Below are 55,988 nucleotides of genomic sequence, written 5' to 3'. Positions count from 1 at the left end.
GCCGAGCACTGCCTTGTCGTCCGAGCCGAGCACGGCTTCGGTTATCGAATAGGGCAGCGGTTCCGGCTTCTCGATCTGGCTGACGATCGGAATGATCACCAGGAAGTGAAGGAAGTAGTAAGCCGTGGCGATCTGGCTCAACATCACGAAGGGTTCTTCGGCCGGCGCGCCGCCGCAGTAGAACAGCACCGCCATGCAGACCAGCAGGGCATAGAAGAACTTGCGGAACAGCGGACGGTAGTGGCCGCTGCGAACCGGCGACTTGTCGAGCCAGGGCAGGATGAACCAGATCAGGATCGAACCGAACATCGCGATCACGCCCATCAGCTTGGCCGGAATGAACAGGAAGTCGACCGTGAAGGCGCGAAGGATCGCGTAGAACGGCCAGAAGTACCATTCGGGCACGATGTGCGCCGGCGTCGAAAGCGGGTTCGCTTCGATGTAGTTATCCGGGTGGCCCAGCGTGTTCGGCAGGAAGAATACCAGCGCGAAGTAGAGGATCAGCGCCACACCCAGACCGAAGCCGTCCTTCGCCGTATAATACGGGTGGAAGGGCAGCGTGTCGCTTTCCTGCTTCACTTCCACGCCCGTCGGGTTCGACGATCCCGGAATGTGGAGCGCCCAGATGTGCAGGATAACAACCCCTGCGATTACGAAGGGGAGCAGGAAGTGGAGGCTGAAGAAACGATTGAGAGCCGCATTGTCCGGAGCGAAGCCGCCCAGCAACCAGACCTGAATCGGCTCGCCCACCAGCGGGATTGCGCCAAACAGGCCGGTGATGACCTTGGCGCCCCAGAAGCTCATCTGACCCCAGGGAAGCACGTAGCCCATGAAGGCGGTGGCCATCATCAGCAGGAAGATGACGACGCCCAGCAGCCAGATCATTTCACGCGGGGCCTTGTACGAGGAGTAGAAGAAGCCGCGGAAGATGTGCAGGTAGACAACGATGAAGAAGAAGCTGGCGCCGTTGGCGTGCGCATAGCGCATCATCCAGCCCCAGTTTACGTCGCGCATGATATGTTCGGTCGTGGCAAACGCCACCTGGGCGTTGGCAGCATAATGCATCGCCAGCACCACGCCGGTCACGATCTGAAGTACCAGGAAGAAACCGGCCAGAACGCCGAAGTTCCAGAAATAGCTCAGATTGCGGGGAACAGGATAGCCTGCACCGACAGCGTTATAGACGAGGCGCGGCAGCGGCAGCTTCTCGTCGAAGAACCTCATGACCGGATTGGTCGGGGTATATTCCTTGGCCCAGGGAAAGCTCATCGTATCGTCTCTTCTCTCTACGCTCAGCCGACCTGAATGACGGTGTCCGAGGTGAACTCGTATTCCGGCACTTCGAGATTTGCCGGCGCGGGACCCTTACGGATACGGCCAGCCGTATCGTAATGCGACCCGTGACAGGGGCAGAAATAGCCGCCGTATTCGCCTTTGACTTCGCCTTCGGCGGCACCGAGGGGAACACAGCCGAGGTGGGTACAGACGCCCATGGTCACGAGCATGTCTTCGTGACCTTCCTTCGTCCGTTCCTCGAGAGTCTGCGGATCCCGCAAGCTGCTGGCATCGACGGCGTTGGCCGCCTGAATTTCAGCACCCGTCAGGCGACGCACGAACAGCGGCTGCTTGCGAAACACTGCCTTGATGGCCTGTCCCGGCTCGATCGCCGAGACATCGACTTCCGTCGAACTGGCGGCAAGGACGTCTTTCGACGGCGCCATCTGGCTGATCAACGGATATACGACGGCAAGACCGCCGATACCCGCAGCGCTGACTGCAGCGATGTCGAGAAAGTCACGGCGGCGGATACCGTTATCGGTAACGACTGCCGTTTCGGAAGTTGCGGTTGCAGCGGTGTCTGCCATCAGCGCTTTGCCTTGCCTGCCTTGGTATTGCGCCGTGGCCCGGACGGGTTAGGCGCAGAGTGCGAATCCATGGCCGGACCTATCCGAAAGCCGGTACGCCCGAATATACGGTACGTGCGCGGAAGCCCCCAGTGTGCCCGGTTTGGACGCGCCTCTAGCCGCTATGCGGCAGGTTGCCAACCGCCATTTTGGCAAGCTTTGTACGTCAAGGTGCAATCGCGGCAGGGATCACACGGGTAGTGCGATGACACTGAGCTGTCTGCCCCCGGTTTCCTCGCCCCGATGCGTTGCGCGCCTGAACGAGAAGAAGCGATGGGGCTGCGCATAAGTGTCTTCGCGCAGATCCTCGATATCGCGGACACCTGCATCGCTCAGGCACTGGTACACATAGGCTGGCAGATCGAACTGGTAATGGCCGGGGCGCCCGGCTGCGAAGAATGGTGCATCGCGATTGTCGAACTGTTCGCGAAATCCCTGATCGACTTCGTAGCTGCCCTGCGCGATCGTGGGGCCGATTGCCGCCTTTATATCGGATGCATGTGCACCCAGCGACACCATCGCCGCCACCGTGTGTTCCAGCACGCCGCCCACTGCTCCGCGCCAGCCAGCATGCGCTGCACCGACAACGCCGGCTTTGGCATCGCTCAGCAAGACCGGAGCACAATCGGCGGTGACAATGGCCAATGCGATACCCCGCCTGGCGGTGACGAGCGCATCGGCTTGCGGCGGTTCGGGCCATGGCTCATCGACGATCACAACCGTCGCCGAATGTATCTGGCGCGGACACATCAATTTCGCGCCGCGGGCTATGTCGTCGGCTTCCAGACCAATCGACGTCGAGAAGCCATGGGGAATGCCATCGAGCAGGTCGGCCTTCAGGAAACTGCTCACCACGCGATCATCCCAGCGAACGCGTGACCTGCTCGAACGTGTCGCGCGAGAGTTTTGGCGCAGCAGCAACTCTTTGGAGCGCGTCGCGCATCAACTTGGCGCGCCCTTCTTCGATGCGGCGCCAGCGCCCCAGGGAAGGGATGAAGCGGGCCGCCGTCTGCGCATTGATCGGATCGAGTTCCAGAACGAGGTCGGCGATCATGTCATAGCCCTCGCCATCCGCCGCGTGAAATGCGGAAGGATTTGCCGCGAAGGCCATATAGAGCGAGCGCACTCTGTTGGGGTTCTTCAGCGTGAAGTCCGGGTGACCGCGCAGAGCTTTCACATGGTCGATCGTGTCCGGATGCAGCGAACTGGCCTGCAATGCGAACCATTTGTCGATGACCAGCGCATTGCCTGCGTAGCGATTGTAAAAATCTTGCAGCTTGTCGGTGCGTTCCGGGCTGTCCAAGCCGGCAAGGACCATCAAGGCCCCCTGACGATCGGTCATATTGTCCGAATGGTCGTACTGATAGGCAGCGAGTTCGGCTGCCTTTGCGGGATCGCTGGCAGCGGCATAGCTCAGCACCAGCGTCTTGACCTTGCGCGCGCCCTTGGCGTCTGCATCCAGCGAGAACGGCAGGCCCTCGACCCGATCGTAAAGAGCGTGGAACTGTGACGCCAGCCGATCGCCGAGATCGGCCTTCAGCGCCTCCCGCTCGGCATGAATTCGGCCAGGATCGGCAACCAGCATCTGCTCTGCGATATAGGCCTGGCTTGGCATCGACATCAGTTCGCCGCGCATGAGGTCTTCGAGGCGATCGTCTTCAATCACCGATTTCATTGCCTGCGCTATGTCGCCGCGCGCCGCCTTGCAGCCAGCATCGTCAAGATCGCCCGTCACTGCGCCGACGAGATAGCCGGTCATGAGTTCCTGCATTGCTTCGTACCGGGCGAACGGATCATCGTCCTGCGCAGCAAGAAACACGAGATCATCCCGCGATACCTCGCGCTCGATCGAAACCGGGGCTGAAAATGTCCGATTGATCGACAGCACCGGCTTTTGCGCAAAGCCATCGAACGTGAAAATTGCGCTGTCCTGATCGAGAACGATGAGTTCTTCGCCCCTGTTCTCACCCGACTGACGGTCGAACAACGCGACCTTCAGGGGAATCGGCATCGGTTTCTTGTCGGGCTGACCGGGAGTGGCAGGAATGGTTTGCGAAAGCTTCAGCGTCGCGCTGTTGCCCGTATGCTCGAGCTGCACCCTTACCTTCGGCGTGCCCGCCTGCGAATACCAGCGGCGGAACTGGGTCAGGTCCATGCCGGTGCCATCTTCGATAGATTTGACGAAATCCTCGCATGTCGCGGCTTCGCCATCGTGACGATCGAAATAGAGGTCGGTCCCGCGGCGGAACCGCTCTTCGCCAGCCATGGTCCGCATCATGCGAATGACTTCGGCGCCCTTGTTGTAGATGGTCGCCGTGTAGAAGTTGCTTATCTCGCGATAGGAATCGGGCCGGATCGGATGCGCGAGAGGGCCGGAATCCTCGGGGAACTGTACGCCGCGCAATACACGGACATCCTCGATACGCTTGACCGGCGCGCTGCCCATATCCTGGCTGAACAACTGGTCGCGTAGCACGGTGAAGCCTTCCTTGAGGCTCAGCTGGAACCAGTCGCGGCAAGTGATTCGGTTTCCCGACCAGTTGTGGAAGTACTCGTGGCCGATCACACCCTCGATCCCGTCGTAATCGCCGTCGGTGGCGGTGTCGGGATCGGCGAGGACATACTTCGTGTTGAAGATATTGAGCCCTTTGTTCTCCATCGCCCCCATGTTGAAGTCCGAAACCGCGACGATATTGAACAGATCGAGATCGTATTCGCGCCCGAACGTCTCCTCGTCCCATTTCATGGATCGCTTCAGGCTCTCCATCGCATGCTCGGTCCGATCGAGATCTCCGTCCCGGACCCAGACGTTCAGTTCCACCTTGCGGCCGCTGGCAGTGGTGAAACTGTCTGTCCGAGCGACGAGGTCGCCGGCCACCAGAGCGAAGAGATAGGAAGGCTTGGGCCAGGGATCGTGCCATTCCGCCCAGTGCGTGCCACCTTCTTCGCCAGCATCGGTGCGGTTGCCGTTGCACAGCAGTACAGGGAACTGCGCTTTCGGCCCGCTCATTCGCACCGTGTAGGTGCTGAGCACATCCGGGCGATCCGGGAAGAATGTGATTCGGCGAAAGCCTTCCGCCTCGCATTGCGTGCAAAGCATGCCATTGGAAGCGTACAGCCCCATCAATTGCGAATTGTCGGACGGGTCCAGTTCGGTGACGATTTCGAGTGTATGCCGCTCGCCTTCCAGCGTGACGACGAGATCATCGCCGTCCATCATGTGCCCTGCACAATCGCCTCCGTCGCAAGTGATCGACACGAGTTCGAGACTATCGCCGTTCAGGCGAATTGTCGGGGAAGCGTCGGCTTCCGGATTGCGTTCGACATCGAGCCTGGTGATCACACGAGTTTTATCGAGGCCCAGATCGAACTCCATCCTGATCGTCGGGATCAACCACGCAAAAGGGGTGTAATCTGAGCGCTGTATTTCGGGCGGCGCCTTGGGTTCAAACGCTGCATCGGCCATTTCGGGGTTGCCGTCGGGCGAAGCGGGAGTGCGCGCAATATCCATGAATGTCCTGTCGTTTTTCCGGGCGAAAATGCTCTGTCACCCAACGCAACGCCCGTCGAGGCCTTGCGTTCAATCGACTGGGCGCAGGTTCTGTAAGATTGACAGCGACGACCTGCTCCCGCACCGAACGGGTCCCATGCTGAACTCGATTGCCACCTCCCTTCGCGGTTTCGAAGACCCTGCACGCGGCCAACCCGGCAGCGAATGAGCAGGCTGCTTATCTTCGGTCTTGGTTATACGGCATCCCGCATCGCCAGCTTGGTGCAAGCGCGTAGCTGGCACGTCGACGCGACGGGGAGCGCGGGCAATGTAAGCTTCGATGATTCGCACGCAGTGACTGCGACCCTCGCTCGGGCAACCCACATCCTGAGTTCCGTTCCGCCGTCCGGTGATAGCGATCCGGTGCTGGATGCCTATGGCTATGCCTTGCATGGAAAGTCGCTCTTTTACCTCTCCTCTACCGGCGTTTACGGCGATGCCGGCGGCGCTTGGGTCGACGAAGCTTCTCCAACCGGAACTGGGCGGCGAACTGCCCGGGCACATTGCGATACGCGGTGGCTCGATATGGAGGCGCGGGTGTTCCGCCTGCCGGGCATCTATGGTCCCGGGCGCAGCGCGCTCGACCGGGTGGCAGAGGGCAAAGGACACCGGATCGACCTGCCGGGCCAAGTCTTCAGCCGGGTCCACGTGGACGATATCGTTTCAGGGGTGGCGGCCGCTTTCGAAAGCGAGGCCCCGCCGGGGGCCTATAATCTCGCGGACGATCTGCCGACCAGCCAGAACGCAGTGATCGAAGAGGCTGCGCGGCTTCTGGACGTGCCGCCTCCGCCGTTACAGACGATGGAGGAGGCCGACCTTTCGCCGATGGCGCGCGGTTTCTACGCCGAAAATCGCCGTGTGGCCAACGGCAAGGCGAAGCGGTTGCTCGGCTGGACCCCGCGCTATCCGACGTATCGCGAAGGTCTGGCAGCGATCAGGGCTCAGGCGTAGCACGGCGCGGCGGCGGACTTGCCCGTCCACGCATGGCGATTACCATTCCCGATAGCGTAATGACGGCCCCGGCTGCCGGCAGCGGTCCCCACACGAACCCTTCGAACAAGGTCGAAAGGACCATGGCCACTACCGGTACGATTACCGAACTGTAGGCCGCCTGACCGGCCCCGATCTTGCGAACCAGGCCATAATACAGTGGGAAAGTCACCACCGAACCGGCAAGCCCGAGATACAGGATACCGAGCGAGTATGAGGTGCGTGTATCGAATTGCGGCGGCCCCGACGTTGCCCAGGCAAACACGCTGTTGATCACCACGCCAATGGCCATCGACCACGCCAAGAGGGCGAGAAAGGGCTGCTTCTTCGCGCCCTCCATTGCCTGCGTGATATTGGCAGCGCTGGCCGAAAGAATCCCGCAAACCGTCAGCCCGGCACCGAGCAGCACTTCGCTCAAGGTCGCAGGCGACGACTGCCATTCATGGGCGAAAAGCAGCGCGACACCAATTGCCGCAATCGCCGAGCCGACGACGAACGGCCCGGTGATCTGCTGGCCCAGAAAAATGCGCCCGAAGATCGCATTGGGAACGACCAGCAGGGCAAACATGACTGCCACGAGGCCCGAGGTAATATAGCTTTCGGCATTGTAAACGAAGGCGAAATTGAGCGTGAACTGGAACAGGCCCAGCAGGCAGGCCCAGCGCATGCCACCCGGCGCGAGAGACAGTCTTTCCCGCCGGATTGCAGCCAGGGCGAACATGCCGAGGGCCGCCACGATGAAGCGATAGGAGATCGACCAGCTCGCCGGGACGCTGGCGATCTGGTCGCGTATCACCAGCCAGGTCCCACCCCAGATCACGCTGACAAGCAGAAATGCGGCGAAATTACGGGGCGTAAACAGGCTTTCGCCCTCTACAGGCGTACTCATAGCGCGGCCAGCGCCTTTGCGAGAGCGGACGCGTCTTCTTCAGGCGTATTCCATGCCGTAACGAAGCGGGCAGCATCGTCGCCCCAGTCGTAAAACCCGAAACCCTTTTCGCGCAGCGCCTGGCGTTCGTCTGCAGTGCAGCGCACGAACAATTCGTTCGCTTCCACTGCATGCATCAATCGCTCCTCGCAACCAGCGGCGATTTCCTGAGCCGCAGCATTGGCATGGCGCGCATTGGTCAGCCAGACATCGCCATCCAGCATGGCGTGAAGCTGCGCGGCAAGAAACCGGCCCTTGGATTGCAAGTGCCCGGCACGCTTGCGGCGGTAACGGGCCACATCGGCAAGAGCGGCGTCAAAGAACACGATTGCCTCGGCCCCGAGACCGCCGTTCTTGATGAATCCGAAGCTCAATGCGTCGACATCTCCTGCTGCTTCAGCCGGAGTGGATTCAAGAAAGGCAACGGCATTGGCAAAACGGGCGCCATCCATATGGATTGCGAGTTTGCGCTCTCGCGCCAGCGCCACGATGGCTGCAACCTCTTCGGGCCGATAGGTCCTGCCATATTCGCTGGCTTGAGTGATAGAGATGGCGTGCGGTTGAACCTGGTGCACATCTTCGCGGATCGGGTCGACGACGGCGCGGATCGCATCGGGCGACAACTTGGCGCCATCGCCCTTCGCCAGCAGCAGCTTTGCGCCGTGAAGATAGAAGCCAGGCGCGCCCCCTTCGTCCATTTCGATATGGGCTTCTTCATGGCAGACGATGCCCCCATGCGGCTGAACCATGGTTGCCAGGGCAAGACAGTTGGCTGCCGTCCCCGTAGCTACCCACAGAACCGCACATGGCTTGCCGAACAGGTCGGAAAATCTCTGGTCGAGAGCATTGCTCAGACCATCCCCGTCATAAGGCGAATCGGGTGCGTCCGCGGCCTTCAGGGCATCCCAGATGGCCGGGTGAACCGAGGCGGCATTATCGGATAGGAACTGCATCGGAACGCCCATAACCACCGGCGCATTGCTTGCACAGGAAGGAATAACGTAACGATGGAAACTTCACCGATTCCTATACGCAACGAGGATAACGAAACGAGCGGTCAGTATGTCGCAAGCGACGGCGATGGTACGCACGCAGGCAAACTGACATGGACACTGCGCAATGGCGCGCGCGATGCCGACCACACGATCGTCGCGCCGGACATGCGCGGGAAAGGTATCGCCGCAAAACTGGTGGACGCCCTTATAGACGACGCACGCGACAAAGGCTTCAAGATCATCCCGAGTTGTTCCTATGTCGCCGCGCAATTCGACCGCCATCCCGAATGGGAAGACTTGCGCGCCTAGGCAGATTGCGAACCGGCTTCCACAACCTCGGAAAAATCCTGCTCGCCCATGCTGGAAAGAACCGCGTCGCGGATGCGCATTGCGTCCGCCAGCGCGATACCCCGCATTCGCAGGTGTCCCCCGGCAAGCCCGAACCTGATGTCGGCATAGCCCCGCACGCGCGCCAAGGGATTACGGACGATTTCGACCGATTGCAGCTTTTCGCGCGATGCAATGGCCATGCTTGGCGCGAACCAGCCGTGCCGGGTATATAACTGGCGTTGCCCCAGCGCATGCCGATCCCAGCGCCAGCGCATATATTCGTGCAGGGCAAACCATCCGCCTCCGGCTATTATCGGCAGCAATGCGAGATACGCATTGCCAGCCACGAACAGCGCGGCGGCAATCGCGATCATCAGGAAAAATCCGATGAGAAAGCCGTCGATCCGATAGTGCCGGGATGAGCGATGCCACTCGATTTCCGCACTTGGCAGTTCGAACCCGGTTTCGGCCACTACCGGGGAAATTTCTTTCAGCCGGGCGAAAGGTACCGCTTCGTGATTGGCCGACCCGCTATCGCTGGCGAGACTGACGAGCTTCAGGGAATGCCAGCCGAACCACCGCCTGACCAATCCCGTGCTGAGCCGCAGCGCCTGCACCCGGTGCACCGGCATGACGAGATCGGTGCGCGTCAGCAGCCCGCGCCTGCGCCGCAAACCCTTGTCGGTTCGCTCCAGCCGGAAGCCCCATTCGCGAAGGACCGTTCGTACCACTCCCGTTGCGACACCGATGAAGATCAGCGAACCCACGGCGATCACACCCCCGACAAGCTGGGCAAGCACTCCGAGGCCAGCCAGCCATTGGCCGGGTCCGGCTATCTGTTCGCGCCACGAGCGCCAGTCCCAGACTTCGAACGGCAGCAGGAAATCGAGTTGCTGCGCGGCGCCCGCGACGACCGCCACGACGGCAAGAGAAAATTCGAACAGGCCAAAAGTGAGCACGCGCCCCGGCCCCATTTCATAGAGCAGTCGGGCATCCGGCTCGAGCACGATGTCGGTGTCGATATCCTGCTCGGGTAGCGAACTGCCATCGCGCCGGGACCGGACGAGTTCCCGCAGGCGCTCGCCCTCGACCTCCGGCAGATAGGCAAGTTTCAGGTCGTCGCCCCCGCCCGCCCCGGTCTCGAATTTTACCTCGACGAGCCCGAACAGCCGCGGCACGAACTTCTGTTCAATGCTGACGTCCTGAATTCGCTCATACGGTACCGACCGCGCCTCGCGCGACAGAACCCCGCTTTCAACCCGGATGTCGTCTGTTCCGACCGTATAGGTGAAGCGCGCCCAACGCAGATAGGCGAAGAATATGTTCGCTCCGACCGCCAGCACGACAAGGGGGAGGAAGTAGAGCAAGGCATCGCCGAAATCGCCTTTGTCCAGGATGGTGAATCCGCCGACGACGAGTGGCAGGACAAGCTGGGAAAGCATGGCCACAGCCCGCACAGCAAACGTGCGCGGGTCTGTCCTGCGGGGCGTGTCCTCCAACGGTTCGGTCACCGCGTGTCGCGCCTGATTGCCGCGCGGATATTTTCCCGCATGGCTGTCGCATCTGCATGGCGCAGGCCGGGAAGCGATACCGAAGCGTTGTGCGTGCCCGCCGTGTGGACGGTCAGGGTAGCCAGCCCGTAAGCGCGTTCCAGCGGCCCTTGCCCCACATCGATGTGCTGGACGCGGCCGAACGGGACGACCGTATCGGCCCGGAAGAAAACACCGCGCACCACCCGCAGTCTTTCTTGTGCCAGTGAATATCCGCGCGCATTGTAACGCCTCAACGGCACACGGACGAGCGCATAGGTGACAACGAGCAGAGCCGGGATCCAAACCGCCCCGGTCCAGCCCGGGATTGCGAATTCCGCAATGGTGGCGGCCACCAGCAATACAACGCCCACGATCGCGAACTGCACGCGCAGCATCGATTTGTAAGCAGGGTCGAGCGGGGTCAGATCGTCGGCTTCATCCATACCGTGCTAGCTAGGCAATACAGCGCGCCGATACAATCGGCTTTCGCATCGCGCCGGCATCCCTGCGGGCGGGGCGAACACTGGACATTCCATTTTCCGGGAAAATGGTGCTGCTGGGGAGGATTGAACTCCCGGCCTCACCCTTACCAAGGGTGCGCTCTACCACTGAGCTACAGCAGCACATGTCGCCGCGAGAAAGGCTCGCGGGGTGGAGGCGCGCGCTATTGGCAGACGCGGAGCATAAGTCAACCTTCGCTTGAGCCCGGAGGCAAAATTGGCGAAGGCTTTCTGCATGGCCAGTGAGAAAAACAAATCGAGCCGTGAGGAACGCCTTGCCGCGAAACTTCGCGAGAACCTGCGACGAAGGAAAGCGCAGGGGCGCGAAATCAGCGAATCGGACCAGACAAGCCTTCCCAATGAAGAAACAGAGCGCTAACGCGCACTGCTCCTAGGGGAAACCGGAGTAATCATGTCGAAACTGATCCTCGTTCGCCACGGACAGAGCGAGTGGAACCTCGCCAACCGTTTCACCGGCTGGTGGGATGTCGACCTGACCGAAAAAGGTGAAGCCGAAGCGCGTGAAGCCGGCGAATTGATGAAAGCCAAGGGCGTCCTGCCCACCACGGCTTTCACCAGCCTTCAGAAACGGGCGATCAAGACGCTCAACATCGCACTGGAAGCCTGCGACCGTCTGTGGATCCCGGTGACGCGCGACTGGCACCTGAACGAGCGCCACTATGGCGGTCTGACCGGGCTCGACAAACAGCAGACGCGCGAAAAGCACGGCGATGAACAGGTCCACGTCTGGCGCCGCAGTTTCGACGTCCCCCCGCCGGAAATGGAAGCCGGCAGCGAATTCGATCTTGCCGAGGATCCGCGCTATGCCGGGATCGACGTACCGCGCACCGAAAGCCTCAAGCTGACGATCGAACGCGTCCTGCCTTATTGGGAAGAAGCCATTCTGCCGCTGCTGGGCAAAGGCGAGACGGTCATCATCTCCGCGCACGGCAATTCCCTGCGCGCGCTGGTCAAGCACCTGTCCGCCATCTCGGATGACGAGATTACCGGGCTCGAAATCCCGACCGGTCAGCCGATCGTCTACGAGTTCGAGGGCACGAAGGTGTCGGGCGAACGCTACTACCTCAAGGATTCGTAAGGATGGGCGCGAAGGTTGCCATCGTCATGGGTAGCCAGTCCGACTGGGAAACCATGACCTGCGCTGCAGAAGTGCTCGACGAGCTCGGCGTGGAAAGCGACGTGCGCATCGTATCCGCGCATCGCACGCCCGACCGGATGTACGATTTTGCCAAGGGTGCGGCGGACGCGGGTTTCGAAGTGATCATCGCCGGCGCCGGCGGTGCGGCCCACCTTCCCGGCATGATCGCAGCGCTCACCCATATTCCCGTGCTCGGCGTGCCGGTGCAGTCCAAGGCGCTTTCGGGGCAGGACAGCCTGCTGTCGATCGTCCAGATGCCGGCCGGGGTTCCCGTGGGAACGCTGGCCATCGGCAAGGCAGGGGCGACCAATGCAGGGCTGCTCGCCGCGGCCATTCTTGCCAATCACGACGCCGCCGTGTCGCAGCGCCTGCAGGACTGGCGCGCGGCCCGCAGTGCGGCCGTGACCGAGCGTCCCGTCGGTTGATGCTGAAGCGGGGCAGCACGATCGGGATATTGGGTGGCGGCCAGCTTGGCCGGATGATGGCGGTCAGCGCGGCCCAGCTCGGCTATCGCTGCATCGCCTACGCGCCCGAGGGCGACAATGTCGTCAGCGACGTGTGCGACGACATCTTCACCAACAAATGGGACGATGCAGCCGCAGTCGCTGCCTTCGCGGCGCAATGCGATGCCGTCACCTGGGAATTCGAGAACGTGCCCGTCGCCACGGCGGCGTCTATCCCCGAAGACCGGATATTCCCGCATCCGCGCGCGCTCGAAACCGCGCAGGACCGGCTGAACGAGAAGCGCTTCGTCGAAGGGCTCGGCGGCAGACCGGCGGCGTATGCCCGCATCGATTCGCGCGCCGATCTGGAAGCCGCGATCGACACTCTGGGCGCACCGGGCATTCTCAAGACGCGGCGCGATGGATACGATGGCAAGGGCCAGTGGCGCATCGGTTCGGACCGCGATGCCCAAGGTCTGAACCTGCCGGACATGCCCTTGATTTACGAAGCTTTCGTCGAATTCGAGGCCGAGTTTTCGGTTATTCTGGTCCGCGGGCAGGACGGGGAAATCCGCTTCTGGGATTCCACGCGTAATTCGCATGATCACGGCATTCTTGCGACGTCCTCCCTACCCGCTGGCGAAGCGATCGCGGCGCAGGTCGGCGAGGCGCGGGAGCTGGCGCGGCAGGTGGCCGATGCGCTGCGCTATGTGGGCGTGCTGACGCTCGAATTCTTTGCCACGCGCGATGGGCCGGTGTTCAACGAGATGGCGCCGCGGGTCCACAATTCGGGGCACTGGACGATCGAGGGCGCGGCCACGAGCCAGTTCGAAAATCACATCCGCGCTGTAGCCGGACTGCCGCTTGGCAGCACAGCCACGGTCGCCCGGTCGGTGACCATGACGAACATCATCGGGCGCGATATTCTTGAAACCGAACAATGGCTTGGCCAGCCCGACACGCATCTGCACGACTATGGCAAGGCCGAGGTTCGCGAGGGGCGCAAGATGGGCCATGTAACGAAGCTGGAACGGTGAATCTGTTCCTGATCTATGCCCGCGCGGCCAATGGCTGCATCGGTCGGGACGGGGCGTTGCCGTGGCATCTGCCGGCCGATCTGAAGCGGTTCAAGGCGCTGACCATGGGCAAGCCGATGATCATGGGACGCAAGACTTTCGAGAGCCTTCCGGGCCTGTTGCCGGGTCGCAGGCACATCGTGCTGACCCGCCGGGAGCGCTGGGATTCGACCGGCGCCGAACTGGCGAGGGATGTCAATCAAGCGTTTGATCTGGCGTCGAACACTGCCGAACAGGCGGCAGTGATCGGCGGCGCGGCGATTTTCGATGTCTTCATGCCGCTGGCGGACCGGATCGAGCTGACCGACATCCATGCCGATTTCGAAGGCGACACCTTCATGCCCGCTCCCGGACCCGAATGGCGCGAGATCGCCCGCGAGGATCACGCTGCCGAAGGCGATGCCCCCGCCTACAGCTTCGTCACGCTGGAACGGGCGCGGGAGTATGCCGCGTGAGGTTCCTCGACCACCGCGAGCCATTGCCCGAAAGCCTGCGCGGCGCGATCGTGGCGCTGGGCAATTTCGACGGCTTTCACCTCGGCCACCAGGCCGTGGCGGGCGAGGCGATCCGCTGGGCGCGCGAGGAAGGCCGCCCGGCCATCATCGCCACTTTCGATCCGCATCCCGTGCGCCATTTCCAGCCCGATGCCCCGCCCTTCCGGCTGACGACGCTGGAGCAGCGGCAGGAGCTGTACCTCGCCGCCGGGGCGACCGCGATGCTGGTGTTCCATTTTGACGGCGAACTGGCCGGAACCACGGCAGAGGATTTCGTGCAGCGCCTGCTCGGCGACCATCTGGGCGTGGCAGGCGTGGTGACGGGCGAGGATTTCACCTTCGGCAAGGCGCGCGGCGGCAATTTCGACAGACTGGTCAGCCTGGGCAAGGACGTCGGGATCGAGGCGCGTGCGGTGCCGCCCGTGCTGGATGGCGGCGAGGCCGTATCGTCCAGCCGCGTGCGCAATGCCCTGCGCGACGGCGATCCGCAGGAAGCGGCCCGGCTGCTGACCCGCCCCTTCGCCATTCGCGGCGTGGTGCAGCATGGCGACAAGCGCGGGCGCGAGATCGGCTATCCCACGGCGAACCTGCCGGTGGAACATTACCTGCGCCCCAAATACGGAATTTACGCCGTGACCGGGCGCATCCTGTCGACCGGGCAGGAGTTGAAGGGCGCGGCCAATATCGGCGTGCGGCCTCAGTTCGATCCACCCAAGGAACTGCTGGAGCCCTATTTCTTCGATTTTTCGGGCGATCTCTACGGGCAGGAGATCGAAGTCGCTTTCCATCACTTCCTGCGCGGCGAGGCGAAGTTCGACAGTCTCGACGCGCTGGTGGCGCAGATGGACAGGGATTGCGACGAAGCGCGGCGGCTGTTGGCGCAGGTCTAGCGATTCGTCATTCACGCGCAGACCGCAATACAGCCTGTAAATGCCGTGGCCCTGCACCGGATCCCCGCCTGCGCGGAGATGACGGTGGGAGGCGGACGGGCAGGCGACTCCGCACTTTCCTACACGGCTGGTTTGCCCTAACGGCCAGCACCTATGTCCGAAAAGCGCGATTACCGAGATACCGTCTTCCTGCCGAAGACCGATTTCCCCATGAAGGCCGGCCTCCCCCAGAAGGAGCCGGGCATTGCCGCACGCTGGGAATCGGACGGGCTGTATCAGCTGCTGCGCGAGGCGCGTGCGGACCGCGAGAAGTTCATCTTCCACGATGGTCCGCCCTACGCCAATGGCGACATGCATATCGGCCATGCGCTGAACCACACGCTGAAGGACATGGTCTGCCGCACGCAGAACCTGCTGGGCAAAAACGCGCCTTATGTTCCGGGCTGGGACTGCCACGGCCTGCCGATCGAGTGGAAGGTCGAGGAACAGTACCGCAAGAAGAAGCTGGACAAGAAAGCGGTTCCGGCAAACGAATTCCGCGCCGAATGCCGCGCCTATGCGCAGCACTGGGTGGATGTGCAGCGCGAACAGCTGAAGCGGCTGGGCATCATGGCGGACTGGGACAATCCCTATCTGACCATGCAGTTCGACAGCGAGGCGACCATCGTGGCCGAGCTGATGAAGTTTGCCGAAGCGGGCAATCTCTATCGCGGTTCGAAGCCGGTTATGTGGAGCCCGGTGGAAGAAACCGCGCTGGCCGAAGCCGAGGTCGAATACGAGGACATCACCAGCACACAGATCGATGTCGCGTTCGAGATCACCGAAAGCCCGATCGAAGAACTGGTCGGTGCGCATGCGGTAATCTGGACCACAACGCCGTGGACGATCCCGGTCAACCAGGCTTTGGCCTACGGGCCTGAGATTGAGTATGTCCTCTACGAAGTCCGCGTTAGCGACGGCCCGGTTGATGCTGGCGAAACTCCCCTTGAACCGGCTGAAACGTCGGACTGGAATGTTGCCGGGCGATATTTGATCGCGCGTGAGCTTATCGCGGACGTTGCCCCGAGGACTACGGCTGAGTTGGGTGGAACGACTGATTGGATGAGGGAAATCTGGTCGGGCAAAGGCTCCGAGCTCGCCGGAACGGTCGCGCGCCATCCGATGCACGCGCTCGGCGGGTTCTACGCCAAGCCCCGCCCCTTCCTGCCGGGCGATTTCGTCACCACCGACAGCGGCACGGGTCTGGTCCACATGTCGCCCGATCACGGCGAGGACGATTTCCTGCTGTGTCGCAAGCACGGCATCGAGCCGGTGTTCGCCGTCATGGCCGACGGGCGGTATCGCGACGACTGGGAATGGCTGGGCGCAGGCGATGTGGATGCGGACGGCAAGGAACGCCGCCGCAGCGTCATAAACAAGCCGTTCAATTCGCCCGAAGGCCCGATCTGTTCGGACCTGCGCGAAGCCGGTGGGCTGCTGTCCGCCAGCGACGACTACCAGCATTCCTATCCGCATAGCTGGCGCAGCAAGGCCAAGGTCATCTATCGCTGCACGCCGCAGTGGTTCGTGCCGATGGACAAGGACCTTGCCGGCGGCGGCACGCTGCGCAGCCGCGCCCTGCAGGCCATCGCCGACACGCGTTTCGTCCCCGAAAAGGGCCGCAACCGCATCGGTTCGATGGTCGAGGGCCGCCCCGACTGGGTGCTGTCCCGCCAGCGCGCCTGGGGCGTGCCGATCACGCTGTTCGTGAAGAACGGCACGGGCGAATATCTGCAGGATGCAGACGTGAACGCCCGCGTGATCGCCGCCGTGCGCGAAGAGGGCGTCGATGCCTGGGACGAGGCGCGCAAGGCCGAATTCCTCGGTTCCGCACACAATCCCGACGATTACGAGATGGTCACCGACATTCTCGACGTCTGGTTCGATTCGGGCTGCACCCATGCCTTCGTCCTCGAATCGGGACGCTGGCCGGACATGCAGTGGCCCGCCGACCTCTATCTGGAAGGCAGCGACCAGCATCGCGGCTGGTTCCAGTCGAGCCTGCTGGAAAGCTGCGCGACGCGCGGCCGGGCACCCTTCGACCAGATCCTGACCCACGGGTTCACCATGGCGAGCGACGGGCGCAAGATGTCCAAGAGCCTGGGCAATACCATCGACCCGCTGAAGGTGATGGAACAATACGGCGCCGACATCATCCGCCTGTGGGCGCTGAGTGTCGATTTCACCGAGGATCATCGCATCGGCGATGAAATCCTCAAGGGCGTGGGCGACCAGTATCGCAAGCTGCGCAATACCTTCCGCTATCTGCTGGGCGCGCTGGACGGTTTCGTGGGCGACATGGGCGATGCCGGGGAAATCCCCGAGCTGGAACGCTATGTCCTGGCCCTGCTGGCCGATCTGGACGGCAAGCTGCGCAAGGCCGTCGAAGATTACGACTTCAACGCCTATACCCGCCTGCTGGTCGATTTCTGCAACGAAGACCTGTCGGCCTTCTATTTCGATATCCGCAAGGACAGCCTCTATTGCGACGGACCGGATTCGGTGCGCCGCAACGCCTATCGCACCGTGCTGGACATATTGTTCCATGCGCTGGTCCGCTATGCCGCGCCGGTGCTGGTCTTTACGGCGGAAGAAGTGTGGAGCACGCGCTATCCGGATGGCGGCAGCGTCCACCTGCTGGAGTGGCCGGGCGTGCCGGGCGTCACCGCGGACGGGGCGAAGTGGGACAAGCTGCGCGCCTTGCGCGAAGACGTGATGGAAGCGATCGAACCGCTGCGGCGCGAAAAGGTCATCCGGTCCGGCCTGGAAGCCGATGTAATCGTTCCCGCCGACGCAGTGCCGGAAGGTTTCAGCGACGATGATCTGGCCGAACTGTTCATCACCGCGTCAGTGACGCGTAGCGATAGCGCGGATGTGACGGTCACACGGACATCCGAAAACAAGTGCGGGCGCTGCTGGCGCCTGCTTCCTTCCGTGACGGAAGACGGCGATCTATGCGACCGCTGCGAGCCCGTCGTCGCCCAACTGGATGCCGCCCGATGAACCCGATCATGAAGAACCGCATCATCGGCTGCGTGACGGCACTGGCCATCTTCGTGGTGGACCAGCTGACCAAGAATTACGTCACCAAGGGGCTGGGCATCGACCGTGTCGGCGATGCGATGGAAATCCTGCCCTTCTTCGACCTGCGCTTCACCCGCAATTTCGGCGTGTCGCTGGGCATGTTCGAAGCGACCAGCCCGGAAATGCGCTGGGGGCTGGTGCTGGTGACCGCGCTGATCGCCCTGGTGGTGACGGTATGGATGATGCGCGAGAAGCTGCTGGCGGATATCCTGGCACTGTCGCTGATCCTTGGCGGGGCGCTGGGCAATATCAAGGATCGTTACGATCTCGGCTATGTCGTCGATTTCGCCGATCTGCATTTCGGGGAATTCCGCCCCTTCCTCATTTTCAACGTAGCCGATGCGGCTATCACCATCGGTGTCGTCATCGTCCTTGCGCGTGCCTTCTTCATGGGCGACAAGGACAAGGCGGAGGTCGATGGCCTCATGAACAGCAAGGCGGCCGATGCCGCGGAGAGCAAGTGATGATCAAATTCGCCCGAATCGCCCTGATGGCCGGCCTCGGCGCCATGACCGCAGCCTGCGGCAGCGGGGGCCTTCTCGACCGCAACCGGCCCGATGAATTCGCCGTGCAGCGCCAGGCGCCGCTGGTGGTTCCGCCCGATTTCAACCTGCAGCCGCCCCAGCCCGGCGCCCCGCGCCCGAGCGAAGGCAGCGCCGCTGCCCAGACGCTGGACGTGCTGTTCGGCGGTCCGCAGGCCCGTAGCGGCGTGGAAACCAGCATGCTGGAACGCGCCGGTGCCGCCGAACCCGGCATTCGCAGCGCCGTGGGCGACCCGCAGACCGCGACCGTCGCCAAGGGCGCAGTAACCCGCGACATCATCGCCGCCCCCGAAGGCGACGGCGCAACTGCAAGCGCGGTGATACCGGGCTGAAGCCCGGGTTTTGTTTAGCCTCATGCGCCGGCGGCCGCGTGCGCGGCCTTAGGCTGTCCTCGCTCACACGCCCTTCGGGCGCGTCGCTGCGGGCGGCCAGTCGGCCTTGCCTCGCCTGCGGCTCGGACACTTTCGCCAGTCGGATGGTGTGCGCCAGATCCGGGCCGGTGAAGTTCCGGCAAGGGCAACCGCCCGCCCGCAGCGGGTGCAGCTCGCTGCACGTCTAGCGAGGACAAACCCGCGCGGGCCGGTTCGCAAACTTGAGAATCTCGAAATCCGCTGGCCTGGCGAAGGTCGTCAGCCCGCCTCGCGGCTCACCAGCAGCTTGTCGATCCGGCGACCGTCCATGTCGACCACTTCGAAACGCCAGCCCTGATCGGTGAAATAGTCGCCTTCGCCGGGCAGGCGCTTGAGCACATGCAGCGCGTAGCCCGCCGCCGTGCCGAATTCGCGATCGTCGCCATATTCGAGGCCCAGCCGGTCGGCGAGCACATCGGCCGAGAGCGAGCCGGAGACCAGCAGGCTGCCGTCTTCCCGCTCGACCACGCCGGGCCCTTCGGCACCGTCCTGATCGCTGAGGAAATTGCCGACCAGCGCGGTGAGCAGATCGACCGGGGTGACGATGCCGTCGAGATGGCCGTATTCGTCATGCACCATGGCCATCGCTATTTCGGCCTGCTGCAGCACCCGAAGCGCATCGACCGCATCGAGCTGATCGGGCACGACCTCGGTCTTGACCATCAGCGCGCGCAGATCGATCGGTTCCTTGGCGATCAGACGCGTCAGAATATCGCGCACCTTGACCACGCCCAGCACCCTGTCGGCCGAGCCTTCCGCGACGGGCATGAGCGAATGGGGGCTGGTGTCGATCGCCGCGCGAATGGCCGCCGCGTCCGCATCGGCATCGATCCAGTCGACTTCGGTGCGCGGGGTCATCAGCTCGCGTACGGGCCGCTGGGCGAGACGCACGACGCCCTGCAGCATCTGATGCTGTTCGCTTTCGATCACCCCGCTGCGGGTGGCTTCGGCAAAGAGCATGTGCAGTTCTTCCGCCGTGACCGAGCTTTGCCCCGAGGGACGCACGCCGAGCAGGCGAATCAGCACGCCCGAGGACGCATCGAGCAGCCACACGAGCGGCGCCGCCACGCGCGCCAGGATCGCCATGGGCCGCGCCATGACCAGCGAGATGGGCACCGCCGCCCGCAGCGCGATCTGCTTGGGCACGAGCTCGCCGATGACCAGCGTGGCATAAGTGGTGATGGCGATGACCGATGCGAAGCCGATTTCCGCCGCATATTGCTGGGGCACGCCCAGCATGGCGAGCCGTTCGCCCGTGGGCCCGCCGAGGCTGGCGCCCGAATAGGCACCCGAAATGATCCCGACCAGCGTGATGCCGATCTGAACGGTCGAAAGGAACTTGCCCGGATCGGATGCCAGGGAGATGGCCGTGGCGGCGCCCTTGCTCCCTTTGGAGGCGGCCTGCTGGAGGCGCGATGTCTTGGCCGACACGATGGCAAGCTCGCTCATGGCGAAGACGCCGTTGAGCACGATCAGCCCGATGATGATCAGCAGGTCTGTCCAGGGAAAGGGTGTCACGTCGCAACGGCTAGCACAAAAGTGCGCCGCTGCCAGCGCCCCGCGTGAAACTTATCTGACATGGCTGTGGAACGGCTGGTGCGTTGAAAGGTTTGAGGAACAGCGACGCGGGTGGGCGCGTCCGGTACCACTCGCCCGGAGCCGCCCCATGGGTCGGATGCCGCGCAGAAAAGGGGAAGAATAGATGAAGAACTCACGCATTCTCACAGCCAGCCTTGCAGCCGTTTCGCTGCTGACCGTCTCAGCCTGTGTCACCGATCCGAACACCGGCGAACGCAAAGTTTCGCGCACCGTACTCGGCGGCGCCGGCGGCGCTGTTGCAGGCGGCCTGCTCGGCGGTCTCATCGGCGGCAAGACCGGCCGCATCATCGGCGCCGCAGCAGGCGGCATCGGTGGCGGCGTCATCGGCTACAAGATGGACCAGCAGATCAAGGAACTGGAAGAACAGACCGCCGGCACCGGCGTCGACGTTTCCGAAACCGATGGCGGCGAAGCCATTCTCGTCAACCTGCCCGACGGCGTGACATTCTCGACCGGCAGCTACACCATTTCGCCGGGCTTCCGCGATCTGCTCGACCGCGTGGCCGGCAGCCTGCGCCAGTATCCCAACAGCCTGATCGACGTATACGGTCACACCGACACGACCGGCTCGGCCACCACGAACCAGCGCCTGTCGGAACAGCGCGCACAGGCCGTGGCCAACTACCTGATCTCGCAGGGCGTCAGCTCTTCGCGCGTGCGCTGGATGGGCTTCGGCGAAACCCGCCTCAAGGTCTCGACCGGCGACAATGTGAACGAACCGATGAACCGGCGCGTCGAAATCAAGATCGTTCCGTTCGATCAGCGGGACATCGAAGCCGCGCAATCGCAGGGAATGTAATACTCCACAGCCCTTCGAGCTGTCGCAACCAACTGGGGCCGGTTTACGCCGGCCCCTTTTTCATTGTGCAGCCGCGACGCGCGTTGCGATCCGCGTGACCGCGGCGGCGTGGATGCCGGGGGCGCTGGCGAGTATGCCGAAGGCGCGGGGATCGCGCTTGTTATAGTCGAGCTTCTTGCCGAAGGCATCGCTGACCGCCGCCCCTGCTTCGCGCGCGATCAGGCCCGCTGCGGCGATATCCCATTCGAAACCCCAGCGCACCGTCGCCACGAGGTCCGCTTCGTCTGCAGCGACCATCGCGATGCGCAAGGCAATCGAGTTGGGCTGATCGACCGTCACCAGATCGGCATCGGCTTTCGGCAAGACATGCGCGGGCACTCGCGAGCCGGCGAATTCCTGGCGCGTGCTGGCCACAAGCCTGTCGCCGTTGCGATAGGCGCCCTGCCCCGCCACCGCCTGCCAGGTTTCCTTGCGCGCGGGGGCGCACAAGGTGCCGATGAGCGGGCGCCCGCCACTGATCAAAGCAACGGAAACCGCCCAGCCGGTACGGCCGCGGATGAAATCGCGCGTCCCGTCGACCGGATCGACCAGCCAGATCAGATCATTATCCAGCCGCGCTGGATCGTCGGCGGTTTCTTCCGACAGCCAGCCTGCCGATGGCAGCAGCGCCCCCAGTTCCCGCTTGAGAAAAGCGTCCACTGCGAGGTCGGCTTCGCACACCGGATCGCCGGGCTTTTTCTCCCACGCATTCAGATCGTTCCCCGCCCCCGGCCAGAGGTCGTAGGCGATCCTTCCTGCTTCGGAGACGATGGATTCGAGGCGCTGACTATCGATCATGAAAGAATGCCTGCTGCCTGCACCCGAAAGCGGGCCTTTTCAAGCGCGTCCAGACATGCTTAGGGCCCTCGCAACTCACTTTCCCCAACGCATGACGCGAAGGACGACGCTCCACCATGAACATCCACGAATACCAGGCCAAGGAACTGCTCGCGAAATACGGCATCGGCATCCCTGCAGGGCATGCCGCGCTGACGGTCGAAGAGGCCGTGGAGGGTGCGAAGAAGCTGCCCGGACCGCTTTACGTCGTGAAGGCACAGATTCACGCCGGCGGCCGCGGCAAGGGCAAGTTCACCGAACTGGGTCCCGATGCGAAAGGCGGTGTACGCCTGTCGAAGAGCATCGAAGACGTGGAAGCCAATGCCAAGGAAATGCTCGGCAATACGCTGGTAACCGTACAGACGGGTGATGCCGGCAAGCAGGTCAACCGCCTCTACGTGACCGACGGTGTCGACATTGCCAGCGAATACTATCTGTCGATGCTGGTCGACCGCGCTACCGGCCGCGTTGCCATGATCGTATCGACCGAAGGCGGCATGGACATCGAAGAGGTAGCCCATTCGACGCCCGAAAAGATCACCACCATCACCATCGATCCGGCACAGGGCTTCATGCCGCATCACGGCCGGGCGATGGCCTTCGCGCTCAAGCTGACGGGCGATCTGAACAAGCAGGCGCAGAAGCTGGCGAAGCAGCTGTATACCGCCTTCATGGATCTCGACTGCGAAATGCTCGAGATCAACCCGCTCGTCGAAACCGAGGACGGCAACCTTCTGGTGCTCGACACCAAGATGAGCTTCGACGGCAACGCGCTGTTCCGCCACAAGGACGTGGAAGCGCTGCGCGATGTGACCGAGGAAGACCCCGCCGAAGTCGAAGCGAGCGAATACGACCTCGCCTACATCAAGCTGGACGGCAACATCGGCTGCATGGTGAACGGTGCCGGCCTTGCCATGGCGACCATGGACATCATCAAGCTGAACGGCGCTTTCCCGGCCAACTTCCTCGACGTCGGCGGCGGCGCCACCACCGAGAAGGTGACGGCGGCATTCAAGATCATCCTGAAGGATCCGGCGGTCGAGGGCATCCTCGTCAACATCTTCGGCGGCATCATGAAATGCGATGTGATTGCCAACGGCATCGTGCAGGCGGCCAAGGACGTGAACCTTTCCGTGCCCCTCGTCGTACGCCTGGAAGGCACCAATGTCGAAGAAGGCAAAGCCATCCTCGAGAATTCTGGCCTCGCCATCGTCAGCGCCGACGATCTGGGCGACGCGGCGAAGAAGATCGTTGCCGAGGTCAAGAAGGCGGCATGATCGCCCGGCACAGATGATCTGCAGCTTTTGAGAGGCGGGCCCCGGAAACGCGGCCCGCCTTTCTATTTCCGGCGCCAGGGAACACTCGTTCGCGGCCAGCCTTATCTAAGCGAAAGCCCGTCGAACGCTCACTTGACGTTTACGTAAACGCAAGATAGGCGGGCGCCACAGTTTCCAGTCGAGAGGAAGGCAGAACCCATGAAAATCCTCGTCCCCGTCAAGCGGGTGATCGATTACAACGTCAAACCGCGCGTCAAGGCCGACGGTTCGGGCGTCGATCTTGCGAACGTCAAGATGAGCATGAACCCGTTCGACGAAATCGCCGTCGAAGAGGCGATCCGCCTGAAAGAAGCGGGCAAGGCCGAAGAGATCATCGCCGTCAGCATCGGCCCGGCAAAGGCGCAGGAAACGCTGCGCACCGCGCTGGCCATGGGCGCCGACCGCGCCATTCTGGTGCAGACCGATGACGAAGTCGAACCGCTCGCCGTTGCCAAGATCCTCAAGGCCATCGCGGACGAGGAACAGCCGGGCATCGTGATGCTGGGCAAGCAGGCGATCGACGACGATTCGAACCAGACCGGCCAGATGCTCGCGGCCCTGATGGGCCGTCCGCAGGGCACCTTCGCCAACACCGTCGAAGTCGACGGCGACAGCGTTACCGTGAAGCGCGAAGTGGATGGCGGCCTGCAGACGGTCAAGCTGACCATGCCGGCAATCGTCACCACCGACCTTCGCCTGAACGAGCCGCGTTATGCGTCGCTCCCCAACATCATGAAGGCGAAGCAGAAGCCGCTCGATACCAAGGCTCCGGCCGACTACGGTGTCGACACCGCGCCGCGCCTCAAGACCACCAACGTCTCCGAACCGCCGGTTCGCCAGGCAGGCGAAAAGGTCGAGGATGTCGACGCGCTGGTCGCCAAGATCAAAGCCCTCGGCATTGCATAAGCCAGACAGACGAGAAGGAAGACAGATATGAAAACCCTCGTTTGGGTCGAACACGACAACAAGAGCCTCGCCGATGCGACGCTCGCCGCCGTAACCGCTGCCGGCAAGCTGGGTGAAGTCCACCTGCTGGTCGCAGGCTCGGGCTGCCGCGCGGTGGCCGACGAAGCTGCAAAGATCGAAGGCGTTGGCAAGGTCCATCTCGCAGACGATGCAGCCTACGAGCATGCGCTGCCGGAAAACGTCGCCCCGCTGGTGGCCGATCTGATGGGCCATCATGATGCGTTCGTGGCGCCTGCAACAACCACGGGCAAGAACATCGCCCCGCGTGTCGCCGCGCTGCTCGACGTGATGCAGATTTCGGACATCCTTTCGGTCGAAGGCGACAAGACCTTCACCCGCCCGATCTATGCCGGGAACGCGATCGCGACTGTCGAATCGTCCGACGAGAAGCTGGTGATCACCGTGCGCGGTACGGCCTTCGAAAAGGCCGCTGCCGAAGGCGGTTCGGCAAGTGTCGAGGAGGTTTCGGGACCCACCGATGCCGGTCTCTCAACCTTCGTCAGCGAGGAAATCGCCGAAAGCGATCGTCCCGAACTGACAAGTGCCAAGGTCATCGTTTCGGGTGGCCGTGCGCTGAAGGATTCCGAAACCTTCGAACAGATCATCACCCCGCTCGCCGACAAGCTCGGTGCGGGGATCGGTGCCAGCCGCGCAGCCGTCGATGCAGGCTACGTTCCGAACGATTACCAGGTTGGCCAGACCGGCAAGATCGTCGCGCCGGAAGTTTATATCGCCATCGGCATTTCAGGAGCGATCCAGCACCTTGCGGGCATGAAGGATTCCAAGACCATCATCGCCATCAACAAGGACGAGGACGCCCCGATCTTCCAGGTCGCGGACATCGGCCTGGTGGCCGACCTGTTCAAGGCGGTGCCGGAGCTTACTGAAAAGCTCTGATTGAATTGACATAATGTTTATGTACCCTCCCGCAGCGCATTGTTGCGGGAGGGTTTTTTGTTTCATCATGTTTCGAGGTTATCCATCTTTCTGGCCGTGGTCGCCACATCCCAACCTGTTCTTGCAAGCGCTCCGGATAGTATGGTCCTCGAACCATCGTCGCAGTGGCAACTCGATTACGGGGATACCCGCTGCCGGATCGGCCGTATTTTCGGTGAAGGCGAAACTGAGACGGCACTTTATCTGGAGCAGGTGGAGCCTTCTGAAAGCCTCCATTGGATCGTCGGGGGCGGGATAGTCACCCGCCTCGGATCGAAGTTCACAACCCAGTTCGGACCTGGTTTCGATCCTTACATCACCCGATCGGACATTGGTTTAACAATATCAGGTTTCGGGGATGCCGTTCGCGGGACCGGATTTGAAGATTCCGAATCGAACGCCGAATCCGACGAGGAAGAGCCAATCGGTCTACCACATCTGGATCCTAACGAAGGGGCTTCGGTTGAATGGGTGAGACTGTCTCGGGGCAATCGGAGCTATCAGCTTAAATTAGGCAATCTCAAGCCCGTATACGAAGCAATGAATACCTGCATGGTCAACTTGGTCACCTATTGGGGCGGCGATCCAGAATTGCTTCGCAAGCGAAAAACTGCACCCATCCTGACAAACTTGAACCTTGTTGCGATGCAAATCCAGCGCCACTATCCCTCGCAGGCACTTTCGAGAGGCGCACAGGCAGATTTGCTAATTCGCGCGATGGTCGAAGCCGACGGCACGGTAAGCAAATGCCATATTACAAGCCTGACGCAGGCAGACTTGTTCGATACCGAGGCGTGCCGTGTCATGCTTAAGGATGCGAAGTTCGAACCTGCGACAGACATGGATGGGCGCCCGATGGCATCTTACGCAATTCAACGAGTGCTCTACCGAATGAGTTCTAACCGTTAGAATATCGCCTCGAGTGTATGGATCGTCACGCCGACTAATCCGCCCACCATCGTACCGTTTATGCGGATGAACTGGAGGTCGCGGCCCACGGCGCCCTCTACCCGGTCGGTGATCGTCTGGGCATCCCAGCGGCGGACGGTTTCCGATACCAGCCGCACGATCTGGTCGCCATAGCGGGTGGCGACACCGACCGCGGTACGGCGGGCGAAGCGGTTTACCTGGCGTTGCAGCCGCGCGTCGTCGCGTAGGGCGGCGCCAAGTTCGCCCAGCGTCTCACCGAGATAACCCCCGCCCGGTCCATTGGAATTGCGGATCGACGAGATCAGATTGGCCCGCAGCCTTTCCCACACACCCTGCCACCATTCGCCGATGGCAGGATTGTCGAGCAGTTCGTTCTTCATCCGCTCGACACGGTCCCGCATCTCCGGATCTTCGCGCAGGCCCCTGGCGAGCTCGTGCAGGCCTTCTTCCACCTTGCTGCGCAGCGGATGCTCGGGATCGACCAGAACCTCCGCCAACAGCTTGTAGAGCCCGTCGAGCACCGAATTGGCGAGCCGCTCGTCGAGGCCGGTAAATCGCAGCACGGCGTTCGCGCGCTTGTGCACCATGTCGCGCACCATCGTTTCGTTGTCTTCGAGCACCAGCCCGGCCCAGCGGATGATCTTGTCGATCAGCGGCTTGTGGCGCCCGTCGGCGATCATCGCGTCGAGCATGCCGCCCAGTAACGGCGCCACTTCGAGCTTGCCGAGCTGGGCCTTTATCCCGCTGCGGACCTGTGTGCCGAGCCGTTCCGGATCGAGCGATTCGAGTACTTCGACGGCGAGTTCCCCCGCCCCCGAACGGATACGCGAATCCTTCATCGCGCCGGGATCTGCCAGGTAACTGCCGACGGCGTGGGCCAGGTTCATCGAGCCCATCCGCCGGCCGACGACGGCTGGCGTCAGGAAGTTTTCGCGCAGGAAGCCAGCCATCGTGTCGGCGATGCGGTCCTTGTTCTCCGGAATGATCGCCGTGTGCGGTATCGGCAGGCCGAGAGGGCGGCGAAACAGCGCGGTCACGGCGAACCAGTCGGCAAGCCCGCCGACCATGGCCGCTTCGGCAAAGGCGTGGAGATAGCCCCAGGCCGGATGCGCCTCCAGAAAGCGACCGGACCACAGGAACAGCGCGGCCATCAGCACGATGAGCCCGGTTGCCGTGCGCCGCATGGTGCGCGCACGGTCTGCCGCTATCGGAGGGTCTCCGGAAGGCAGACCCGCTGGCGAGCGGCCCTTCACTCCGCGGGTTCGACCCCCGGCTCTTGCGAGCCGTTCCGCACGATCCCGCGCGTATCATCGCCTTCCTTGTAGGTCAGCATGCGGGTGCGCAGCCACGGGCCAACCCGCTTTTCGAAGCCGTCGGCAAGGCTGAACCCTGCCGGCACGATAAGCAGCGTAAGCATCGTCGACAGGATCAGTCCGCCAATCACCACGGTACCCATTGGCGCGCGCCATGCCCCGTCGCCGCCGCCGAACACGCCCGACAGGGCCGTCGGCACCATACCGGCCGTCATCGCGACCGTCGTCATCACGATCGGCTGTGCACGCTTGTGGCCGGCATCGATGATGGCGTGCAGCTTGCGCGTGCCCTTGTCCATTTCCTCGATGGCGAAGTCGATCAGCAGGATCGAGTTCTTCGATACGATGCCCAGCAACAGCAGGATACCGATGTAGACCGGCATCGATTGCGGCTGACCGAACAGCCACACCAGCAGAATGCCGCCGAGCGGAGCCAGAGCGAGACTGGTCATGTTGACCAGCGGGCTCATCAGGCGCTTGTAGAGCAGCACCAAGACGGCAAACACGAGCAGGACACCCGAGGCGATGGCGATTGTCAGGCTGGTCATGAGCTCGGCCTGCCATTCATCCTGACCCACGACGTCGCGATTCACCCCCTGCGGGAGATCCTGCAGGATCGGCAAGGCATCGATCTTCGCCTGCGCTTCGCCCGTCACCACGCCCTGCGCCAGATCGGCGCCGACAAGAACGCGGCGGTTCTGGTTGTAACGCTGGATCGTGGTCGGACCCGAGCCGAAGGTAATGTCGGCAACGCGGGACAGCGGCACCGACCCGCCGCTGGCGGTCTGGACCGGCAGATTACGGATGGTGGTCAGATCTTCGCGCGATTGCTCCGGCAGCTTGACCCGGATGGGGATCTGGCGATCGGAGAGCGAGAACTTGGCGGCATTCTGTTCGATTTCGCCCATGGTCGCGATGCGGATCGTCTGGCTCAGCGCGACGGTCGTCACACCGAGTTCCGCGGCAATGTTCTCGCGCGGGGTGATGATCAGTTCGGGGCGGTTGATGTCCGCGCTGATGCGCGGCGCGACCAGCATGTCGATGCCCTTCATCTGTTCGACCAGCTTGGCAGCGGTTTCGTTGAGAAGTTCCGGATCCGACCCGGCAAGCATGACGGTCATATCGCGGCCAGACCCGAACCCACCCGATTGCGACGCGAACCGGACGCGCGCATCGGCGATCTGCGCAAAGGTCGGAGCCAGGGCGCGCTCGAATTGAATGGAGGTACGTTCACGGTCGGGGCGCAGCGTGATGTAAATCGTCGCCTGTCCTTCGCGCACGCGTTCAAGCGCCCGGTCGACTTCCTGCTGCTGATAGAGGATCGCTGCGACCTGATCGGCTACCCGTTCGGTCGTCTCGAGAGTGGTCCCCGGGACCATCTCGATTTCGATACGGCTATTGTCATCGTCGATATTCGGCTGGAACTGTGAAGGCACGATGCCGAACAGCAGGATGGTCAGCAGCAGCGCGAAATAGCCGACGCCCAGCATCCACACCCGGTGATCGAGGAAGCGGGCACGGAGATATTGCCACACCTGCGCCATGTGATCGCCGAAACGCCGGACAATGAAACCGAGGATTGCGAAGGCGGCCAGTGTGGCCAGCAGACCGGCAGCGAGGGCCAGCGCCAGCTGGATCACGCCGACAAGTTTTGAAAGGATTTCAGCAGGCAGGCTGGCATTGGGGCCAGCGATCATTGCCGAAATGCCAAACCCCTGCAAAAATCCCGAGACCGTCATCGTGACACCAGCGGAAACGGCCAGGGCGAGCAGCACGACCAGCAACAGGGACAGAACGTAGAGCCAGCGATGGCGCGGCCCTTCCAGCCCTTCGCGCGCAGCATACATCTTGCCCCGATCGAGCGACCACCGCAGCACGTTCATATAGCGGTCCATCAAGGGACCTTCACCGTGCGCGGCTTCGCCATGCGCCTTGAGGAAATAGGCCGCGAGCATCGGCGTGATCATACGTGCGACCGCCAGCGACATGAGCACGGCGACGACGACGGTGAAGCCGAAATTCTTGAAGAACTGGCCCGAAATACCGGGCATGGCGCCCACCGGGAAGAAGACCGCAACGATGCAGAAGCTGGTGGCGACCACCGGCAGGCCGATTTCATCGGCAGCATCGATGGATGCCTGATAGGCCGTCTTGCCCATGCGCATGTGTCTGACGATGTTTTCGATCTCGACGATCGCATCGTCCACCAGCACCCCTGCCACCAGGGCCAGGGCGAGAAGGGACAATTGGTTCAGATTGAACCCGAGCAGGTCCATGAACCAGAATGTCGGGATAGCCGACAACGGAATGGCGACGGCGGAAATCGCCGTTGCACGCCAGTCACGCAGGAAGAAGAACACCACTACCACGGCGAGGATGGCGCCCTCGATCATGGCGGCCATGGCGCTTTCGTACTGTTCCTTGGTGTATTTTACCGTGTTGAACAGCGGGATGAACTTCACACCCGGATTTTCGGCTTCGATCTCCTTGATCTTTTCGAGAGCGTCTTCATAGACGGTGACGTCCGAAGCGCCCTTGGCGCGGCTCATGGCGAAATTGACGACTTCCTTGTCCCCGACCTTGCTGATCGACGTCCGTTCGGAATATCCGTCGCGCACCTTGGCGACATCGGCGAGCTTGACGGTGCGGCCGCCACCCAGCTGAATCTGGCGCTGGCTCAGCGCATAGGCGTCTTCGCTATTGCCGAGCACGCGAACCGACTGCTTGGTGCCGCCGACTTCGGTCGCGCCACCAGCGGCGTCGATATTGCTTTGCCGCAGCACTCCGTTGATCTGGCTCGCGGTAACACCCAACGCCTGCATCTTAGGCAGGTCGAGGATGACTTCTATCTCGCGATCCACTCCACCGAACCGGCTGACTTCCGCCATGCCTTCGATGCTCAGGAGTTGCTTGGCGACATTATCGTCGATGAACCAGCTCAAGCCTTCGATCGTCATGTCGTCCGCTTCGACGGCATAGATCGCCAGGAAGCCGCCGGAGACTTCCTGTTTGGTTACGCGCGGTTCAATAATCCCGTCAGGCAGGGACCCGCGGATCTGGTCGACCGCGTTCTTAACCTCGGCAACGGCGTCGTTCGGGTCCGTACCGATCTCGAACTCGATAAAAGTATTGGAATTACCCTCGCTCGCCGTCGAATTGATCGAATTGACCCCGTTGATCGAGCGAACGGCGGATTCGACCAGTTGCGTAATCTGGTTTTCGATTTCGGTCGGTGCCGCGCCGGGTTGGGAAATCGATACGCTGACCGCCGGAAATTCGATGTCCGGATTGTTGACCACATCCATGCGGGCAAAGCTGATCAGTCCCGCAAGCAGGAGGGCCGTGAACGCGACCAGCGGAATGACAGGATTGCGGATCGACCAGGCAGAAATGTTCCGGAAGCTCATCTACTTGTCTCCGCTCACTCGGCCTCGGCCGCGCGCGTCTTCACGGTTTCGCCTTCGGTCAGGAACCCACCGGCACGCAGCACGACTTTTTCACTGCCCGTAAGACCGTCGGTAATCACGATGCCCTTCGAAGTAACCGTACCGGTCGTGACCGGACGACGCTCCGCTTTGTTTTCGGCATTGACGATCAGGACGTATGGCCCCTCGCGATCGGACAAGACGGCGCTTTCCGGCAGGATCGGGGCAACGACGGTGCCGCTGGAGATGGTCGCGGTAGCAAATCCACCCGGCCGAAGCCCGGGAGCGTAAGACAGCGCTATGCGCACAGTGCCTTGCCTGTCTTCAGGGCTAATCGTGGGCGAAAGCTGCCAGACCTGCCCGGTATAAAGCTGGTTGGTGCCGACAGGGCGGATCTGCGCCCTCGTTCCGACGGAGATGGAACTGAGAGCATCTTCGTTCAGACGAGCCAGCATTTCCATTTCGCCGCCGCGCGCGATGCGGAACAGGGGGGCAGCCCCTGCGCTGACCGTCTGGCCGGTTTCGACACTGCGCTCCAGGACATAGCCGGAATCGGGTGCGACGATATTGAGGCGGGCGTTGCGGGCGCGCAATTCGCCGAGCTGTGCCTGCGCCACGCGGACGCGGGCGACCGCAGCGTCGCGTGTGGCCGTCAGACGATCGACATCTGCCTTCGAAACGAAGCCGCGATCGACCAGCTGGAGCGCACGGTCGAGATTGGCCTGCGCCAGATTTGCATCGGCCTGGGCCACCTGGATATTGGCCGCGGCGCTCTGGACCTGCTGAGATTGTACGGACTGGTCGATGCTCGCGAGCACCTGTCCCTTGCGGACCCAGTCGCCGGCTTCCACCGGAACGGACACGACGCGGCCGCCTTCACCGACAACGCCCACAGGCATTTCGCGGCGCGCAGACAAAGTGCCCGTGGCTGTGATTTCGCCATCGACCGTCGTCCGGCCGGGGGTGATCACGGTCACGGTCGGCGCCTGTGCATTTTCGTCACCCGCCGGCGTCGTCGTGCCCGCGCCGCGCAGGACGAAGAACGCCACGATCGCCACGGCAAGAACGAGCAGAGCAGCAATGATGATGATCCGGCGCTTCTTGCGCGCGGACCCTTCGAATTCGGCGGACTCACGGTCGAGTTCGACCGCAATCGGCTCGCCCTTTTCAGCCATCACTCCAGATTCGTAGTTCATCTTTTCCCTGCCCCAGTAGCGCCACGGATATGCGGTGTATTACATGCCTATATCACTTAGCGCAAGATTTTCGCAATCCGGGCGATATACCCGGGTCATGATTAGGGCAATCTAGGGTTCGACCGATGGCATGCATGGCTTGACGAATGTCACCGTCAAACCACAACGTGGAGCAGACACGAAAAGGGCGGAGCGCCTGGTAGCGCCCCGCCCTTCGCGAAATAAGTGTATTGTTCGGCTTAGCGGACGCGTCCGCGCTGAACCATATTGGCGATGCCGAGAAGCACGATTGCGCCCAGCAGCGACATCAGGAGGCCCGGTACGCTGAATTCGGTCAGCGTCGCGCCGATACCGATGAGCGAGCCGATGAAGCCGCCGATGAACGACCCGACGATGCCAACGATGATATTCCAGAAGATGCCCATCGAGGCATCACGGTTCATCACAAGGCTTGCGAGCCAGCCGATGATACCGCCGACGATGATTGCGATAATCCAACCCATTACAATTCCTCCTGTTTACCCCGTCAAACCCTTTGGCCCTTCAACGGACCGTCGTGTCATACGGTTCCCTGCGTTGGGTGCAGGAATGCAAGATGAGCGTGTGGGTGGGTGTTTGGTTCCCGCGAAGCGATCCCGGGGAACCGGCCGGGATCAATATTTCAGCTGACGCTCGTAGAGGTCGCGATAATGCTGGATGCGCGTCACCCGCAGGCCCTGCATGCCCGAACGGTCGACCGACCGTTGCCATGACGCGAATTCCTCGAGGCTGAGCGAATAGCGTTCGAGCACTTCATCGATGGTCAGCAGACCGCCGTTCACGGCAGCCACGACCTCCGCCTTGCGGCGCACGACCCAGCGCTTCGTCTTGGGTGAAGGCAAGTCGTCAACGGTCAGCGGCTCCCCGAGGGGGCCGATGACTTGTGCAGGGCGGATGTCCTGGTTTTCGATCATTTGTTCTCTCTATCGCCGTGCACCGCATCGCTTGCGGCATCCGCAGCACTTAACCCGGTGGGTTTGCCATGGCTTAAATCTTCATGGTTAAACGCCGGTTTACTTTCCTCGCCGACCTCGCGGCGAGCTTCGCCGAATGCGTTGAAGCCGCCGTCGACCTTGCCCAATTCGTCTCGCAAATCGCGAGTCGCGGCGAGTTTTGCGACCAGATCGGTCCAGCGGAACTGCCGCAAAACCGGAGTTTCACGCTGATCCTGGACCTGCGCCCTGTTGATGTGCCCCTCGAACATGCAGGATGGATAGCGCGCCATGGTAAACGATCCGTGAAACCATGATTGTGGGCCTTACGGGGTCCTACTGGTGGCAGGCGCGCAAGCCGTGTATGGGGCGGCAATGCACGCAACCGAAACCCTATCGCCGGACCAGGCCGCTGCACTGTTCGACCTGCCGCGGCCGGCTTCCGAATGCCGTATCGTCGTCGCCATGTCGGGCGGCGTGGACAGTTCCGTCGTGGCAGCGCTGGCCGCGCGCACCGGGGCCGAAGTCATCGGCATCACGCTGCAGCTTTACGATTATGGCGCGGCAACCGGGCGCAAGGGTGCGTGCTGCGCCGGGGACGACATTCGCGATGCGCGCGCGGTCGCCGAACGCCTCGGTATCGCGCATTACGTGCATGATCACGAAAGCGCCTTTCGCGAAGACGTGGTCGAAACCTTTGCGGACGATTACCTCGCCGGACGCACGCCGGTCCCCTGCATCAGGTGCAACATGGGGCCCAAGTTCACCGATCTGCTCGACATGGCGCGCGAACTGGGGGCGGACTGCCTCGCTACGGGCCATTATGTCCGGCGCGTGATGGGGCCGGCAGGGGCCGAATTGCACCGCGCGGCCGATCCTGCGCGCGACCAGTCCTATTTCCTTTACGCCACGACCGACGACCAGCTCGACTTCCTGCGCTTCCCGCTGGGCGGCATGCCCAAGACCGATGTGCGCGATCTTGCCGAAGGGGCGGGCCTGCGCAACGCAGCCAAGCCCGACAGCCAGGACATCTGCTTCGTTCCGGACGGCGATTACGCCAAGATCGTCAAGAAGATGCGGCCCGAAGGCGCACGGCCGGGCGCGATCGTCCATGCCGCCACGGGCGAAACCCTGGGCGAACACAAGGGCGTCATCCACTACACGGTCGGCCAGCGCCGGGGTCTCGAAATCGGCGGCCAGCCCGAACCCCTTTATGTGGTCGGGATCGATGCCGCCGAAGCGCAGGTCAAGGTCGGCCCCAAGCGCATGCTGGCGGTGGCCGAAGCGCATATCATCGAGACCAATCGCATCGGCCCGCTTCCCGACGTGCCGCTGACGGCCAAGGTCCGCAGTCTCGCCAAGCCGGTGCCGATCGTGCTCGACGGTTCGCTGGGCGACGGCCGGCCCGTGGCGATTCGCTTCGCCCAGCCCGAATTCGGCGTGGCCCCGGGCCAGGCGGCGGTGATCTATGCCGGTGACAGGGTCGTCGGTGGCGGCTGGATCGATTCGACCACGCAGGTCGCCGCCTAGTCCTGCCACTCCTGCAACAGGCAGCCATAGCCTTCGCGGTATGTGGCCGTATCGGACGCGATGAGCGGGATGGACGCCGTTACGCTTTTCGCCTCGGCATCCTCGCTCAGCGAGATCAGTTCCATGCCGTCCAGCTTGTCCTTGGCGCAATCGTCCAGGCTGCGTCCGGCCACGAAGCGGCACGAACAGGCGACCCGCGCGGCATAGGCCGATCCGGTGGCGCCCGTCTTGCGCAGGCCATCGCCCCACGCCAGCCAGGCAGCGCCAAGTAGCGCGGCGACCAGCAGGATCAGCCACAGCCAGCGGCGCGGGTTGCGGGAGTGTGTTTTGGCCGTTGCCAAGCGGGATTCCTTCGTGCGAGTGACGCCGGGCCATGACCCTGCGTTTCGCCCCCCTTATCGCGCTTGCCCTCGCCACCTCAAGCCTCGTCTCCTGCGGCTCGCCGGGTCCGGTCGAAGAACCCCCGCTGAGCGAAGAGGCTCTGGCCGCGGTGAGCAAGGATCCCGGCGCCCCGACCAAGGCCCTCGCCCGCGCGGCGGACGAATTGTTCACGCTGGACGGGCTCGGTGAAACGCGCGCGCTGGTGGTCTATCATGGCGGCAAGCTGGCGCTGGAACGCTACGCCCCGGGCTATGACAAGGATACGCGCTTCGTCAGCTGGTCGATGGCCAAGACGGTCACCGCCGTGATGATCGGCATGCTGGTGGCGGACGGGCAGCTGCGGCTCGATGCCCCCGCCCCGGTCCCGCGCTGGCAGCGCACCGGCGATCCGCGTGCCGAGATTACCCTGCGCCATCTGCTCCAGATGCGCAGCGGCCTCGAACACACCGAAGCCGGCGACCCGCCGTGGGAAAGCGGCGAAGTGCGCATGCTGTTCCTCGACGGGCGCGACGACATGGCCGATTACGCCACCGCCCAGCCGCTGGAGGCGGAACCCGGCGAAAAATTCGAATATTCCTCCAACACCACCGTGATTCTCGCCGCGATCGCGGCCCGCGCCCTGACCGACAGCAAGAATCCCGACGTGCGCCGCAAGGCGGTGGCCGATTATCTCAAGGCGCGATTGTTCGAACCGCTCGGCATGACCAGCGCCGTGCCCGAATTCGACCGTGCGGGAACGCTGATCGGCGGCAGCCTGATCCATGCGACTGCGCGCGACTGGGCGAAATTCGGGGAGTTACTGCGCAACAAGGGATCCTATCGCGGCGAGCAGCTCGTCCCGCGCCAGTGGGTGGACGAAATGGTCGAACCCAGCCCGCGCAGCCCGCAATACGGGCTCCAGACCTGGCTCAATCGCCCCCTTCCCGAAGGCGAGGAACACCCGCTGTTTCCCGATCGCGCTCCGCACAGCGCTTTCTCGCTGATCGGTCACATGGGTCAGTATGTCTTCGTTTCGCCGTCGCAGAAACTCACCGTCGTCCGGCTCGGCCATTCCAACGCCGAAGAACGCAAGGCCATGCTCCAGCAGTTGGCCGACGTGATCGAACTCTATCCTGCAAGCTAGGGCAGGACGAAACTGCCTTCGACCACGGTGATGCAGGATCCGGACAGAATCGCCCTGTCCCCGTCCCGGCGGCAAACGGCATGCCCGCCACGCTTCGATGCCTGGAACGCGGTGAAGCTGTTCCGCCCCAGCCGCTCGGTCCAGAAATAGGTCAGCGCGGCGTGGGCCGACCCGGTGAAGCTGTCTTCATCCACGCCGCCGCCCGGCACGAAGACCCGGCTCACCACATCGGTTTCCAGACCCGGCGCCGTGCAGATGAACTGGTCGTTCCCCAGCGCGGCCAGACCGCGCAGATCGGGGTCCAGCGCACGCACCTGTTCCTCGTTTTCGAACAGATAGATGCCGTACCGATCGGGACTTAGCCAGACGTCTTGCGGCTTCGCCCGCAACAGGTCCACCGCCTGCGCCCAGGCGTCCGGCTCGGTCGGGATCAACGGCAGTGCCAACTCATATCCGGCAGCCCCGCGGGTTACCGCGAGCAGCCCTGCCCGGCGCGTACGGAACGTTACTTTATCGCCGCCATCGCGCATCAGCAGCGCGTGTCCGCTGGCAAGCGTCGCATGGCCGCACAGGCGCACTTCTTCCGTCGGGGTGAACCAGCGCAGTTCCCAGTCAGCCTCGCCGCTCGCATCGCGCACGACGAATGCGGTCTCGGCGAAATTGTTCTCTTCGGCGATGGCCAGCAGTGTCGCATCGTCCAGCCAGCGCTCCAGCGGCATCACCGCGGCCTGATTGCCCGTAAAGGGGCGCTCGGCAAAGGCATCGACATGGAAATAGGGCAGCTTCAAACTCACGCATCTTTCTCCAGCTTGGCGAATTCGTCATCCTCGACCAGCGGATTGCCGGGTTCGTCAACATGACCTTCCGGGTCGATATGGATGAGCAGTTCCATGCCCGGAAACTGTCCGCACAAATCCTCTTCGACCCGTTCGATGATCGCGTGCGCCTGCTCGATCGTCATCGCCGGCGGCAGGTCGACATGGAACTGGACGAAATCGCGGTTGCCGCTGGTCCGTGTACGCAGGTCGTGTAGGTTCGAAAGCTCGGGATGCCTGGCCGCCGCCTCGACGAAGGCGATCCGGCGCGATTCGGGCCATTCGCGGTCCATCAGCGCATCCACCGCCTCGCTCGCGCCGCGCCACGCCCCGAAGGCGAGCCAGGCGGCAATGGCGAGGCCGAACAGCGGATCGGCCAGGCCCAGGCCCGCATACTGATCCAGCATCAGGGCTGCGATCACCGACAGGTTCAGCAGCAGGTCGGACTTGTAATGCAGGTGATCGGTCTGGATCGCCAGGCTGCGCGTCCGGCTCATCACGTAACGCTGCCAGCCGAGCAGGGCCAGGGTAAGCGCAATGGCAATCACCGATACGGCGATACCGTCCCCTGCAGCAGCGGTCTGGTGCTGCCCGGCAAGCTGCATGATGGCGCGCACCGCGATCCCGAATGCGGAAAGCGCAATCAGCATGACCTGGAATATCGCCGCCAGCGCCTCCGCCTTGCCATGACCGAACCGATGGTCCTCGTCGGCGGGCATGGAGGCGACCCATACGCCGGTCAGCGTGGCGAGGCTGGCGATCAGGTCGAGTGCCGAATCGGCCAGACTGCCGAGCATGGCCGTCGATCCGGTGCGCCAGCTGGCCCAGGTCTTCAGCGCGACCAGTATCACCGCCACGGTGATGGACGCCATCGCCGCGGAACGGGCGAGTTTGGCGGTGGGCGCCGTCATGGATAAAGCAGCGTGTTGGACCACGCTTCTTCCGCGCTATCGCGCGAGAACAGTCGCCGGTCGTGAAGGCGGAATTCGCGATCCTGCCAGAATTCCATCCGGCGTGGACTGAGCCGGAAGCCCGTCCAGTGTTGTGGGCGCGGCAAGTTGCCTTCGGGATAATGTTCTTCCAGAGCGGCCACCCGGTCGAGATAGACCTGGCGATCCGGCAGCGGGCGGGACTGGTCGCTGGCAGCGGAACCGATTTGCGAGACCCGGGCGCGCGAATGGAAATAGGCGTCGGCCATCTCCCCGCTGACTTCCTCCAGCGGGCCTTCTATCCGGATCTGCCTGCGCAGGCTTTTCCAGTGAAACAGCAGGGCCGCGCGCATATTGGCGCGGATCTGCTCACCCTTGCGGCTTTCGGCATTGGTATAGAATACGAAGCCGTCGCTGCCATGATCTTTCAGCAGCACCATGCGCACGGACGGGAATCCGTCGGGCGATGCGGTGGCCAATGCCATCGCATTGGAATCGTTGGGCTCGCTTTCCTTTGCCTCGGCAAACCACACTTCGAACAGCATGAACGGGTCGCTCTGCGGAATGGCGCTGGTGTCGTTCTGCATCGGACGTTTCCTACACTGGGAAGAAGTTGGAACTGGGTTCAGGAGCAAAATTCACCGGAGCCCGTTTTTGCCCGACAGGGCCTATATACAGGAAATAGCCATCGACCATGGGATGTTCTCTATCGCCAATATGTTTTGCAGGAAACCACGCGCGCTTGCATGCGCATGGCGTAGCAATTAGCTAACACACCATGGCCGATCCCTACTCCACACTTGGCATAGCGCGTAACGCGTCCGAAAAAGACATCAAGAGCGCCTATCGCACGCTCGCCAAGGAACTGCATCCCGACCGCAACAAGGATAATCCCAATGCGGCCGAACGCTTCAGTCAGGTGACCAACGCCTATGATCTGCTGTCCGACAAGGACAAGCGCGCGCAATTCGATCGCGGCGAAATCGATGGCGATGGCAACCCGGCCAATCCCTTTGCGGGAATGGGCGGCGGTGGCGGATTTCGCCCCAATGGCGGTCAGCGCGGATACCGGACGGAAGATTTCCAGGGCTTCGGCGGTGAAGAAGTCGATCTGGGCGACATCTTCGAAGGCCTGTTTGGCGGGCGTGGACCGCGCGGCGGCGCAGGCGGACCTTTCGGCGGCGCCCAGCAGCAGCGCCGTCAGCCACCCCAGAAGGGCGCGGATATCGGCTACAAGCTGCGCGTCCCCTTTACCGATGCAGCGACGCTGAAGGATCAGCGCATTACGCTGGCAGACGGCAAGACGATCGATCTCAAGCTGCCCAAGGGTGTCGAAGACGGCACGCAGATGCGCCTCAAGGGCAAGGGTCAGCAGGGTCCCGGCGGCGCGGGCGATGGCCTCGTCACCATCGCGATCGACCGGCACAAGGTATATCGGCGCGAAGGCGACGATGTGCGGCTCGATCTGCCGATCACGCTCGACGAGGCAGTGAACGGCGGCAAGGTCCGGGTGCCCACGGTCGATGGCCCGGTCATGATGACCATCAAGGCCGGTACCGACAGCGGCACCGTGCTGCGCCTGAAGGGCAAGGGCTTTACCCGCAAGAACGGAAGCCGGGGCGATCAGCTCGTGACTCTCGAAATCCACCTTCCCGCCGATCTCGCGGAACTTGCCAAGCGGCTCGATGGGTGGAAGGACGATGGGGATCCGCGCAGCAAGCTCGGGATTTAGTTTTTGTCGCAGCAGGACTTGGTAGAAGATCAGGACCGCGAGGTTCGTTCGCTGTCGCCGGAACAGCGGCGCAAGGACGCTCGTCACCTGCGCGATCGTCTGGAAGATCAGGTCGGGCCCGGCACACGCGCATGGGAAGTGGCAAAGCGTACGCTCGTCGGCACCTATAATGATGGCTTCATCCACGCGGGCAACCTCGCCTACCTCTCGATGCTCGCCATTTTCCCCTTCTTCATCCTCGGGGCGGCGGTCTTTTCGGCCTTCGGTGAAGAAGCCGAACGCGCGGCCACGATCAATGCCGTCCTCAGCGCCATGCCGCCCGTGGTCGGCAATGTCATCGAACCTGTCGCCCGCGACGCGATCGAAGCGCGCAGCGGCTGGCTTTTGTGGGTCGGCGGGCTGGTCGGCCTGTGGACGGTGGGCAGCCTGATCGAGACGATCCGCGATATTCTGCGCCGTGCCTATGGCACCCATGCCGAACATGCCTTCTGGAAATATCGCCTGCTTTCTTCGGGTGTAATTCTCGGCGCGGTATTCCTGCTGATGCTCAGCCTCATCGCGCAATTCCTCATCGGTACCGCGCAGGAAGTGATCGAAGCCTATTTCCCGCAGCTCGTTGATCGTGTGTCGGACCTGCGCCTGTCGCGCATCGTTCCGGCACTCGGGCTGTTCGGCTCGCTTTACCTCATCTTCTATTCGCTCACGCCATCGAAATACCGGCGCAAGCGCTATCCCAAATGGCCCGGCGTCCTGCTCACCACTTTGTGGTGGATCGCCGTGACTACCTTGATGCCCGCGGTGCTGCGCAACTTCTTCTCCTACGACCTGACCTATGGCGGGCTTGCAGGGGTAATGATTGCGCTGTTCTTTTTCTGGCTTGTCGGGCTGGGTGTGGTTATCGGCGCCGAACTGAACGCCGCCTTGGCCGAAACGCCCGAGGAAGAAATGAACTTTATCGGGCGGGAAGACGAACGCCGCCGGGCTTCTCTGGCCCGTGAAATGCAAGAAGAGGAGCACGCCGAATGAGCGGGTTGATGACAGGAAAGCGTGGGCTGATCATGGGATTGGCCAATGACAAATCGCTGGCCTGGGGAATAGCGAAGCAATTGCGCGAACACGGCGCCGAACTGGCGTTTTCCTATCAGGGTGACGCGTTGAAGAAGCGCGTGGGCCCCCTTGCCGAACAGCTCGGCAGTGATTTCCTCATCGAATGCGATGTGTCGGACATGTCCGCGCTCGACACGGCGTTCGACACGCTCAGATCGCGCTGGGAAACGATCGACTTCGTCGTTCATGCCATCGGTTTTTCGAACAAGAGCGAACTGCGCGGGAAATATGTCGACACCAGTCTCGACAACTTCCTGATGACGATGAACATTTCGGCCTATTCGCTCGTCGCGGTCGCGCAGCGGGCTGCGGCCATGATGCCCGATGGCGGCTCGATCCTCACCCTGACTTACTACGGCGCGGAAAAGGTCATCCCGCATTACAACGTCATGGGTGTGGCCAAGGCCGCACTGGAAACCTCGGTGAAATATCTCGCCAACGACCTGGGTCCGCAGAACATCCGCGTCAACGCGATCAGCGCCGGGCCGATCAAGACGCTGGCCGCCAGCGGCATCGGCGACTTCCGCTACATCCTCAAGTGGAACGAACTCAACTCGCCGCTGCGCCGCAATGTCACGATCGACGATGTCGGCGGGTCCGGCCTCTACTTCCTGTCCGATCTTTCCTCGGGCGTCACCGGCGAAACCCATCACGTCGATGCCGGCTACCATGTCGTCGGCATGAAGCAGGAAGACGCGCCCGACATCGGGCTTGTCTGATATTTTCGTTCATCGTATGTTCTGCCTCGACTCAGGGGAGAACGTGCGATGCTCGAAGGTGGATGCCAGTGCGGTGAAGTACGATATCGGGTGTCGGGCGATCCGGCGCATCATGCGCTGTGTCATTGCCGGGATTGCCGCGCCTCATCCAGTGCTCCGGCAACAGCCTGGATGGCCTTTGCTGCCGAAAACTTCAATGTAATCAAAGGAAAAACGGTTTCCTACAACTCCTCCGGCGCCTCTTGGCGGCACTTCTGCGGCCAATGCGGCACCGGTATGTATTTCATCAACGAACAGATGTTGCCGGGTATCGTGGACATCCAGTCCGCTACCCTCGATGACGCGCAGGCTCATCCCCCGGCAGCGCAGATCCAGACGGCCGAACGCCTCGATTACATGTCCGATCTCGCGGCAATGCCCCAGTTCGAACGGTACCCGGGCCAGTAAATCCCGCGATCAGGCCACGTCAGGCCATATCCCGCGCGTGTCATAGATAATCCTGTCCTGCCGTTCCTCGGCGGGTATCACCTTGAACACGTCGTGGTCGACGAGAGCAATGAGTACACCGCACTCCTCGAGCGCGGTATCGATATCGACCAGTTCCGCGTTCGTACCGGCAAATTCCTGCGGTAGTTCGCCTGCATAAGGTTCCACGACGCACACCCTGTCCCCATATTCGCGTGCAAGGGATGCCGCCACATAACGCGCGGGGCTTTCACGGAAATCATCGATGTTCGCTTTGAAGGCGAGGCCCAGACAGGCGATTTTCTCACTAGGGCTGGCTTCGGCCAGTGCTCTTGCACGGGCAAGCACGTGATGCATCTTCAGGTCGTTCGTTTCGCGAGCCTGGCGAATAATCCGCGCTTCCTCGGGTGCGCCGTGAACGATGAACCACGGATCCACGGCGATGCAATGACCACCCACACCTGGTCCGGGCGTAAGAATGTTAACCCGCGGATGCCGATTGGCGAGACGTATCACCTCCCAAACATCGAGCCCCTGCCGGTCGGCGATCATGGAAAGCTCGTTAGCGAAGGCGATATTGACGTCGCGAAAAGCATTTTCGACCAGCTTGGTCATTTCGGCAGAGCGGGCATCCGTCGTGACGCATTCGCCTTTCACGAACCGTTTGTAGAAGGCGAGCGCCTTCCGTGCGCAGCGAGGCGTAATTCCGCCGATCGACCGATCGTTATGCGTCAGTTCTTCCAGAATTTTGCCCGGCAGCACCCGTTCCGGACAATAGGCGATGCTGATGTCGGGGCGACCTTCTGCTATTCCCGGCATGGCCAGGTCGGGCCGCACTGCGGCGATCGAATCACGCACCGCTTCGGTCGTGCCGACGGGCGACGTCGATTCGAGAATAACCGTGTCACCCTGCTTAAGAACTTGAGCGACTTTTCTCGCCGCCGCCATGACGTAACTCGTATCGGGCGTGTGGTTGCCGTCCTTTGCGAAAGGTGTGGGCACAGCGATGACGAACACGTCGGCAGATGCCACCTCGGTCGATGCCTTGAGCAGCCCACGCTGGACAACGGCCTGTACCAGACCATCCAGATCGACTTCCTCGATGTGAATTTCGCCCCGATTAATCGTATCGACGACGCCTTGTGCCACATCGACACCATGCACCGGACAACCAGCACGCGCGATGACCGCAGCAGTAGGCAGGCCAATATATCCCAGACCGATCACACAGACGTCCGGTTTCATGTCACCACGCATGGTATTTCAGTCCCTGAATTTTGCCGAGCATGCCTAGCGTCGGGTGGTAAATTTAACAGTAACGGCTATTTCCGTGGCACCAGAAGGTCGATGATCCTTGCTGCCGAGTGCCCATCGCCAAAAGGATTATGTGCACGGGCCATGGCCGAATAAGCCGCGTCGTCGTCAAGCAGCCGTTCGGTCTCGTAGACAATCTTATCTGCATCTGTGCCCACCAACCTGGCCGTTCCGGCTTCCACGCCTTCGGGCCGTTCGGTGGTTTCACGCATGACCAGCACCGGCTTCCCCAACGCAGGCGCTTCTTCCTGTACACCCCCACTGTCGGTTAGCATCAGATGGCTGATATCGAGCAAACGCGCAAAATGCGGATAGTCGAGCGGATCGATCAGGGCGACATTGTCGAGCCCACTGAGCTCATCGTTCATAACTGCCCGGACGTTCGGATTGAGATGCACGGGAAAGATGACCGCCACATCGGGACGCGCGGCAATCCGTGCAACAGCTCGAGCTATGCTCCTCATCCCGTCACCGAAATTCTCGCGGCGATGGCTTGTTACGCCGATGATGCGTTTGCCGGCGAAGCGGGATTCCAGCGAAGCAAGGCCGGAGGCAATTTCCGGGTGCGCCTGGGCATGTTTCGTGACCCAATGCATAGCGTCTATGACCGTATTCCCGGTCACATGCACGCTCTTCGGGTCGACGCTCTCACGCAATAAGGCCGCCTGCGCGGTCGCTGTCGGCGCACAATGGAGGGTGGCAAAGGTCCCGACTGCACGTCGGTTAACCTCCTCCGGCCATGGCTGGTAGATATCGCCACTGCGCAGGCCTGCCTCGACATGGCAAACCGGGATCTTGCGGTAGTAGGCGGCAAGTGCCCCCGCCAAGACCGTGGTCGTGTCGCCCTGCACCACCACCCAATCAGGCTGTTCGTCATCAAGCACTTTGCCGATTTCGAGCAGGGCACGTGCGGTCAGCGCATCGAGGGTCTGGCCCGGCTGCATCAAATCGAGATCGTGGTCAGGGATGACGCCGGTGATATCCAGCACCTGGTCCAGCATTTCGCGATGCTGAGCGGAAATGCAGACGCGGCTTTCGAATCGCGCATCGTCGGCCAAGGCGTGAATCACGGGAAACAGTTTGATCGCTTCGGGCCGAGTGCCGAAGACGGTGAGGATTTTCTGGCGCGCGGTCATGCGCGCATGCCTACCCGCAAAAGGTTAAATGGCGATAGAAATTACTGCGGGTCTTCTTCACTGCTGCTCGGCTGGGGCAGCGCGGAGGCGTCCGGCGTTTCGGCGGCACGCTCGCGTTCGAGGCGTTCCATGTAGTCACGCTCGATCATTTCGACGCGTTCCTGCTCGGAGGCGGCGTCTTCATCGATCGTCGACAGACGCTTGGCACGCTCTGCCGCGATTATTTCACCGAAGCGCACACCGGCATTGTTCGCCTTGTCGGCATAAGCAGCGTCGATCATCTGCTGCGTACAGCCGGTAAAGCCGCCAGCGCCCGTTGGCGAGCAAGACATGATTCCGAACGCCCCGGCCATTTCGAAGCTCTCTACGCGTTCGGCCCAGGCTTTGTTATCGGGGCTGTCCGAAAAGCGGAGATTTTCAGGAATGCGGTACCGCTCGCTCTCCGCCTTGCGCGCGCAGACGACAATCTGATCAGCCGTGCTCTGCGGACATTCATCATCGCCATAGACGATGACCATATTGTAATTGTCATCCGACGCTTCCGGTACCTGCTCCTGTGCAGCTAGGGGGGAAGCAAACGCAAGGCTGGCGATGGCAATCAGGGGCTTCGACATGGTCGTCCTCTCGGCGAATAGGTACGCAGAGCTTAGCGCTCTGCGGGGTGAACTGTCTATGAAGCGCGCGCCGGGCCCTGCCGGTTCCCGTTATACGCGTTCGGAGATACGGATTGCAGCCCGGCACCCCAATCGAATCAGCCCGGACAGTAGCGGATAGGCTGGAGCACGTTCAGCTCCGGCGGCTAGTGCGGCATCACGATGTTCCCGCTCGTCATCGCGAAATTGCTCGATCATTCCCGCGAGTTCGGGATCCTCGCCGGTCTCGTGGAGGCGGTCGAGCTGCTTCGAATAATGATCGTCGATTTCGGTTTCGATTGCCGCGGTACAGGCCATGGCCGCTTCCGGTCCGATCAGGGCGGTAACGGCGCCCAAGGCAAACCCTGCCCTGTCCCAGAAGGGCTGAAGCACCGTCGGGCGGACACCGCGTTCGGCCATGAGCGCATCGAACTTCGCCCGGTGACCAGCCTCCTGTTCGGCCATTCCTGCGATTTCAGCAGAGTGCGGGCCACGATCACCCATGACCGCCAATTGTCCCGCGTAAATGCGGGTGGCGCCAAATTCGCCTGCCTGATCGACGCGAATCATACGTTCGATATGGTCGGGAACTGCTGTCATACACGTCGGTCCTTGCCGAGCAGCGCCAGAATGGAAAGCCCCGCCACAGTCGAGATGAGGAAATTATATCCCGCCAGGCTGATGCCGAAGAGGGTCCACGCAGGCTCGTCACATCGGACCAGCGGCGTGTTCATGATGTCGTCTAGCGCGTTGCCTGTGCCGCCCCCCGTCACCACCGCACAGGATGTCACACCCTGCCACCAGCCATATTCGACGCCCGCATGAAACAGCCCGATCCCGCCCGAAATCAGAATGGCCAGAGCGGCAAGACCGGTCCACAAACGAACTGGGGCAATGGCATAAGCCATCAAAGCAAGCGCCACGGCGGCGAAATGCGGCCAGCGCTGCCACCAGCACATCTCGCAAGGATATAGCCCGAAACCATATTGCGACAGATAGGCGCCGCCCAGCAGCAAGGCTGGAACGGCGAGCGCCAGGACGCGGGCGAGACGAACGTGCTGCGAAAGGCTCATGGAGCCGCGGTGTACCTTATTTGGCGCGGGCGGCAATGCTCTTGGGGCTGGTACGGCGCAGTGTTTCCAGTGCGTAATGCAGCTGGAAATCCTCGATACCCTTTTCCTTCAGCTCTTCGGCGGTCTGCTGGAAGCGCGGGTCTTCGCGCATGTCCTTTTCGATCGCCTCGTCGGCAAGACCGATTTCGTTGACCAGGTGCCCGCGCAGGTCCGATTCGCGCATCTGGAAACGAGCGCGCTTTGCCAGATCGGGATCGGACAGCTGCGGCACGGCGATATCGGGCGTGATCCCGCCTTCCTGAACCGAGTGGCCCGATGGAGTGTAATAGCGCGCCGTCGTGAGCTTGAGCGCGGCATCATTGCCGAGCGGTAGCAGCGACTGGACGCTGCCCTTGCCGAAGCTGCGTTGCCCCATGACGACGGCCCGGCGATGATCCTGCAACGCCCCAGCGACGATTTCGGAGGCCGAAGCCGAGCCGGCATCGATCAGCACGACGATGGGCAGACCCTCGGCAATATCGCCGCGGAAGACGGTTTCCGCATCGTAGGAAATGTTTTCGCCCCGCGCCCGGCCGCGCTGGGAGACGATACGGCCGTCGCTGAGAAAGAGATCGGATAGCGCGACCGCCTCATCCAGCGAACCGCCGGGATTGGAGCGTAGGTCGAGCACCAGGCCGTTCAGGCGGCCCGTAGCGTTCTTCTGAAGGTCTTCCCATGCTCCGAACACGTCACTGCCCACATCGCGCGAAAATTCGTTGACCATGATGTGGCCGATATTGCCATCCTCAAGCTCCCAGGTGACCGGCTCGAGCTCGATCACGCCGCGAGTCACCGACACATCGAAAGGTTCATCCCGACCGGGCCGGAATATCGTCAGCTGGATCGACGAACCTTCGGGACCGCGCATCTGCGCCACTGCCTCATCGAGCGACTGGCCAACGATGAACTTGCCATCGAGATGAGTGATGTAGTCGCCCGCCTTGAGACCGGCCTTGTCGGCGGGGCTGCCGCGGAACGGCGAAATGATCTTCACGGCACCATCGTCCTCGACAACGGAAAGTCCGAGGCCGGAATAATTACCGTCGATCATCGTTTCGAGGCGCTGGAGATCGCTGCCGTCGAGATAGCCGGAGTGCGGATCGAGCGAGGACAGCATGCCATCGATCATGCCGCGAATGAGCACGTCGTCTTCGACCGGCTCCACATAACTGGCCTTGATGCGCTGATACACCGCCAGAACCTTGGCGAATTCGGGACCGGCACGGCCATCGACCTGCGCAAGGCTGGCGGTAGTCGCAGGGATTAGCGCCACGGCGGTCACGAGGGCGGCCGAACGGGCCAGGGCGGCGAATTTCATTGGCGGAACAACTCCTTTGCGCCCGCAATCTATAGTCTGTCTGCGCTGAATGCCAGATGAGCATTGCTACCAACCCGGCATGGAGCGATTTATCGCCAGCGTGTCACCGCAAATGGTCGAGCGGGTTCACCGGTTCCCCATCCTGCCTGAGCTCAAGCGTGACCTCGCCCGGCGCTGCCGGTGCAAGGCCGAGCGGCGACCCTGCACCCACATTTTGCCCCACATCGACATCGAGCGTCCCGAGACCCGTCACGAGGCTGATCCACCCATTTGCATGCTCGACAATCACGATCCTACCGAATCCCCGATAAGGGCCGGCAAACGCAATCCTGCCCGCGCCCGGGGCGACGATCAGCGCGCGTGGGCGCGCCGACAATACAATCCCCGCCTGCCGTTGTCCGCTGGCCGCTGCCTCTCCGAAACCGGCCGCGATCTTGCCCGCGACCGGCAATTGGTACTGCGTGGGCGGTTCAGTGGCGCTTGGCCGCGGCGACGGGGCAGAAGAAACGCGCGCCGTCCGCGGATCGGCGGGCCGCGGCAATGGCCCCGGCAAAGCAGCAAGCCGGGTGCGGAGCGCTCCGGCCACTTCGAGCCGCCCCACGAGCTGATCGAGATCGATCGCCTGTTCCGCCAGGACCAGGGCCCGCTGCGCTTCACGATCGGCACCTCCGGCAGCGCGCCTTGCCTTTAGCCGTTCGCTTTCCGCCAAAGCCGTGAGCTGCTTGCGGCGCTGGATCAGCGCCGCTTCGCTGTCTCGCCGATCGGCCACGGCCTGGCGTGCTTCGGCCTGAAGCGATTTGGCTCTGTCGAGATCTCCCCGCAATGCCGCTGTGCGATTGCGAATTACAGGTATCGTGCTGTCGAGCACGGCGCGCGTATAGACAAGGTCGCGTAATGAACCGGATTGCAGCGCGGATAACGCCAACGGGCGGCGCGACATCGACTGGAGCGCCCCGGTCAGGCGAACGAGCGGAGCCCGCCGCGCCGACAGGCGTCGATCCAGCAGTCGTCTTTCGCGATCGGTAAGCGCCAGACGGGCTTCAGCAGCAGCAATCGATGCCTCTGCCTGCTGCACCCTCGCCGCGAGCGCAGCCGCATCAGCGCGGGCCTTGGCCGACGTCTCGCGCGAACTGGCCGCCTCGCGTTCCAGCCTTTCGCTGCGCGCGCGGGCGTTGCGCTGCTGCTGGCGCGCAGCATCGAGCGCCGCGCGCGCTTCATCTGCGCTGTCGAACCGAGAGGGTGCCTGCGCAATCGCAGGCAGGCCCAGTAGGCCTGCGACGGCAAATGCGGCAATGACGGCGAAGCGGCACCTCATGGCGTCCGTCCTGCCCGATCAGCCGCTGCGATGATAGGGGTGACCGGCAATGATAGTCGTAGCGCGATAGAGTTGCTCCGCCAGCATGGCGCGAGCAAGCAGATGCGGCCAAGTCGCCTTGCCGAAGGCGAGCAGCAAGTCGGCCTGGCTGCGCTCGTCTTCGGAATGCCCGTCGGCGGCGCCCAGTATGAAGCGGCATTCGCGCATACCGTCGTCCCGCCAGCGTCCGAGAATGTCCGCCAGATCTTCGGATGGGAGATCTTTCCCGCGCTCATCGAGAAGGACGGTCTTGTACGGTGTCTGCGGCTCGGGAATGCGGCCCCCGGTTTCGGGCAGTTCGGTGAATTTCACCGGCCATGTCAGCCGCTTCTCATAGCGCGCGACAAGTTCAGCCTCGGGCGAGCGCGCAATTTTTCCGCGAGCGATGACATGAAGCAGAATGATCAACGCTCCCGAATTGGTGGCAGACTCGGCCCATTCGAACCCGGCAATGCCAGGCAACGCCCCCCGTGGAGCTATCTTTAATGAGGGTACTTGGTCCCGGTCTCTATCTCGAAAACGGGACGGTGATTATGCCATCCCGGCGACGGGCGGCGCATCACCGAATGCCCACATACGCTCCAGATTGTAGAAGCTGCGAACCTCCGGGCGGAAGATGTGGACGACGACATCGCCTGCATCGATCAGCACCCAGTCTGCAGCTGGCAGCCCTTCGAGCTTAACCGGGCCAAAGCCTTCCTGCTTCACCTTTTCGGCAAGCTTTTGAGCCATCGCGGCGACCTGACGGGTCGAGCGGCCCGATGCGATCACCATGTGATCGGCAATGGAGCTTTTCCCTTCGAGATCGATGGTCACGACTTCCTGAGCCTGATCATCATCGAGCTGTTCAAGCACAAGCTTGAGCAGCGGATCGGATTTTGCATCAGCCAAGGCAATCACCTTTGCCGAAGCAGTCCCGGAAGAAGCCGGGCTGGTTTGCGCCTGAGTCATAGGCGAATATGTTACTCCTGATTTGAGAGGCTTGGGCCATGAAGGATACAACGCGCATCATGGCGCGGTGGTTTCCTCCCCGGACGGTATCCTTCGATGCGTCAGCTGGTCCCTCGGAGACGGCCCGGCATAGCGTAAAGCCCAATCGGGATCAGCACGGCGGATGGCCGTGGCCGATCTTTCATCGGGATCGAAACGCAATGTCACCAGTGCCGGTGCGCTCCATTCGCCCCTATTCACAAAGCTGGGAAGAGGTACCGAAAAGCGCCTCAGCCAGGCCATCGCGGGGCTCGCGATAGCAGCGGCATCATAGCCGGGCCTGGCGATAACCGCAATCGGCATCGTGCGTGCAATGCCGCGCCAGTCGCGCCAGCGATGGAACTGCGCCAGATTGTCCGAGCCCATCAGCCAGACGAACTCCCGTTTCGGGTATCGCCGCGTGAGGGCTTTCAATGTGTCCGCGGTGTACCGCGTGCCCAGTTCGCGTTCGATCGCCGTCACGCGGATACGCGCCCGTTTCGCTTGCGCCATCGCCGAGAGCACACGGGTGGCGAGCGGCGCCATCCCTTCTGCCGGTTTGAGCGGATTGCCGGGGGATACCAGCCACCAGACCTCATCGAGCCGCAGCGAGCGTAGCGCGAACAGCGAAATACGCCGATGGGCGCCATGTGCCGGATTGAAGCTGCCCCCCAGCAGGCCGATCCGTTTGCGGATGCCAGTCAAACCGGGAACCTGTCTCGTTCAGGAAACACAAGCGAACGAATGACAGCCCTGACCGCAGCGAATCGATGGTTCGCGTAAAGCATTAGTGCAGGGTTTAGTTCACGGACTTGTTCGAAAATTTGTGCGCGGCGAAACCACTCGTCCCGTTCAGGGTTCGACTCGTGGATTCTTCGGGAACCTCGATTCGATTTCATTAACATCTTTCGCTAGCGACACGCCCGGGACGTTAAAGACCATAAGGGACGGGTCGTTTTGAGCAAACCATTTGCCACCACTGGCTGGGGGAACCGTGTGCGCGGCTGGTTCCCGGACCGCGAATTTTTCATGCGATCGGAAGGCCAGGTCCGCTTCATCACCATATCGTCGAGATTGCAGATGACGGCCGCCGCTATTGCGCTGGCCGTCTTCGTTATCTGGATGACATCGATGGCCGTTGCGGGCTGGACCCAATATCGCGCCACAGCCGACCGGCTGTCATTGCTGGACCGCGAAGCGAAGGTGGCAACTGCGACCGAGCGCGTGGACGCCTATCGCAACGACATCGACGCCGTCGCAAGCGACCTCGTCAAACGGCAGGAATTCATCGAGGACATGGTCGCCTCGTTGCCAGAGGACGTGAAAGCGGTACAGAACGTCAGCGATTCGTCGGGTGAAGCGGCGGCTATGGTGGACAAGGTCAGCGTATCCATTCCCGAAGCCGGACGGCTGGCGCGGATCGAAGCGCGTCAGTTGGCTTTCGTCGAGGGCCTTACGCGTTATGCCGACTGGCGTTCACAGCGCGCCGCAGCCGCGCTCAAGAAACTGGGCCTCAATCCCGATTCGATGATCCGCAATGCCGATCGCGGCGCGATGGGTGGTCCGCTCGAGAAACTGACGACCGGCGCCGGCGATACCATCGATCCGCGCTTCGAACGTCTCGGTCTTTCGATTGCCCGCATGGATGCGCTCGAGCGCGGCCTTGACGGCGTACCGCAGGTCGCCCCGGCCAATGTCCAGATGGTAACATCGAGCTACGGCTATCGCCGCGACCCGTTCACCGGCGTCGCCGCCATGCACAAGGGTCTCGATTTCCGCGGGCCGACAGGTACGCCGATCTACGCCGCATCCGATGGCCGCATCAGCTTTGTCGGTCGCAAGTCGGGCTATGGCAATGTAGTGGAAATCAGCCACGGTAACGGGCTGATGACCCGTTATGCCCATATGTCGAAATTCAACGCGAAGGTCGGTCAGACGGTCGAAGCCGGGCAGACGATCGGTGCGATCGGGTCTACCGGCCGTTCCACCGGCCCGCATCTGCACTTCGAGGTGCGAATCAACAACCGTGCGGTCAATCCGCGCACCTTTCTGGAGACAGCCCCCCATGTTCTCGAAGAAATCCGACGAACTTCCCAGCTCGACTCCGCCAGCTAATCCGGGAAGAGATCGTATGGCCAGCAAGAGCAATTCCACCTTCTCCGTCCTCGGGTCCGATCTGACGATCACGGGCGACATCCAGGCATCGGCCGATCTGCATATCGATGGTTCGGTCGAAGGCGACATCGCCTGTTCCTCTCTGGTGCAGGGCGAAACCAGCACCGTTAAAGGCGCGATCAAGGCCGAGTCGGCCCGGCTGGCCGGCACTGTCGAGGGATCGATCACCGCGCGCGAACTGGTAATCCTGAAATCCGCGCGGATCATGGGCGACGTTTTCTACGACGCGCTGACCATCGAACAGGGAGCACAGGTCGAAGGCCGGTTCGCCCACCGCGATACGAAAGCCAAGGCGTCCGCAGCCCCGCAAGGCGGCACAAAGCCCGAGCTCACCGTCGCCGGCTGAGAGCTTATTTCCAGAAAACAGAAAGGCCGCCCGCGCAGATGCGTGGGGCGGCCTTTTCTTATCCGACTGCAGACACGCGTCAGTTTAGGACTTCGGCCCGCAAAGCCTTGCGATCGAGCTTGCCGATCATCGTCTTGGGCAGTTCATCCCGTATGACGACTTCGGCAACGCGTTCGTGCTTGCCGACACGCGCATTGAGCCATTCACGCAGCTGTGGCCCGGTCGCCTCACCCCCGTTTTCGAGCGTGACATAGGCCACGGGTACTTCGCCGCGATAGCCATCGGGCCGCCCGATCACGAGCGCTTCCTTGACGGCTTCATGTTCGAGCAGGACGTCTTCGACCTGGCTGGGAAAAACCTTGAAACCGCCCACGGCGATCATGTCCTTGATGCGATCGACGATTTCCAGAAAGCCGTCTTCATCCAGCGTAGCCACATCGCCGGTGCGCAGCCAGCTTTTGCCGTGGTGTTCGACGAATACGTCCTTTGCCGCTTCGGGCCTGTTCCAATAGCCCTGCATCACCTGCGGACCGTGGATCGCCAGTTCGCCCGGCTCCCCATCGGGTGCGATGACTGTGGGATCTTCCTTGTCGAGCAGGAGGACTTCGGTGCCCATCACGACCTGCCCGATCGTGCCCGGCTTGCGCATGCCTTCGTAAGGATTTGCCGAAACGACACCGGAGCTTTCGGTCAGCCCATATCCTTCGACCAGCCGCACGCCGGTGGCCGCTTCGAATTTCTCGCGCAACGGTCCGGGCAGCGGCGCGCCGCCCGATATGCAGACCTTGAGCGTCGAGAGATCCGTCTTGGCCAGATCGGGATGATCGACCAATGCCTGGAACATGGTCGGCACGCCTGGAAACCCGGTCGCGCCGTATTTTTCGATGGTTTCGAGGACCTGTTTGGTTTCAAAGCGCGGAACCATGGCGATTGACGCCCCCGTCAGCACGGCATGGTTGAGAAGCGTGGTATTGGCGAAAACATGGAAGAAGGGCAGCGCCCCCATGAGGACTTCGCCTGCCGGATCGCCAAACGGGTTCAGGCCCGCAGTCTGCTGGGCGTTGATGGACAGATTCGCATGGGTGAGCATGGCCCCTTTCGGGGTCCCGGTTGTCCCGCCGGTATATTGCAGAAGCGCCAGCGCGTGGGGATCTTGCGCAGCAACGCCGCCCTCCAGCCGCGCCCCTTCGTCGAGCAAGTCGTTCCAGCGTAGAATGTCACGACCATAGTCGACCCTGGCAACCTTGCTACGCGCGAAGAGCCGCAGCGCAATTCCCTTCAGCGTCGGCAGCATCTTCGCCAGCGAGCTGACAACCAGAGTTTCGAGCGCCGATCCGCGCAGCACCTTGGTGGCGGTGGCATAGAGTTCAGGCACATCGACGGTCACCAGAAGCCGCGTGCCCGAATCCGCCACCTGCTGCGCGAGTTCGTCCACCGTGTAGAGTGGAGAGAAATTGACCACCACCGCACCGGCCATCATCGCCCCGTAATAGGCAGCGATGTAGCTCGGCACATTGGGCAGAAACAGGCCGACGCGATCCCCTTCGCCGATACCGCGTGCGTGCAGCGCGCGTGAAAATGTCTGCGCATCGGCATAGAGTTCGGAATATCGATAGGTACGCCCGAGAAAATGCAGCAGCGGTGCCTGCGGCGATGCCTTGGCGCTGCGCCCGAACATATCGGGCAGGGACATCGCTTCGAAATGCGTATCCCATGCAGTCGGGTGATGGTTCGGCAGCTTGCTTACATCCATGTCAGTAGCATGGAGTATTGTGCTATAAAGGCAAGCAAAAAGGCGGAAGAAGCCGCTGCTTCCCCCGCCTTCGTCAACTCTTCAGACAGACGAGCTCAGGCTTCGTCGGTAGTCTCGCCTTCGCCGGCTTCCTGCGACACGCGTTTCGCTTCGAGCCAGGCTGCCGCTTCCGCTTCCTGCGCGGCTTCGGCAGCGGCCTTTTCGTTGGCATCGCGTTCGGCGCGCAGTTCTTCGATCAGCTTTTCCCGATCGCTCGAACCCTTGACCTCGACGGGCAGCGCTTCGTTTTCTTCTTCGCTGACCGGCAGGTTTTTCGCGGCCTTGGCAACGACGGCGTCGAGTTCGCGCTGCGAACACAGGCCGAGCGTAACCGGATCCTTGGGCTGGATGTTCTGGATGTTCCAGTGGCTGCGTTCGCGGATGGCGCCGATGGTATTGCGGGTGGTACCGATCAGCTTGCCGATCTGCGCATCCGAGATTTCCGGATGATTGCGAAGGATCCAGGCGATGCCGTCGGGCTTGTCCTGACGCTTGGAAACGGGGGTGTAGCGCGGCCCCTTGGTCCGGCTGACTGCCACCGGAGCGCGCTGCATCTTCAGGCGATAGTCGCTGTCCGCCTGGCCCTTTTCGATTTCGGCCAGCGTCAGTTCGCCCGAATGGACGGGATCGCGCCCGGTATATTTGCTGCCCGCCAGATCGTCGGCCATGGCCTGTACTTCGAGGATGTGCAGACCGCAGAATTCAGCGATCTGTTCGAAGGAGAGGCCGGTATTGTCGACCAGCCAGGTGGCGGTCGCATGCGGCATCAGCGGTGTGGGTTGGTCGGCCATGAATGTGCCTTTTCTCGTATCCGAAAATAGAAGGGCCGCCCCTCGCGGGACGGCCGTTACCTTGCCGATGTAGGCGACAGTCCCGGATTCGGCAAGCGTTTCGCTAGACGATGGGCAGTTCTTCCGCGTCGAACGCGGCGAGACCGTTCAGAAACTGCCCTGTCGCACTAGCCCAGGTGAAGCCCGCACCATAGGCAGCGCAGGCTTTCCGGTCGCAGAACAGCGCCGCGGCTATGGCGCGGTCGAGATCATCGCAAATTGCACCGACATCGTCCGTTATGATGTCGCATGGCCCTGCCACGGGATAGGCGGCGACCGGCGTTCCGCAGGCCAGCGCCTCTATCATCACGAGGCCGAACGTATCCGTCCTGCTGGGGAAGACGAAGACGTCGGCTGCCGCATAACAGCCGGCCAGTTCGCGGCCCGTGCGAGGCCCGAGGAAATGCGCATCGGGATATCGCGCCTTCAGGGAAGCCAGCGCCGGACCATCGCCGACCACCACCCTGGTGCCGGGATAGCTGCCTGCGAGAAATGCTTCGATGTTCTTTTCCACGGCGACCCGGCCGACATAGAGCTGGATCGGCTTGGGGAGTTCGGCGAATTCGGGCGGCGGCGGTGCGTCGGGCGTAAAACAGGACAGATCGACCCCGCGGCTCCAGCGATGAAGCCGTGTCAGGCCATGCGCGCGCAGTTCGTCGCTGATACTTTCTGTAGCGACGAGCACACGTTTCGCCGGGCGGTGGAACCACTGGATATAGCGCCAGAACCATTGCGCGGGCAGGCGCGTGCGTTTCGCCAGATAATCCGGAAATTGCGTATGATAGGCGGTGGTGAAGCAGATCGAATGCCTGGCACAATAGCGCCGTGCCGTCATGCCGAGCGGGCCTTCGGTGGCGATATGGATGGCCTCGGGCGCGAAGGATCGCAGAAGACTGGCGACAGCCCCCGGCCTGGTGAAGGCAAGGCGGATTTCCGGGTAGGTCGGACAGGGAATGCTGGCGAACTGATCGGGAGAGACCACCATCACCTCGTGGCCATCCTCGCGCAATTGCTCG

57 protein-coding genes and 1 tRNA gene (2 of these 58 cut by a window edge) are annotated in these 55,988 nt (G+C 62.3%); 24 read left to right on the top strand and 34 right to left on the bottom strand.

Translation table 11 applies throughout. The features are described from left to right. From K3177_RS02815 to pepN, 4 genes are all read right to left on the bottom strand, one after another. On the bottom strand, positions 1-1,269 hold the 5' portion of the coding sequence (locus K3177_RS02815; protein WP_221596910.1) for a cytochrome b. 24 nt of this gene lie to the left of the window's left edge; 1,269 of the gene's 1,293 nt are visible here — the first part of the coding sequence; its start codon is at positions 1,267-1,269; its stop codon lies off the left edge, out of view. Positions 1,270-1,292: 23 nt separating this feature from the next. Next, entirely contained in the window at positions 1,293-1,865 is a 573-nt protein-coding gene (petA, locus tag K3177_RS02810) for a ubiquinol-cytochrome c reductase iron-sulfur subunit (protein ID WP_221596909.1), read from the bottom strand. Positions 1,866-2,093: 228 nt separating this feature from the next. Then, positions 2,094-2,756 carry a peptidoglycan editing factor PgeF gene (gene pgeF / locus K3177_RS02805; protein WP_221596908.1) on the bottom strand — a complete coding sequence of 221 codons (663 nt, stop codon included), beginning with the start codon at positions 2,754-2,756 and terminating at the stop codon, positions 2,094-2,096. A 7-nt stretch (positions 2,757-2,763) separates the two neighbouring features. Beyond that, positions 2,764-5,415 carry an aminopeptidase N gene (pepN, locus tag K3177_RS02800; protein ID WP_221596907.1) on the bottom strand — a complete coding sequence of 884 codons (2,652 nt, stop codon included), beginning with the start codon at positions 5,413-5,415 and terminating at the stop codon, positions 2,764-2,766. Positions 5,416-5,619: 204 nt separating this feature from the next. On the opposite strand from pepN, the gene K3177_RS02795 reads away from it, so the two are divergent. Beyond that, positions 5,620-6,405, top strand: a complete 786-nt coding sequence (locus tag K3177_RS02795; protein WP_221596906.1) for a Rossmann-fold NAD(P)-binding domain-containing protein — start codon at positions 5,620-5,622, stop codon at positions 6,403-6,405. Here K3177_RS02795 and K3177_RS02790 read toward each other — a convergent pair. Both K3177_RS02790 and K3177_RS02785 read right to left on the bottom strand, forming a co-directional pair. Continuing rightward, positions 6,389-7,333, bottom strand: coding sequence for a DMT family transporter (locus tag K3177_RS02790; RefSeq protein WP_221596905.1), 945 nt, complete (start codon positions 7,331-7,333; stop codon positions 6,389-6,391). The genes K3177_RS02795 and K3177_RS02790 overlap by 17 nt on opposite strands. Beyond that, positions 7,330-8,325 (bottom strand): threonine aldolase family protein, encoded by a 996-nt coding sequence (locus K3177_RS02785; protein ID WP_221596904.1) that lies wholly within the window; start codon positions 8,323-8,325, stop codon positions 7,330-7,332. Before K3177_RS02785 ends, K3177_RS02790 begins: the two co-directional genes overlap by 4 nt. A 54-nt stretch (positions 8,326-8,379) precedes the next feature. Between K3177_RS02785 and K3177_RS02780 the strand changes: the two genes are divergently transcribed. Next, on the top strand, positions 8,380-8,676 hold the full coding sequence (locus K3177_RS02780) for a GNAT family N-acetyltransferase (protein ID WP_221596903.1): 297 nt from the start codon (positions 8,380-8,382) through the stop codon (positions 8,674-8,676). On the opposite strand, the gene K3177_RS02775 is transcribed toward K3177_RS02780, so the two are convergent. The 3 genes from K3177_RS02775 to K3177_RS02765 form a co-directional block, all read right to left on the bottom strand. Continuing rightward, a complete protein-coding gene (locus tag K3177_RS02775; protein ID WP_345725344.1) occupies positions 8,673-10,208 on the bottom strand; it encodes a PH domain-containing protein in 1,536 nt (511 codons plus the stop codon). The two genes, K3177_RS02780 and K3177_RS02775, sit on opposite strands and share 4 nt — an antisense overlap. Then, a complete protein-coding gene (locus K3177_RS02770) occupies positions 10,205-10,672 on the bottom strand; it encodes a PH domain-containing protein (RefSeq protein ID WP_221596902.1) in 468 nt (155 codons plus the stop codon). Before K3177_RS02770 ends, K3177_RS02775 begins: the two co-directional genes overlap by 4 nt. Before the next feature lie 105 nt (positions 10,673-10,777). Further along, positions 10,778-10,852 (bottom strand) — tRNA-Thr (locus tag K3177_RS02765). 112 nt (positions 10,853-10,964) lie between these two features. Here K3177_RS02765 and K3177_RS02760 point away from each other — a divergent pair. From K3177_RS02760 to K3177_RS02720, 9 genes are all read left to right on the top strand, one after another. Further along, on the top strand, positions 10,965-11,108 hold the full coding sequence (locus K3177_RS02760) for a hypothetical protein (RefSeq protein WP_173830089.1): 144 nt from the start codon (positions 10,965-10,967) through the stop codon (positions 11,106-11,108). A 33-nt stretch (positions 11,109-11,141) separates the two neighbouring features. After that, positions 11,142-11,828: a 2,3-diphosphoglycerate-dependent phosphoglycerate mutase gene (gene gpmA, locus K3177_RS02755; RefSeq protein WP_221596901.1), complete on the top strand. Its 687-nt coding sequence runs from the start codon at positions 11,142-11,144 to the stop codon at positions 11,826-11,828. A 2-nt stretch (positions 11,829-11,830) separates the two neighbouring features. Beyond that, on the top strand, positions 11,831-12,313 hold the full coding sequence (gene purE, locus K3177_RS02750) for a 5-(carboxyamino)imidazole ribonucleotide mutase (RefSeq protein WP_221596900.1): 483 nt from the start codon (positions 11,831-11,833) through the stop codon (positions 12,311-12,313). Beyond that, the gene (locus tag K3177_RS02745; RefSeq protein WP_221596899.1) at positions 12,313-13,368 is read left to right on the top strand and encodes a 5-(carboxyamino)imidazole ribonucleotide synthase; all 1,056 of its coding nucleotides are present in this window, start codon (positions 12,313-12,315) and stop codon (positions 13,366-13,368) included. The genes purE and K3177_RS02745 overlap by 1 nt, the downstream gene beginning before the upstream one ends. Next, entirely contained in the window at positions 13,365-13,862 is a 498-nt protein-coding gene (locus K3177_RS02740) for a dihydrofolate reductase (RefSeq protein WP_234003240.1), read from the top strand. Before K3177_RS02745 ends, K3177_RS02740 begins: the two co-directional genes overlap by 4 nt. Then, a complete protein-coding gene (locus K3177_RS02735; protein ID WP_221596898.1) occupies positions 13,859-14,791 on the top strand; it encodes a bifunctional riboflavin kinase/FAD synthetase in 933 nt (310 codons plus the stop codon). Before K3177_RS02740 ends, K3177_RS02735 begins: the two co-directional genes overlap by 4 nt. Before the next feature lie 153 nt (positions 14,792-14,944). After that, positions 14,945-17,833 (top strand): isoleucine--tRNA ligase, encoded by a 2,889-nt coding sequence (gene ileS / locus K3177_RS02730; protein WP_221596896.1) that lies wholly within the window; start codon positions 14,945-14,947, stop codon positions 17,831-17,833. Beyond that, positions 17,830-18,378: a signal peptidase II gene (lspA, locus tag K3177_RS02725; protein WP_196847323.1), complete on the top strand. Its 549-nt coding sequence runs from the start codon at positions 17,830-17,832 to the stop codon at positions 18,376-18,378. Before ileS ends, lspA begins: the two co-directional genes overlap by 4 nt. After that, positions 18,378-18,788 (top strand): DUF3035 domain-containing protein, encoded by a 411-nt coding sequence (locus K3177_RS02720; RefSeq protein WP_103024662.1) that lies wholly within the window; start codon positions 18,378-18,380, stop codon positions 18,786-18,788. The genes lspA and K3177_RS02720 overlap by 1 nt, the downstream gene beginning before the upstream one ends. 297 nt (positions 18,789-19,085) lie before the next feature. Here the strand turns inward: K3177_RS02720 and K3177_RS02715 are convergent, their stop codons facing one another. Further along, the gene (locus tag K3177_RS02715) at positions 19,086-20,384 is read right to left on the bottom strand and encodes a hemolysin family protein (RefSeq protein ID WP_221596894.1); all 1,299 of its coding nucleotides are present in this window, start codon (positions 20,382-20,384) and stop codon (positions 19,086-19,088) included. 184 nt (positions 20,385-20,568) lie between these two features. Between K3177_RS02715 and K3177_RS02710 the strand changes: the two genes are divergently transcribed. Then, positions 20,569-21,264 (top strand): YiaD family glycine zipper/OmpA-like lipoprotein, encoded by a 696-nt coding sequence (locus K3177_RS02710; protein ID WP_221596892.1) that lies wholly within the window; start codon positions 20,569-20,571, stop codon positions 21,262-21,264. A 60-nt stretch (positions 21,265-21,324) separates the two neighbouring features. On the opposite strand, the gene K3177_RS02705 is transcribed toward K3177_RS02710, so the two are convergent. After that, on the bottom strand, positions 21,325-22,101 hold the full coding sequence (locus K3177_RS02705) for a 3'(2'),5'-bisphosphate nucleotidase CysQ (RefSeq protein ID WP_221596890.1): 777 nt from the start codon (positions 22,099-22,101) through the stop codon (positions 21,325-21,327). A 116-nt stretch (positions 22,102-22,217) separates the two neighbouring features. Between K3177_RS02705 and sucC the strand changes: the two genes are divergently transcribed. The 4 genes from sucC (at position 22,218) to K3177_RS02685 (ending at position 26,267) form a co-directional block, all read left to right on the top strand. Continuing rightward, positions 22,218-23,417 (top strand): ADP-forming succinate--CoA ligase subunit beta, encoded by a 1,200-nt coding sequence (sucC, locus tag K3177_RS02700; protein ID WP_221596888.1) that lies wholly within the window; start codon positions 22,218-22,220, stop codon positions 23,415-23,417. 198 nt (positions 23,418-23,615) lie between these two features. Next, positions 23,616-24,362 carry an electron transfer flavoprotein subunit beta/FixA family protein gene (locus tag K3177_RS02695; protein WP_103024667.1) on the top strand — a complete coding sequence of 249 codons (747 nt, stop codon included), beginning with the start codon at positions 23,616-23,618 and terminating at the stop codon, positions 24,360-24,362. 27 nt (positions 24,363-24,389) lie between these two features. After that, on the top strand, positions 24,390-25,319 hold the full coding sequence (locus K3177_RS02690; RefSeq protein ID WP_103024668.1) for an electron transfer flavoprotein subunit alpha/FixB family protein: 930 nt from the start codon (positions 24,390-24,392) through the stop codon (positions 25,317-25,319). Between the two features lie 141 nt (positions 25,320-25,460). After that, positions 25,461-26,267, top strand: coding sequence for an energy transducer TonB (locus K3177_RS02685; protein WP_221596886.1), 807 nt, complete (start codon positions 25,461-25,463; stop codon positions 26,265-26,267). Here the strand turns inward: K3177_RS02685 and K3177_RS02680 are convergent. The 6 genes from K3177_RS02680 to K3177_RS02655 all read right to left on the bottom strand — a co-directional run bounded on the left by K3177_RS02680 (position 26,264) and on the right by K3177_RS02655 (position 33,486). Next, complete coding sequence (locus K3177_RS02680; RefSeq protein ID WP_221596884.1) at positions 26,264-27,472, bottom strand: DUF445 domain-containing protein; 1,209 nt, start codon at positions 27,470-27,472, stop codon at positions 26,264-26,266. The genes K3177_RS02685 and K3177_RS02680 overlap by 4 nt on opposite strands. A 65-nt stretch (positions 27,473-27,537) precedes the next feature. Beyond that, positions 27,538-31,008 carry an efflux RND transporter permease subunit gene (locus tag K3177_RS02675; RefSeq protein WP_196847314.1) on the bottom strand — a complete coding sequence of 1,157 codons (3,471 nt, stop codon included), beginning with the start codon at positions 31,006-31,008 and terminating at the stop codon, positions 27,538-27,540. 14 nt (positions 31,009-31,022) lie between these two features. Next, positions 31,023-32,222: an efflux RND transporter periplasmic adaptor subunit gene (locus K3177_RS02670; protein WP_103024672.1), complete on the bottom strand. Its 1,200-nt coding sequence runs from the start codon at positions 32,220-32,222 to the stop codon at positions 31,023-31,025. A gap of 239 nt (positions 32,223-32,461) precedes the next feature. Beyond that, positions 32,462-32,725 carry a GlsB/YeaQ/YmgE family stress response membrane protein gene (locus tag K3177_RS02665; RefSeq protein ID WP_103024673.1) on the bottom strand — a complete coding sequence of 88 codons (264 nt, stop codon included), beginning with the start codon at positions 32,723-32,725 and terminating at the stop codon, positions 32,462-32,464. A gap of 150 nt (positions 32,726-32,875) precedes the next feature. Further along, positions 32,876-33,175: a CtrA inhibitor SciP gene (sciP, locus tag K3177_RS02660; protein WP_103024674.1), complete on the bottom strand. Its 300-nt coding sequence runs from the start codon at positions 33,173-33,175 to the stop codon at positions 32,876-32,878. Beyond that, on the bottom strand, positions 33,172-33,486 hold the full coding sequence (locus K3177_RS02655) for a hypothetical protein (protein WP_146029865.1): 315 nt from the start codon (positions 33,484-33,486) through the stop codon (positions 33,172-33,174). The genes sciP and K3177_RS02655 overlap by 4 nt, the downstream gene beginning before the upstream one ends. A gap of 82 nt (positions 33,487-33,568) precedes the next feature. Here K3177_RS02655 and mnmA point away from each other — a divergent pair, with 82 nt between their 5' ends. Beyond that, entirely contained in the window at positions 33,569-34,723 is a 1,155-nt protein-coding gene (gene mnmA / locus K3177_RS02650; RefSeq protein WP_221596882.1) for a tRNA 2-thiouridine(34) synthase MnmA, read from the top strand. Here the strand turns inward: mnmA and K3177_RS02645 are convergent. Further along, on the bottom strand, positions 34,720-35,064 hold the full coding sequence (locus K3177_RS02645; RefSeq protein ID WP_196847311.1) for a hypothetical protein: 345 nt from the start codon (positions 35,062-35,064) through the stop codon (positions 34,720-34,722). The genes mnmA and K3177_RS02645 overlap by 4 nt on opposite strands. Before the next feature lie 32 nt (positions 35,065-35,096). On the opposite strand from K3177_RS02645, the gene K3177_RS02640 reads away from it, so the two are divergent. Next, positions 35,097-36,227 carry a serine hydrolase domain-containing protein gene (locus tag K3177_RS02640; protein ID WP_221596880.1) on the top strand — a complete coding sequence of 377 codons (1,131 nt, stop codon included), beginning with the start codon at positions 35,097-35,099 and terminating at the stop codon, positions 36,225-36,227. On the opposite strand, the gene K3177_RS02635 is transcribed toward K3177_RS02640, so the two are convergent. Genes K3177_RS02635 through pdxH form a run of 3 tightly spaced genes read right to left on the bottom strand, consistent with a single transcriptional unit; the run spans position 36,224 to position 38,558 of the window. Continuing rightward, positions 36,224-37,015: a PhzF family phenazine biosynthesis protein gene (locus tag K3177_RS02635; RefSeq protein WP_221597429.1), complete on the bottom strand. Its 792-nt coding sequence runs from the start codon at positions 37,013-37,015 to the stop codon at positions 36,224-36,226. The two genes, K3177_RS02640 and K3177_RS02635, sit on opposite strands and share 4 nt — an antisense overlap. A 2-nt stretch (positions 37,016-37,017) precedes the next feature. Then, positions 37,018-37,953 (bottom strand): cation diffusion facilitator family transporter, encoded by a 936-nt coding sequence (locus K3177_RS02630; protein ID WP_103024680.1) that lies wholly within the window; start codon positions 37,951-37,953, stop codon positions 37,018-37,020. After that, positions 37,950-38,558 (bottom strand): pyridoxamine 5'-phosphate oxidase, encoded by a 609-nt coding sequence (gene pdxH / locus K3177_RS02625; protein ID WP_221596878.1) that lies wholly within the window; start codon positions 38,556-38,558, stop codon positions 37,950-37,952. Before pdxH ends, K3177_RS02630 begins: the two co-directional genes overlap by 4 nt. Positions 38,559-38,749: 191 nt before the next feature. Here pdxH and K3177_RS02620 point away from each other — a divergent pair, with 191 nt between their 5' ends. From K3177_RS02620 to K3177_RS02605, 4 genes are read left to right on the top strand one after another with little or no spacing between them, the layout of a single operon-like run. Next, positions 38,750-39,703 (top strand): DnaJ C-terminal domain-containing protein, encoded by a 954-nt coding sequence (locus K3177_RS02620; protein ID WP_221596876.1) that lies wholly within the window; start codon positions 38,750-38,752, stop codon positions 39,701-39,703. 3 nt (positions 39,704-39,706) lie between these two features. Beyond that, positions 39,707-40,729, top strand: a complete 1,023-nt coding sequence (locus K3177_RS02615) for a YihY/virulence factor BrkB family protein (RefSeq protein ID WP_103024683.1) — start codon at positions 39,707-39,709, stop codon at positions 40,727-40,729. Beyond that, entirely contained in the window at positions 40,726-41,529 is an 804-nt protein-coding gene (fabI, locus tag K3177_RS02610; protein ID WP_221596874.1) for an enoyl-ACP reductase FabI, read from the top strand. The genes K3177_RS02615 and fabI overlap by 4 nt, the downstream gene beginning before the upstream one ends. 48 nt (positions 41,530-41,577) lie before the next feature. Continuing rightward, the gene (locus K3177_RS02605) at positions 41,578-41,976 is read left to right on the top strand and encodes a GFA family protein (RefSeq protein ID WP_221596872.1); all 399 of its coding nucleotides are present in this window, start codon (positions 41,578-41,580) and stop codon (positions 41,974-41,976) included. Between the two features lie 9 nt (positions 41,977-41,985). Here K3177_RS02605 and wecC read toward each other — a convergent pair whose 3' ends face one another. The 10 genes from wecC to K3177_RS02555 all read right to left on the bottom strand — a co-directional run bounded on the left by wecC (position 41,986) and on the right by K3177_RS02555 (position 50,534). Further along, a complete protein-coding gene (wecC, locus tag K3177_RS02600) occupies positions 41,986-43,251 on the bottom strand; it encodes a UDP-N-acetyl-D-mannosamine dehydrogenase (RefSeq protein ID WP_282099629.1) in 1,266 nt (421 codons plus the stop codon). Between the two features lie 65 nt (positions 43,252-43,316). Then, positions 43,317-44,444: a non-hydrolyzing UDP-N-acetylglucosamine 2-epimerase gene (gene wecB / locus K3177_RS02595; RefSeq protein WP_221596868.1), complete on the bottom strand. Its 1,128-nt coding sequence runs from the start codon at positions 44,442-44,444 to the stop codon at positions 43,317-43,319. Between the two features lie 41 nt (positions 44,445-44,485). Further along, on the bottom strand, positions 44,486-45,058 hold the full coding sequence (locus K3177_RS02590; RefSeq protein ID WP_221596867.1) for a hypothetical protein: 573 nt from the start codon (positions 45,056-45,058) through the stop codon (positions 44,486-44,488). Positions 45,059-45,148: 90 nt separating this feature from the next. Beyond that, positions 45,149-45,676: a demethoxyubiquinone hydroxylase family protein gene (locus K3177_RS02585; protein ID WP_221596865.1), complete on the bottom strand. Its 528-nt coding sequence runs from the start codon at positions 45,674-45,676 to the stop codon at positions 45,149-45,151. After that, positions 45,673-46,149 carry a disulfide bond formation protein B gene (locus K3177_RS02580; RefSeq protein WP_221596863.1) on the bottom strand — a complete coding sequence of 159 codons (477 nt, stop codon included), beginning with the start codon at positions 46,147-46,149 and terminating at the stop codon, positions 45,673-45,675. Before K3177_RS02580 ends, K3177_RS02585 begins: the two co-directional genes overlap by 4 nt. Before the next feature lie 16 nt (positions 46,150-46,165). Continuing rightward, positions 46,166-47,506 carry a S41 family peptidase gene (locus tag K3177_RS02575; protein ID WP_196847303.1) on the bottom strand — a complete coding sequence of 447 codons (1,341 nt, stop codon included), beginning with the start codon at positions 47,504-47,506 and terminating at the stop codon, positions 46,166-46,168. Between the two features lie 103 nt (positions 47,507-47,609). Beyond that, a complete protein-coding gene (locus K3177_RS02570; protein ID WP_221596861.1) occupies positions 47,610-48,821 on the bottom strand; it encodes a murein hydrolase activator EnvC family protein in 1,212 nt (403 codons plus the stop codon). 18 nt (positions 48,822-48,839) lie between these two features. Continuing rightward, the gene (locus K3177_RS02565) at positions 48,840-49,262 is read right to left on the bottom strand and encodes a 23S rRNA (pseudouridine(1915)-N(3))-methyltransferase RlmH (RefSeq protein WP_196847981.1); all 423 of its coding nucleotides are present in this window, start codon (positions 49,260-49,262) and stop codon (positions 48,840-48,842) included. A 129-nt stretch (positions 49,263-49,391) separates the two neighbouring features. Then, complete coding sequence (gene rsfS / locus K3177_RS02560) at positions 49,392-49,811, bottom strand: ribosome silencing factor (protein WP_103024693.1); 420 nt, start codon at positions 49,809-49,811, stop codon at positions 49,392-49,394. A 57-nt stretch (positions 49,812-49,868) separates the two neighbouring features. Further along, the gene (locus K3177_RS02555) at positions 49,869-50,534 is read right to left on the bottom strand and encodes a nicotinate-nucleotide adenylyltransferase (RefSeq protein ID WP_221596859.1); all 666 of its coding nucleotides are present in this window, start codon (positions 50,532-50,534) and stop codon (positions 49,869-49,871) included. A 252-nt stretch (positions 50,535-50,786) separates the two neighbouring features. Between K3177_RS02555 and K3177_RS02550 the strand changes: the two genes are divergently transcribed. After that, positions 50,787-51,944, top strand: coding sequence for a M23 family metallopeptidase (locus K3177_RS02550; RefSeq protein WP_397489568.1), 1,158 nt, complete (start codon positions 50,787-50,789; stop codon positions 51,942-51,944). Positions 51,945-51,960: 16 nt separating this feature from the next. Then, positions 51,961-52,350: a bactofilin family protein gene (locus tag K3177_RS02545; RefSeq protein WP_103024695.1), complete on the top strand. Its 390-nt coding sequence runs from the start codon at positions 51,961-51,963 to the stop codon at positions 52,348-52,350. Positions 52,351-52,429: 79 nt separating this feature from the next. Here K3177_RS02545 and K3177_RS02540 read toward each other — a convergent pair whose 3' ends face one another. From K3177_RS02540 to K3177_RS02530, 3 genes are all read right to left on the bottom strand, one after another. Further along, positions 52,430-54,103, bottom strand: a complete 1,674-nt coding sequence (locus tag K3177_RS02540; RefSeq protein WP_221596857.1) for a long-chain-fatty-acid--CoA ligase — start codon at positions 54,101-54,103, stop codon at positions 52,430-52,432. Positions 54,104-54,198: 95 nt separating this feature from the next. Beyond that, entirely contained in the window at positions 54,199-54,933 is a 735-nt protein-coding gene (locus K3177_RS02535) for a DUF1013 domain-containing protein (RefSeq protein WP_221596855.1), read from the bottom strand. A 103-nt stretch (positions 54,934-55,036) separates the two neighbouring features. Beyond that, positions 55,037-55,988 carry the 3' portion of a glycosyltransferase family 4 protein gene (locus K3177_RS02530; protein ID WP_221596853.1) on the bottom strand. The gene runs 131 nt beyond the window's last position, so only the last 952 of its 1,083 coding nucleotides appear in the window; the start codon falls outside the window, past its right edge; the stop codon is at positions 55,037-55,039.

It is taken from the genome of Qipengyuania pacifica (genome assembly GCF_019711555.1).
Lineage (GTDB): Bacteria > Pseudomonadota > Alphaproteobacteria > Sphingomonadales > Sphingomonadaceae > Qipengyuania > Qipengyuania pacifica.
This window is presented reverse-complemented; position numbering and strand designations above follow the sequence as displayed.

Excerpts from the sequence above, each read along its gene's own strand:
- K3177_RS02665 (WP_103024673.1), bottom strand. The coding sequence starts at position 32,725 with ATGGGTTGGATTATCGCAATCATCGTCGGCGGTATCATCGGCTGGCTC.
- wecB (WP_221596868.1), bottom strand. The coding sequence starts at position 44,444 with ATGACCGCGCGCCAGAAAATCCTCACCGTCTTCGGCACTCGGCCCGAA.
- K3177_RS02540 (WP_221596857.1), bottom strand. The coding sequence starts at position 54,103 with ATGGATGTAAGCAAGCTGCCGAACCATCACCCGACTGCATGGGATACG.
- gpmA (WP_221596901.1), top strand. The coding sequence starts at position 11,142 with ATGTCGAAACTGATCCTCGTTCGCCACGGACAGAGCGAGTGGAACCTC.
- K3177_RS02535 (WP_221596855.1), bottom strand. The coding sequence starts at position 54,933 with ATGGCCGACCAACCCACACCGCTGATGCCGCATGCGACCGCCACCTGG.
- K3177_RS02780 (WP_221596903.1), top strand. The coding sequence starts at position 8,380 with ATGGAAACTTCACCGATTCCTATACGCAACGAGGATAACGAAACGAGC.
- K3177_RS02695 (WP_103024667.1), top strand. The coding sequence starts at position 23,616 with ATGAAAATCCTCGTCCCCGTCAAGCGGGTGATCGATTACAACGTCAAA.
- mnmA (WP_221596882.1), top strand. The coding sequence starts at position 33,569 with ATGCACGCAACCGAAACCCTATCGCCGGACCAGGCCGCTGCACTGTTC.
- K3177_RS02545 (WP_103024695.1), top strand. The coding sequence starts at position 51,961 with ATGGCCAGCAAGAGCAATTCCACCTTCTCCGTCCTCGGGTCCGATCTG.
- purE (WP_221596900.1), top strand. The coding sequence starts at position 11,831 with ATGGGCGCGAAGGTTGCCATCGTCATGGGTAGCCAGTCCGACTGGGAA.
- K3177_RS02575 (WP_196847303.1), bottom strand. The coding sequence starts at position 47,506 with ATGAAATTCGCCGCCCTGGCCCGTTCGGCCGCCCTCGTGACCGCCGTG.
- pepN (WP_221596907.1), bottom strand. The coding sequence starts at position 5,415 with ATGGATATTGCGCGCACTCCCGCTTCGCCCGACGGCAACCCCGAAATG.
- K3177_RS02580 (WP_221596863.1), bottom strand. The coding sequence starts at position 46,149 with ATGAGCCTTTCGCAGCACGTTCGTCTCGCCCGCGTCCTGGCGCTCGCC.
- K3177_RS02605 (WP_221596872.1), top strand. The coding sequence starts at position 41,578 with ATGCTCGAAGGTGGATGCCAGTGCGGTGAAGTACGATATCGGGTGTCG.
- K3177_RS02770 (WP_221596902.1), bottom strand. The coding sequence starts at position 10,672 with ATGGATGAAGCCGACGATCTGACCCCGCTCGACCCTGCTTACAAATCG.
- K3177_RS02680 (WP_221596884.1), bottom strand. The coding sequence starts at position 27,472 with ATGCGGCGCACGGCAACCGGGCTCATCGTGCTGATGGCCGCGCTGTTC.
- K3177_RS02705 (WP_221596890.1), bottom strand. The coding sequence starts at position 22,101 with ATGATCGATAGTCAGCGCCTCGAATCCATCGTCTCCGAAGCAGGAAGG.
- K3177_RS02785 (WP_221596904.1), bottom strand. The coding sequence starts at position 8,325 with ATGCAGTTCCTATCCGATAATGCCGCCTCGGTTCACCCGGCCATCTGG.
- K3177_RS02640 (WP_221596880.1), top strand. The coding sequence starts at position 35,097 with ATGACCCTGCGTTTCGCCCCCCTTATCGCGCTTGCCCTCGCCACCTCA.
- K3177_RS02655 (WP_146029865.1), bottom strand. The coding sequence starts at position 33,486 with ATGGCGCGCTATCCATCCTGCATGTTCGAGGGGCACATCAACAGGGCG.
- K3177_RS02670 (WP_103024672.1), bottom strand. The coding sequence starts at position 32,222 with ATGAACTACGAATCTGGAGTGATGGCTGAAAAGGGCGAGCCGATTGCG.
- K3177_RS02720 (WP_103024662.1), top strand. The coding sequence starts at position 18,378 with ATGATCAAATTCGCCCGAATCGCCCTGATGGCCGGCCTCGGCGCCATG.
- rsfS (WP_103024693.1), bottom strand. The coding sequence starts at position 49,811 with ATGACTCAGGCGCAAACCAGCCCGGCTTCTTCCGGGACTGCTTCGGCA.
- K3177_RS02590 (WP_221596867.1), bottom strand. The coding sequence starts at position 45,058 with ATGTCGAAGCCCCTGATTGCCATCGCCAGCCTTGCGTTTGCTTCCCCC.
- petA (WP_221596909.1), bottom strand. The coding sequence starts at position 1,865 with ATGGCAGACACCGCTGCAACCGCAACTTCCGAAACGGCAGTCGTTACC.
- K3177_RS02685 (WP_221596886.1), top strand. The coding sequence starts at position 25,461 with ATGGTCCTCGAACCATCGTCGCAGTGGCAACTCGATTACGGGGATACC.
- K3177_RS02760 (WP_173830089.1), top strand. The coding sequence starts at position 10,965 with ATGGCCAGTGAGAAAAACAAATCGAGCCGTGAGGAACGCCTTGCCGCG.
- K3177_RS02745 (WP_221596899.1), top strand. The coding sequence starts at position 12,313 with ATGCTGAAGCGGGGCAGCACGATCGGGATATTGGGTGGCGGCCAGCTT.
- wecC (WP_282099629.1), bottom strand. The coding sequence starts at position 43,251 with ATGCGTGGTGACATGAAACCGGACGTCTGTGTGATCGGTCTGGGATAT.
- K3177_RS02675 (WP_196847314.1), bottom strand. The coding sequence starts at position 31,008 with ATGAGCTTCCGGAACATTTCTGCCTGGTCGATCCGCAATCCTGTCATT.
- K3177_RS02630 (WP_103024680.1), bottom strand. The coding sequence starts at position 37,953 with ATGACGGCGCCCACCGCCAAACTCGCCCGTTCCGCGGCGATGGCGTCC.
- pdxH (WP_221596878.1), bottom strand. The coding sequence starts at position 38,558 with ATGCAGAACGACACCAGCGCCATTCCGCAGAGCGACCCGTTCATGCTG.
- K3177_RS02790 (WP_221596905.1), bottom strand. The coding sequence starts at position 7,333 with ATGAGTACGCCTGTAGAGGGCGAAAGCCTGTTTACGCCCCGTAATTTC.
- K3177_RS02585 (WP_221596865.1), bottom strand. The coding sequence starts at position 45,676 with ATGACAGCAGTTCCCGACCATATCGAACGTATGATTCGCGTCGATCAG.
- K3177_RS02620 (WP_221596876.1), top strand. The coding sequence starts at position 38,750 with ATGGCCGATCCCTACTCCACACTTGGCATAGCGCGTAACGCGTCCGAA.
- K3177_RS02710 (WP_221596892.1), top strand. The coding sequence starts at position 20,569 with ATGAAGAACTCACGCATTCTCACAGCCAGCCTTGCAGCCGTTTCGCTG.
- fabI (WP_221596874.1), top strand. The coding sequence starts at position 40,726 with ATGAGCGGGTTGATGACAGGAAAGCGTGGGCTGATCATGGGATTGGCC.
- K3177_RS02795 (WP_221596906.1), top strand. The coding sequence starts at position 5,620 with ATGAGCAGGCTGCTTATCTTCGGTCTTGGTTATACGGCATCCCGCATC.
- ileS (WP_221596896.1), top strand. The coding sequence starts at position 14,945 with ATGTCCGAAAAGCGCGATTACCGAGATACCGTCTTCCTGCCGAAGACC.
- lspA (WP_196847323.1), top strand. The coding sequence starts at position 17,830 with ATGAACCCGATCATGAAGAACCGCATCATCGGCTGCGTGACGGCACTG.
- K3177_RS02690 (WP_103024668.1), top strand. The coding sequence starts at position 24,390 with ATGAAAACCCTCGTTTGGGTCGAACACGACAACAAGAGCCTCGCCGAT.
- K3177_RS02570 (WP_221596861.1), bottom strand. The coding sequence starts at position 48,821 with ATGAGGTGCCGCTTCGCCGTCATTGCCGCATTTGCCGTCGCAGGCCTA.
- sucC (WP_221596888.1), top strand. The coding sequence starts at position 22,218 with ATGAACATCCACGAATACCAGGCCAAGGAACTGCTCGCGAAATACGGC.
- sciP (WP_103024674.1), bottom strand. The coding sequence starts at position 33,175 with ATGATCGAAAACCAGGACATCCGCCCTGCACAAGTCATCGGCCCCCTC.